General features: G+C 50.6%; 46 protein-coding genes (1 of these 46 running past the window's edge). 28 read left to right on the top strand and 18 right to left on the bottom strand.

Annotated elements, in window-relative coordinates; genetic code table 11:
* Window positions 1-484, top strand: partial view of a M1 family metallopeptidase gene (locus L1285_RS22320; protein ID WP_235414386.1) — the end only. It extends 1,364 nt beyond the left edge of the window; 484 of the gene's 1,848 nt are visible here — the last part of the coding sequence; its start codon lies beyond the left edge, outside the window; its stop codon occupies window positions 482-484.
* A gap of 23 nt (window positions 485-507) precedes the next feature.
* Here the strand turns inward: L1285_RS22320 and L1285_RS22315 are convergent, their stop codons facing one another.
* Window positions 508-1,161, bottom strand: coding sequence for a DUF2057 domain-containing protein (locus L1285_RS22315; protein WP_235414385.1), 654 nt, complete (start codon window positions 1,159-1,161; stop codon window positions 508-510).
* Window positions 1,162-1,367: 206 nt separating this feature from the next.
* Between L1285_RS22315 and L1285_RS22310 the strand changes: the two genes are divergently transcribed.
* From L1285_RS22310 to L1285_RS22290, 5 genes are all read left to right on the top strand, one after another.
* Window positions 1,368-1,739 carry a histidine triad nucleotide-binding protein gene (locus L1285_RS22310; RefSeq protein WP_046005842.1) on the top strand — a complete coding sequence of 124 codons (372 nt, stop codon included), beginning with the start codon at window positions 1,368-1,370 and terminating at the stop codon, window positions 1,737-1,739.
* 227 nt (window positions 1,740-1,966) lie between these two features.
* The gene (locus L1285_RS22305; protein ID WP_046005841.1) at window positions 1,967-2,623 is read left to right on the top strand and encodes a helix-turn-helix transcriptional regulator; all 657 of its coding nucleotides are present in this window, start codon (window positions 1,967-1,969) and stop codon (window positions 2,621-2,623) included.
* 131 nt (window positions 2,624-2,754) lie between these two features.
* On the top strand, window positions 2,755-4,911 hold the full coding sequence (locus L1285_RS22300) for an ATP-binding protein (protein WP_235414384.1): 2,157 nt from the start codon (window positions 2,755-2,757) through the stop codon (window positions 4,909-4,911).
* A gap of 138 nt (window positions 4,912-5,049) precedes the next feature.
* On the top strand, window positions 5,050-8,379 hold the full coding sequence (locus L1285_RS22295; protein ID WP_235414383.1) for an amidohydrolase family protein: 3,330 nt from the start codon (window positions 5,050-5,052) through the stop codon (window positions 8,377-8,379).
* A gap of 275 nt (window positions 8,380-8,654) precedes the next feature.
* Window positions 8,655-11,963 carry a methyl-accepting chemotaxis protein gene (locus L1285_RS22290; RefSeq protein WP_235414382.1) on the top strand — a complete coding sequence of 1,103 codons (3,309 nt, stop codon included), beginning with the start codon at window positions 8,655-8,657 and terminating at the stop codon, window positions 11,961-11,963.
* A 61-nt stretch (window positions 11,964-12,024) separates the two neighbouring features.
* Here the strand turns inward: L1285_RS22290 and L1285_RS22285 are convergent, their stop codons facing one another.
* Together L1285_RS22285 and L1285_RS22280 are read right to left on the bottom strand one after the other, a co-directional pair.
* On the bottom strand, window positions 12,025-12,810 hold the full coding sequence (locus L1285_RS22285; protein ID WP_235414381.1) for an amidohydrolase: 786 nt from the start codon (window positions 12,808-12,810) through the stop codon (window positions 12,025-12,027).
* Window positions 12,798-13,892 (bottom strand): methionine aminotransferase, encoded by a 1,095-nt coding sequence (locus tag L1285_RS22280; RefSeq protein ID WP_235414392.1) that lies wholly within the window; start codon window positions 13,890-13,892, stop codon window positions 12,798-12,800. The genes L1285_RS22285 and L1285_RS22280 overlap by 13 nt, the downstream gene beginning before the upstream one ends.
* Window positions 13,893-14,463: 571 nt before the next feature.
* Here L1285_RS22280 and mtnK point away from each other — a divergent pair.
* Window positions 14,464-15,666, top strand: coding sequence for an S-methyl-5-thioribose kinase (gene mtnK / locus L1285_RS22275; RefSeq protein ID WP_235414380.1), 1,203 nt, complete (start codon window positions 14,464-14,466; stop codon window positions 15,664-15,666).
* 7 nt (window positions 15,667-15,673) lie between these two features.
* On the opposite strand, the gene L1285_RS22270 is transcribed toward mtnK, so the two are convergent.
* A complete protein-coding gene (locus L1285_RS22270; RefSeq protein WP_235414379.1) occupies window positions 15,674-17,437 on the bottom strand; it encodes a DUF885 domain-containing protein in 1,764 nt (587 codons plus the stop codon).
* Between the two features lie 308 nt (window positions 17,438-17,745).
* On the opposite strand from L1285_RS22270, the gene L1285_RS22265 reads away from it, so the two are divergent.
* From L1285_RS22265 to L1285_RS22210, 12 genes are all read left to right on the top strand, one after another.
* Complete coding sequence (locus tag L1285_RS22265; protein ID WP_235414391.1) at window positions 17,746-18,753, top strand: GGDEF domain-containing protein; 1,008 nt, start codon at window positions 17,746-17,748, stop codon at window positions 18,751-18,753.
* Between the two features lie 141 nt (window positions 18,754-18,894).
* Window positions 18,895-19,650, top strand: a complete 756-nt coding sequence (gene ubiE, locus L1285_RS22260) for a bifunctional demethylmenaquinone methyltransferase/2-methoxy-6-polyprenyl-1,4-benzoquinol methylase UbiE (RefSeq protein WP_046005834.1) — start codon at window positions 18,895-18,897, stop codon at window positions 19,648-19,650.
* A gap of 22 nt (window positions 19,651-19,672) precedes the next feature.
* Window positions 19,673-20,290 carry a ubiquinone biosynthesis accessory factor UbiJ gene (locus tag L1285_RS22255; RefSeq protein ID WP_235414378.1) on the top strand — a complete coding sequence of 206 codons (618 nt, stop codon included), beginning with the start codon at window positions 19,673-19,675 and terminating at the stop codon, window positions 20,288-20,290.
* A 10-nt stretch (window positions 20,291-20,300) separates the two neighbouring features.
* Window positions 20,301-21,911, top strand: coding sequence for a ubiquinone biosynthesis regulatory protein kinase UbiB (ubiB, locus tag L1285_RS22250; protein ID WP_235414377.1), 1,611 nt, complete (start codon window positions 20,301-20,303; stop codon window positions 21,909-21,911).
* A 60-nt stretch (window positions 21,912-21,971) separates the two neighbouring features.
* Complete coding sequence (tatA, locus tag L1285_RS22245; RefSeq protein WP_046005831.1) at window positions 21,972-22,217, top strand: Sec-independent protein translocase subunit TatA; 246 nt, start codon at window positions 21,972-21,974, stop codon at window positions 22,215-22,217.
* A 12-nt stretch (window positions 22,218-22,229) separates the two neighbouring features.
* The gene (gene tatB / locus L1285_RS22240) at window positions 22,230-22,556 is read left to right on the top strand and encodes a Sec-independent protein translocase protein TatB (protein ID WP_235414376.1); all 327 of its coding nucleotides are present in this window, start codon (window positions 22,230-22,232) and stop codon (window positions 22,554-22,556) included.
* An 18-nt stretch (window positions 22,557-22,574) separates the two neighbouring features.
* Window positions 22,575-23,321, top strand: a complete 747-nt coding sequence (gene tatC, locus L1285_RS22235) for a twin-arginine translocase subunit TatC (RefSeq protein ID WP_046005829.1) — start codon at window positions 22,575-22,577, stop codon at window positions 23,319-23,321.
* Window positions 23,314-23,805, top strand: a complete 492-nt coding sequence (locus L1285_RS22230; protein WP_235414375.1) for a hypothetical protein — start codon at window positions 23,314-23,316, stop codon at window positions 23,803-23,805. The genes tatC and L1285_RS22230 overlap by 8 nt, the downstream gene beginning before the upstream one ends.
* Entirely contained in the window at window positions 23,806-24,594 is a 789-nt protein-coding gene (locus tag L1285_RS22225) for a TatD family hydrolase (protein WP_235414374.1), read from the top strand.
* Window positions 24,594-26,435, top strand: a complete 1,842-nt coding sequence (locus tag L1285_RS22220) for a sensor domain-containing diguanylate cyclase (protein ID WP_235414373.1) — start codon at window positions 24,594-24,596, stop codon at window positions 26,433-26,435. Before L1285_RS22225 ends, L1285_RS22220 begins: the two co-directional genes overlap by 1 nt.
* A gap of 1 nt (window position 26,436) precedes the next feature.
* Window positions 26,437-27,447: a porphobilinogen synthase gene (gene hemB / locus L1285_RS22215; RefSeq protein WP_235414372.1), complete on the top strand. Its 1,011-nt coding sequence runs from the start codon at window positions 26,437-26,439 to the stop codon at window positions 27,445-27,447.
* A 142-nt stretch (window positions 27,448-27,589) separates the two neighbouring features.
* On the top strand, window positions 27,590-30,334 hold the full coding sequence (locus L1285_RS22210) for an ExeM/NucH family extracellular endonuclease (RefSeq protein ID WP_235414371.1): 2,745 nt from the start codon (window positions 27,590-27,592) through the stop codon (window positions 30,332-30,334).
* 105 nt (window positions 30,335-30,439) lie between these two features.
* Here the strand turns inward: L1285_RS22210 and L1285_RS22205 are convergent, their stop codons facing one another.
* The 3 genes from L1285_RS22205 to L1285_RS22195 form a co-directional block, all read right to left on the bottom strand.
* Window positions 30,440-30,862: a hypothetical protein gene (locus tag L1285_RS22205; protein ID WP_235414370.1), complete on the bottom strand. Its 423-nt coding sequence runs from the start codon at window positions 30,860-30,862 to the stop codon at window positions 30,440-30,442.
* A 257-nt stretch (window positions 30,863-31,119) separates the two neighbouring features.
* Window positions 31,120-33,207 carry an elongation factor G gene (fusA, locus tag L1285_RS22200; protein ID WP_138552300.1) on the bottom strand — a complete coding sequence of 696 codons (2,088 nt, stop codon included), beginning with the start codon at window positions 33,205-33,207 and terminating at the stop codon, window positions 31,120-31,122.
* A 309-nt stretch (window positions 33,208-33,516) separates the two neighbouring features.
* A complete protein-coding gene (locus L1285_RS22195; RefSeq protein ID WP_235414369.1) occupies window positions 33,517-34,818 on the bottom strand; it encodes a GntP family permease in 1,302 nt (433 codons plus the stop codon).
* Window positions 34,819-34,946: 128 nt separating this feature from the next.
* Here L1285_RS22195 and L1285_RS22190 point away from each other — a divergent pair, with 128 nt between their 5' ends.
* Window positions 34,947-35,828: a hypothetical protein gene (locus L1285_RS22190; RefSeq protein WP_235414368.1), complete on the top strand. Its 882-nt coding sequence runs from the start codon at window positions 34,947-34,949 to the stop codon at window positions 35,826-35,828.
* A gap of 9 nt (window positions 35,829-35,837) precedes the next feature.
* Here L1285_RS22190 and L1285_RS22185 read toward each other — a convergent pair whose 3' ends face one another.
* Both L1285_RS22185 and ylqF read right to left on the bottom strand, forming a co-directional pair.
* Complete coding sequence (locus L1285_RS22185) at window positions 35,838-36,218, bottom strand: hypothetical protein (RefSeq protein ID WP_235414367.1); 381 nt, start codon at window positions 36,216-36,218, stop codon at window positions 35,838-35,840.
* Between the two features lie 1,091 nt (window positions 36,219-37,309).
* Entirely contained in the window at window positions 37,310-38,263 is a 954-nt protein-coding gene (ylqF, locus tag L1285_RS22180) for a ribosome biogenesis GTPase YlqF (RefSeq protein ID WP_235414366.1), read from the bottom strand.
* A gap of 201 nt (window positions 38,264-38,464) precedes the next feature.
* On the opposite strand from ylqF, the gene L1285_RS22175 reads away from it, so the two are divergent.
* Window positions 38,465-39,004 carry a YaeQ family protein gene (locus L1285_RS22175; protein ID WP_125718461.1) on the top strand — a complete coding sequence of 180 codons (540 nt, stop codon included), beginning with the start codon at window positions 38,465-38,467 and terminating at the stop codon, window positions 39,002-39,004.
* Window positions 39,005-39,034: 30 nt separating this feature from the next.
* The gene (locus tag L1285_RS22170; protein ID WP_235414365.1) at window positions 39,035-39,640 is read left to right on the top strand and encodes a PGAP1-like alpha/beta domain-containing protein; all 606 of its coding nucleotides are present in this window, start codon (window positions 39,035-39,037) and stop codon (window positions 39,638-39,640) included.
* On the opposite strand, the gene L1285_RS22165 is transcribed toward L1285_RS22170, so the two are convergent.
* Window positions 39,634-39,843 carry a hypothetical protein gene (locus tag L1285_RS22165; protein WP_010384994.1) on the bottom strand — a complete coding sequence of 70 codons (210 nt, stop codon included), beginning with the start codon at window positions 39,841-39,843 and terminating at the stop codon, window positions 39,634-39,636. The genes L1285_RS22170 and L1285_RS22165 overlap by 7 nt on opposite strands.
* Before the next feature lie 280 nt (window positions 39,844-40,123).
* Window positions 40,124-40,246: a hypothetical protein gene (locus tag L1285_RS23725; RefSeq protein ID WP_268836287.1), complete on the bottom strand. Its 123-nt coding sequence runs from the start codon at window positions 40,244-40,246 to the stop codon at window positions 40,124-40,126.
* A 64-nt stretch (window positions 40,247-40,310) separates the two neighbouring features.
* Here L1285_RS23725 and L1285_RS22160 point away from each other — a divergent pair, with 64 nt between their 5' ends.
* Window positions 40,311-40,778 (top strand): Dps family protein, encoded by a 468-nt coding sequence (locus tag L1285_RS22160; protein WP_046005814.1) that lies wholly within the window; start codon window positions 40,311-40,313, stop codon window positions 40,776-40,778.
* A gap of 64 nt (window positions 40,779-40,842) precedes the next feature.
* Here the strand turns inward: L1285_RS22160 and L1285_RS22155 are convergent, their stop codons facing one another.
* The 7 genes from L1285_RS22155 to L1285_RS22125 form a co-directional block, all read right to left on the bottom strand.
* Window positions 40,843-42,900, bottom strand: coding sequence for a S9 family peptidase (locus tag L1285_RS22155; RefSeq protein ID WP_328285080.1), 2,058 nt, complete (start codon window positions 42,898-42,900; stop codon window positions 40,843-40,845).
* A gap of 158 nt (window positions 42,901-43,058) precedes the next feature.
* A complete protein-coding gene (locus tag L1285_RS22150; protein WP_235414364.1) occupies window positions 43,059-46,214 on the bottom strand; it encodes an efflux RND transporter permease subunit in 3,156 nt (1,051 codons plus the stop codon).
* A 15-nt stretch (window positions 46,215-46,229) separates the two neighbouring features.
* The gene (locus L1285_RS22145) at window positions 46,230-47,396 is read right to left on the bottom strand and encodes an efflux RND transporter periplasmic adaptor subunit (RefSeq protein ID WP_235414363.1); all 1,167 of its coding nucleotides are present in this window, start codon (window positions 47,394-47,396) and stop codon (window positions 46,230-46,232) included.
* A gap of 88 nt (window positions 47,397-47,484) precedes the next feature.
* The gene (locus tag L1285_RS22140) at window positions 47,485-49,878 is read right to left on the bottom strand and encodes an ABC transporter permease (protein ID WP_235414362.1); all 2,394 of its coding nucleotides are present in this window, start codon (window positions 49,876-49,878) and stop codon (window positions 47,485-47,487) included.
* A gap of 14 nt (window positions 49,879-49,892) precedes the next feature.
* Window positions 49,893-50,609, bottom strand: coding sequence for an ABC transporter ATP-binding protein (locus L1285_RS22135; protein ID WP_235414361.1), 717 nt, complete (start codon window positions 50,607-50,609; stop codon window positions 49,893-49,895).
* A 55-nt stretch (window positions 50,610-50,664) separates the two neighbouring features.
* Window positions 50,665-51,909, bottom strand: a complete 1,245-nt coding sequence (locus L1285_RS22130) for an efflux RND transporter periplasmic adaptor subunit (RefSeq protein ID WP_235414360.1) — start codon at window positions 51,907-51,909, stop codon at window positions 50,665-50,667.
* Window positions 51,910-52,199: 290 nt separating this feature from the next.
* On the bottom strand, window positions 52,200-54,329 hold the full coding sequence (locus L1285_RS22125; RefSeq protein WP_235414359.1) for a calcium-binding protein: 2,130 nt from the start codon (window positions 54,327-54,329) through the stop codon (window positions 52,200-52,202).
* Window positions 54,330-54,374: 45 nt separating this feature from the next.
* Here L1285_RS22125 and L1285_RS22120 point away from each other — a divergent pair, with 45 nt between their 5' ends.
* The 5 genes from L1285_RS22120 to L1285_RS22105 all read left to right on the top strand — a co-directional run bounded on the left by L1285_RS22120 (window position 54,375) and on the right by L1285_RS22105 (window position 57,549).
* Window positions 54,375-54,650, top strand: coding sequence for a hypothetical protein (locus L1285_RS22120; RefSeq protein ID WP_235414358.1), 276 nt, complete (start codon window positions 54,375-54,377; stop codon window positions 54,648-54,650).
* A gap of 274 nt (window positions 54,651-54,924) precedes the next feature.
* Window positions 54,925-55,257 (top strand): helix-turn-helix transcriptional regulator, encoded by a 333-nt coding sequence (locus L1285_RS22115; protein ID WP_235414357.1) that lies wholly within the window; start codon window positions 54,925-54,927, stop codon window positions 55,255-55,257.
* Between the two features lie 507 nt (window positions 55,258-55,764).
* Window positions 55,765-55,902, top strand: a complete 138-nt coding sequence (locus L1285_RS22110; RefSeq protein WP_235414356.1) for a hypothetical protein — start codon at window positions 55,765-55,767, stop codon at window positions 55,900-55,902.
* 75 nt (window positions 55,903-55,977) lie between these two features.
* Window positions 55,978-56,112, top strand: a complete 135-nt coding sequence (locus tag L1285_RS23720; protein WP_268836286.1) for a hypothetical protein — start codon at window positions 55,978-55,980, stop codon at window positions 56,110-56,112.
* A 660-nt stretch (window positions 56,113-56,772) separates the two neighbouring features.
* Window positions 56,773-57,549 carry a hypothetical protein gene (locus L1285_RS22105; protein WP_235414355.1) on the top strand — a complete coding sequence of 259 codons (777 nt, stop codon included), beginning with the start codon at window positions 56,773-56,775 and terminating at the stop codon, window positions 57,547-57,549.
* The last annotated feature ends 122 nt before the right edge of the window (window positions 57,550-57,671 follow it).

The raw sequence follows: 57,671 nt of genomic DNA, 5'->3' as shown, positions 1-57,671 counted from the left end.
TAAGGTCAATGAGTGGATCCACCAGCCGGGATTACCTGCCGATGCACCAAATCCGACCTCAGATGCATTTGATAAAGTAGATGCCGCAACAAAGGCCTGGTTAGCTGGTAACAGCACGCTTGATGCCATTCCCACCACCAGCTGGACGGTACATGAGTGGCTGCACTTTATTAATAACCTGCCGCGCGACCTGGCACAGGATAAAATGGCAGCGCTGGATCAGGCATTTGGACTGACCAACTCAACCAATGCCGAACTGGCCTTTGCCTGGTTTATGCTGGCCGTCGGCAATGGCTATGATGCCATTTACCCGGCCCTCGACAAGCACCTCAGTGGCATTGGTCGTCGCAAGCTCATTGTGCGCTTGTACAAATCACTGGTTGCCAATGGTAAACGCGACTGGGCTTATGAAGTCTATCAAAAAGCCCGCCCGGGTTATCACCCGTTAGCACAAGGCACTATTGATGCTATCTTTGCTAACTAATTGATACCGACAACAGTACAGCCTCATTGAGGCTGTACTGTTTCTAAAAACGCCGCGCGCTGAGCCGGACTCGCCTGTTGCCACCAGAACTCCAGCATTGCCGCTGCGTCGGGCTTGCCAGCATGAGGGGCTGCGGGTACAGCGTCAGACAAAGCAGGTTTATCAGCTTGAGTCGCCACAGGCGGTTCGACAGGTAAAGAGTCGGCATAATCTGGCTTAGTCACCGGAGTTTTAAGCCTTTCTGCTGCCTGCGGTACTGAGCGGATCCGCAGTTGTTCAGTCAGCGTTTTGACTGGCGTACGCGTCCCATCAGGCGCTTTAAGCCACAGCTGTGGCTGCTTTGCAAATTGCTTAGCGGCTTTAAGTGTATCGGCCCGTTCAAACTCCACGTGATAATCTCCCTGCTCAGCCACCTCAACGGTCACCCAGAACGGCTTTGACTCAATCACTTCGTGATCGTCATACCCGATCTCGTACAGGTCCGTATATTTAACGCGCAGCTGATGTCTGCCCGCTGCCAGCGACAGCTCCCGTACTTTATTAAAAAACGAGTGCTCTATTTCCTTTTGTCCAACCTGTAACGGCAGCAACTCTTCGGGAAAATATAACTGTGCCGCCAACGCTTGCCCACTGAGCAAACTGACCAGCAGAAAGTAAAAAATGCGTGTTTTCTTCATAATTCCTCTTTATTTTGTTGTTAATGTGGCTGACACTTAGCTTTGAACCTAAAACTGCAACAGAGCATTCAAGCGTTCCGTTCAGGCCATACACCTGCACTCAATGCGATTGTCAGATGATTAAACTCTGAACAACCATTTTCGCTTGTATCTTACTCTTTGCACGCTATGCTGATCAGCTAAACTATCGTCTACAAGGAAAAATAATGAGCCAAGAAACAATTTTTACCAAGATAATTAATCGGGAAATTCCCGCCGATATCCTGTATGAAGATGATCTGGCCCTGGCATTTAAGGACATCAATCCGCAAGCCCCCTTTCATGTTCTGGTGATCCCAAAAACCCCGATTGCCACCATGAATGACATTAATGAAGAAAATGCACACCTGGTTGGGCATTTGTATCTGGTAGCAGCTAAACTGGCTAAAGAGCATGGGTTTGCAGACAACGGCTATCGCGCAGTCATGAACTGTAATAACGATGGCGGTCAGACCGTCTACCACATTCATTTACATGTACTTGCCGGTAAAGAAATGGGCTGGCCACCATACCAGGATAAGAAAAAAGTGCTAAGCTAAATTATTCTTTGTTAAAGAATGTAATTTACTAACATATTAGCAAAAACATAATTAAAATTATAAAAGTCAAAGCCTTAGGTATTTAGCTAAGGCTTTAATTCGACAACAAGATCAGAAATGCCACAATATATAGCAGAACAATCTATTTATTGATGAGATTTCTAATACAAAAGGCCTGAGTCACGTGATAGCATTGCGTAATCAGACAGAATGAGAGTGTTTTCCACATGAGCAGTACTGCATTTTTATTGCTAGACAAAGAACCTATTAACACCATAGGCGTCAATGTATTACAACCTTTACTGAAAACTCAGGGGTTGGACGTAATCACTGGGACAGATATTTCAGAAGTACCAGAGAACACTCGTTTGCTCTTCATTGAAACAGCCGCTAACGACGCCTGGGGTCAGTTAAAAGAGCAGCTCGTCAACCTCAAAGTCAGCTGTGACATTGTTCTGTTCAATCTGGATGAAAACCCGGAGCTGGCCAATCGCGCCTTGCTCAGCGGTATCCGAGGTGTCTTTTACACCACGGATAATGCGGATGTGCTGATGAAAGGGATCCGTCTGCTGATGGAAGACCAGCTCTGGTATCGTCGCGAGATTATGTGTAATGCATTGAACCGCATGTTGCAGTTTAACAAAGATGCACTACACAAACTGACCGAAGGTGATATTGAGCCGGTGAAACTCACCAAGCGTGAAAAGGCCATTATTACTCTGATGAGTAAAGGCTCCAAGAACAAAGAAATTGCTGAAGACTTGAACATCAGCCCGCATACGGTGAAAACGCACCTTTACAGTGCATTCAGAAAAACGAAATGCCGTAACCGGATTGAATTATTGTCCTGGGCGCAACAAAACATCCCGGACGAGATCCGCTAGCGGAGTCGTCACTGCAAGCGCGATTGCAGCAGTGCCAAATTAACAACGGCACTGTTGCGCGCTTTACACCGCTTTACTGATTTCCCACTTCCTTTTATGCTAGCAAAGTCGATTTATTGCTAGGGCACACCATGCTGGATCCCAAAACTCTGTATGTCACCAGCGTCGTTATGACGGCCATGATGACACTTCTTAATTATCTGACATGGCGGGCCAACAAAGACACCCCCGGCACGGTGTTATACATTTTTTATCCTATGGTGTTGTTTGCCGGTATTATTGGGTTTGCACTACACAGCCATTTCCAGCAGTGGCAGACCATAGGGGTCGCCAATGGTCTGTTGTTTGCGGCATCCATGCTCCATTGCTGGGCGATCAGCCAGTTTCTTGGTGTCCGGGACAAAGCCTTTCAGTTTTATCTGATTATCACCGGGATATTGTTTTGCGCCCTGGTCTATTTCAGCGCCGTTGCACCGGGGCTCAGACAGCGCATCCTGATCTCCGATCTCCAGCATATCGCCGAAGCATTGCTGCTGCTGTACTATTTTATCCGCTATGCCCATCCCCTGTATCCCAATGGCAGCATCGTCTATCTCATTGTGCTGAGCTTTATTCTGTGTGTGTTTACCGGCCGTACCTTATTAATGGGTGAGATCAACCATGCTAACCTACTCGACAGCCCCTGGTTCACCATCACGCTGTTTTTCAATGGCGTCCTGGCCCCCATTTTTTACGCCACCGGGATGGCCATACTATGTAACGAGCGGCGCGAACATAACCTCAATCGCCTGACTGAAAAAGCCCAGCAAGACCTGGAGATCCGCGGTTTGTTTCTGTCCACCGTCAGTCATGAGATCCGCACCCCCCTCAACGGGATACTGGGCAGTGCGCAACTGGTGCTTAACCGTATTGGAGATCAGGCCAGCAAAGCCTACTGCGAAGCCATTATTAACTCTGCCGAGTCCCTCAATTTACTCATCGACAAGGTACTCGACTACGCCAGTCTGGAGCAAAGCGACGAGGTGCTGGCTGCCGAAGACATTGAATTTAAAAGCTGGCTGAACAACCTTTGCCTGCTGATGACCCCAATGGCCGAGCAGCGCGGGCTCACCTTTACGCTGGTATACGACATGCCCGAGCAGGTTTGCTATTACTGTGACCAACAAAAACTGCGCCAGATCCTGCTCAACCTGGTCGGTAACGCCATCAAGTTTACCGATCAAGGTGAGGTCAAGATCTGTGTCGAGCTGGTCAAAGAAGGCAATATGGAGCACCGGGTGCGTTTTAGCGTGATAGACACCGGCCCCGGCATTGAAGAAGAAGACATAGAAAAACTCACCGAGCCTTATGTGCAAAGCAGCGCCGGAAAAACCAAAGGCGGCACTGGTCTGGGACTGGCTATCACGGCACGTTTGCTGGATAAAATGGGCAGCCAGCTGGAGATCATTAGCGAGCTGGATAAAGGCAGCTCCTTCAGCTTTGACTTAACCTTAACCGTCGGAGAACTCAGCCTGGTTGAAAAGCGCCATCACAATGTCGACTACGCCACCGGTCTGGACGTTCTGTTGGTTGAAGACTTAGACCTCAATCGCAAGATTGCCATCGAGTTTATGGCCATTGATGAACACAGGATCAAGCTGGCCAACGATGGTCAAAGTGCCATAGAGCAGCTCACTAAGCATGCCTTTGATGTGGTGCTGCTGGATATGAACCTGCCAGACTTAACCGGCCAGGAGGTGCTCAAGCGCCTCAAAAACATAGAACATAAAAATCGCCGCACGCCGTTCTTAGCCTTTACCGCCAGCCTCAGCCCGGAAGAAATTAAGGAGTATCTGGCACTCGGGATCCGCGACGTTGTGGGTAAACCAATCAAACAAGATAAACTGCGTCAGGCCATCAGCAACTCACAAAAAGCGCAAACGCCGGACATCAGTGTCGAGCTCAGTGACACTTTATATGATGAAAGCGCGGTCGCGTCGCTCAGTGGCTTTAGCGAAGATGAAGTGTCGTCAATTTATAATGAATTTGTGTTATCCGCACGCACTAAACTGCGTCACATTCAGCAGCTACTGGATGAGGACGATCAACAGTGCATCAAACTCTTGCACCGCCAGGCCAGCACGGCCTTGCAGCTTGGCTTTAATCGCTATGGCCTGACGCTTAAGAAAATTGAACGCCGACTGCTGGATAAGAAACGCTGTGACGAGGAGCTGGCAGATGCCATGGTCTTATGGCAACAGAGCCTGGAAGCATATTTGCAGTATGTGCGCCACCAGACCGTCGGCTGACACAGGAGGCTTATAAGCAAACGCACAAAGCGGTACTTTTATCGCCACAAAGTCGACTTTATAGAAAAATTTGTTCATCCTAGCTGACACAGGGTGCCTGACTACCCAGATAACAAGAAATCTGAAGGAAATTTCACTATGACACTACTTAAATCGCCGCTGGCCATTGCCATCGGTGCCGCCATGATTGGCCTGAGCACGCCTAGCGTAGCAGCCACCACGGATAAAGCAGACGCTGCCAGCACTAAAGAGTGGAGCGTGCTGAACCCGCCGGGTGATAAGCAAACCATTACCATAGACACCAATGAAACTACCTGGAGTAACCTGGATGTCAGCCCGGATGGACAATCCATTATCTTCGATATGCTGGGCGACATTTACGTGATGCCCATTAGCGGTGGTAAAGCAACGGCTATCACCAGCGACAGAGCCTGGAACTTCCAGCCTAAGTTCTCTCCGGACGGCACTAAAATTGCGTTCATTTCAGACCGTGAAGGCGCTGAAAACCTGTGGGTGATGGACATTGACGGCAGCAACATGCGCCAGGTGTCTGATGAGTCTCACAACCTGCTGCATAACCCGGCCTGGTCGCCGGATGGTCAGTACATCGCGGTAAAACAAGGTCAGGTAACCGGTCGTACTATTCCAGGTGGTTCAATCCGTATGTACCACATTTCAGGTGGTAAAGGTGTGGTTGTACGCGATCGTTTGCACGGTGCAAAATCACAGAAAAATATTGCCGAGCCTGCTTTTTCTGCCGATGGTAAGAAGCTTTACTACTCAGTGGATGCCACTCCTGGCGTCACCTGGGAATACAACAAAAATGCACTGGACTCGGTATTTGAGATCCGCTCCTGGGATCTGGCCACGGGTGAAGAAGAAACCGTGATCCGTGGTTCAGGCGGTGCAATTCGCCCAACGCCAAGCCCGGACGGTAAATCACTGGCATTCGTAAAGCGTATTGAAAATGGCAAGGTCATGCAAAGTGCCTTGTACATCAAAGATCTGAAGTCAGGTATCGAAACCGAGATCTTTGCCGGTCTGGACCGGGATCTGCAAGAAGCCAATGGTGCACAGGGTAACACCCCGGCATTCGCTTACACGCCGGATGGCAAAGCATTGGTTTTCTGGGCCGGTGGCGTCTTCCACAAAGTGGATATCGCCAGCAAACAGGCGCAGGTGATCCCAACCCGCATAGTAGCTGAAAAAGAAATTACCCCGGCACTGAAGTTTGCTGTTGATGTGGCACCAGATACCTTCAAGGTCAAACTGGCGCGTTGGTCACAGATCTCTCCAGACGGTAAAACCGCCCTGTTCCAGGCGCTGGGCCATTTGTACACCAAAGACATTGCCTCAGGTAAAGTACGCCGTGTAACAACACAAAACGACCACTTTGAGTTTTACCCAAGTTTCTCGCGCGATGGTAAGTACATCGTATACACCAGCTGGGACGATCAAGACTTAGGCGCCGTGCGCGTTGTCTCGGCCAGTGGCGGTAAGGGTCGAGTGATCACTCAGGATCCGGGTCACTACATCAACCCGAGCTTCTCACCAGATGGTAAGCACGTGCTGTATCGCAAAGTGACCGGTGGCTACCTGCTCAGCGGTGACTGGTCAATGGAACCAGGCATCTACCTGACCAGTGCCAAAGGTGGCGAAGCAAAGCGCATCATCAAACGAGGCGACAACCCGCACTTTGGTGCGGAAAAAGACCGCATCTATTTCAGCGCGATGAGCGATGAGACACACCGCGAACTTAAATCCGTTGACCTCAATGGTGAAAAAGAGCGTTCACACTTTAAAGGCGACTACATTTTTGATTACCGCGTCTCGCCAGATGGTAACTACGTGGCCTTCATCGAGAACTTCAATACCTTTGTTGCCCCGTTCGCCAGCACAGGTAAAACCCTGTCTATCAATAAAGGGTCTAAATCTTTCCCGGTGCAGCAAGTCTCTAAATATTCAGGTGACTTCCTGAACTGGAAAGCAGACAGCAGTGCGTTAACCTGGGCCTTTGGTCCAACTTTATATCAGCGTAAGCTGACCGACACCTTTGCATTTTTACAAGGTGCCGCAGCCGAAGCCGCACCATTAACTGCCGAAGGGATCGACCTGAGCTTTGAGAAAAAAGCCGACAAACCAGAGGGCATTCTGGCCCTGGTTGGCGGTAAAGTCGTGACCATGCGCAATGCGGATGAGCAGCAAGAGATCATCGAAGATGGTGTCGTGTTGATTGAAGAAAACCGCATTATCGCAGTGGGCACCCGCAGCGAAGTCGAGATCCCGAGCAAAGCCAAGGTGATGGACATCACAGGTAAAACCGTGATCCCAGGTCTGGTCGATGCCCACGCGCACGGCAGCTATGGCAGCTACAACCTGCAACCTGAGCAAAACTGGAATCAGCTGTCGAATGTGAGCTTTGGTGTGACCACCATTCACGATCCGTCGAATGACTCTAACGAAGTATTCTCTATGGCGGAATTACAACGTGCCGGCCTGACCGTCGCACCGCGTATTTACTCCGTAGGCCGGATCCTCTATGCCGGTAATGCACCTGGCTACAAAACGCCAATCAGCAACCTGGAAGATGCGCAGTTCCACGTTAAGCGTCTGAAAGACGCCGGTGCGATCACAGTTAAGAGCTACAACCACCCCCGTCGTGATACCCGCCAGCAAGTGCTGGAAGCGGCAAAACAGATGGAAATCATGGTGGTGCCGGAAGGCGGCTCTAAGTTCCAGCAGAACATGAACATGATCATCGACGGTCACACGGGCCTGGAGCATGCCCTGCCGATCCCGAACATTTATTCGGACGTTACGCAAATGTGGAGCCAGACCAAAGCCGGCTTTACGCCGACCTTTAACGTGGCCTACGGTGGTATTAAAGGGGAAGACTACTTCTACGACACCACCGACGTGTGGAAGAATGAGCGCCTGGCAAGCTTTGTTCCGGACTACATTCTGAACCCACGCTCTGTACGTCGTGAAAAAGCACCTGAGCACCACTACAACCATATCAATGCAGCGAAATCTGCCAAGCAGCTGCGCGACAAAGGCGTTACCGTGCACATTGGTGCACACGGCCAGCGTGAAGGCCTGGGCGCCCACTGGGAGCTGTGGTCAATGGCTCAAGGTGGCTTTACGCCTTGGGAAGCACTGCGCAGCGGCACCATCGACGGTGCGAAATACCTGGCCATGGACCATGACATTGGCACCATTGAAAAAGGTAAGCTGGCTGACTTAGTGATCATCGACGGTGATGTACTCAGCGACATCCGCGAATCAGAAAAAGTTGCCTACACCGTTCTGAATGGCCGCATCTATGATGCCGCAACGATGAACGAAACCGGCAACTATAATGTGAAGCGCCAGCCGCTGTTCTTCGAAAATGGTAGCAAAACGCCGATGCATCCGGCGACCGAAGCTTATATGGAAGAAAAAGCACATAAATATCACTGGAAACACTAATATCCGGTCATTTCATTCATAAAGCAGCCGAAAGGCTGCTTTTTTTTCGTCAAATGCCCCTTTTGTGCATTTATTCACTGGCAACAATGCCTTACACACCTGACCCTGTCTCGATCCACGTTCTGGATAATATCGCGAACTGTTCTAAACTGTGTCACTGAATAGGATACTCTGTCGTCAGGCACATGCTATGATGGCGGCGCAGCGAGGCCACTTTTGCAGATGCGACCAGTCCAGCCTCACGGGTATATCAGCTAATACAAGGAGCAGGGAGCATGTCTGATCTCAGCCACTTCTTTAAGTCACTTAACCTGACACAAAAATTGATCTCGGCCTTTTTACTGGTTGCCCTGATCCCGACCGCCATCATTATCACCATGGCCCTGATGCAATCATCCGACGCCATGACCCGTCAGGTGTATGCCCAGCTGGGTGCGGTTGGCGAAATTAAAGAGAGTGCCATAGAGCGCCATTTCAGCGGCGTGCAGGATGAACTGGTTTCACTGGCGGTGAACCCTTACGTAAAGCAGGCCGCTACAGAGTTTATTCAGGCCTATGGCGAAGTCGATGATGCCGCTACCGTTTCCGCCAGCCTGCAAGGCTTTTATCGCGACCAGTTTGCACCCCGCTTTAAATCACTGAATGAGCAGGCCGCACCACCAGCGATATTGTTATCAGAATTGTCCCCTCAGGGGATCACACTACAAACCCGCTACCTGGCCGACAACCCCTACCCGCTGGGCGAAAAACTCAACCTGATTAGCAGTGGTGCAGGCGACGCCTATGATCGGGTCCACCAGCAGCACCATGCCTTCTTCAGTAAAATTGCTGAAGTCTATGAGTTTTACGATATTTTTATCGTGGATAATCTGAGTGGCAATATCATCTACTCAGTGTACAAAGAGAGCGACTTTGCCACCTCTTTGCTCTATGGCCCCTACGCACAAAGCAACATTTCCGAGGCCTTCAAGGCCGGGCGTGAGTTAACCCGCGAAGGGGAAATCGCCTTTGTGGATTACCAACAATACTTGCCTTCTTATAACGCTCCGGCCAGTTTTTTAGCTGCGCCACTGCTCGTCGATGGTCAGGCACCAGCCACCCTCATTGTTCAACTTTCGATAGACGCCCTGAATGCCATTATGACAGAGCGTCAGGGATTAGGAGAAAGCGGTGAGACTTACCTGGTTGGCCCGGAAGGCCTGATGCGTTCAGACTCTTATCTGGACCCGGTTCACCACTCAGTGACAGCCTCGTTTCGCCACCCGGACAAAGGCACAGTGAACACGGAAGCTTTCCAGCTGGCCATGCAGGGGCAGCAAGGGCAAAAAGTAGTACTCGACTACAACGGCAACCCGGTGCTGTCGGCTTATACTTCGGTGGACATTTTCAACGTACGCTGGGCATTACTGGCAGAAATAGACGAAGCCGAGGCCTTTGCCCCAATCAATACCTTACGCACTCAGTTGCTGATCGTGCTGGGTGCCTGTGTGCTGATGATAGTACTAGCCGCTTTCTGGTTTGCTCGTACCCTGACCCGTCCGGTGCACGCGCTGGTGAACACCATTCGTAAAGTAGAGCAAGAGGGCGACTTCGCATTGCGCACTGAGATCAATACTCTGGACGAAATTGGTCGCTGCGGCCAGGCGTTTAATTCCCTGCTGGACGCCCTTCAGCTGTCTATTTCAGAGACCAACCGGGTGATGGACCGCATGGCCGCCGGGCGCTTTGATGACAGGATCAGCGTGCCTTGTAAAGGCGAGCTGGATAGCCTCAAACGCGCCACCAATGATTGCGCCCAGAGCCTGCAAAGTGCACTGAGTGACGTAGGTCAGGTGATCCACGCCATGTCACAGGGCCAGTTTGATAAGCAACTGGAATCCGAGATGTGTGGCGATCTGGCCACCCTGAAATCCCATATCAACAGCTCAATGCACTCTATCAATACCACCATGACAGAAATTGTCAGCGTGATGTCGGATATGGAGCAAGGCCATTTCCAGGGACAAGTGCAGGTTGAGGCGCAGGGCAGCCTGCAACAGCTCAAAGTGAGCGTCAACAATTCAGTAAGCAGCGTTGCCGGGGCCATTGATGGACTGGCCGCCATGATGAGTGCATTACGCCAGGGCGACTTTAGCCAGCGCCTGGAATTACCGCTGCGCGGCCAGCTGGAGGAACTCAAAGAAGACACCAACTCCAGCGTACAAAACCTGGCAGCCATTATTGAAGACATCGGCCATACTATGGCGGCGGTCAGTGAAGGCGACTTTAAACAAGTCGTCTCGACGCCCGCGCAGGGCCAGCTGGGGGAATTAAAAGAACACATTAATATGTCGGTACGCAGTGTCGACGAAGCCATCAGTGAAATTTCCTCAGTGATGATGGCCATCAGCCATGGCCGCTTCGATAGAACCATTAATTCGCCCATGCTGGGCCAGCTGGACACCCTCAAAGCCGATATCAATCATTCGGTGAATAACCTCAGCCGCGTGATTGAAGAGCTGGCCAGCGTAATGTCAGCCATGAGTCAGGGGGATTTTACCATTCAAATAGAATCCGACCTGCAGGGTCAGCTGTTACAGCTCAAACAAGACGTGAATACGTCGACCACCACAGTTTCCGACGCCATCAATGAAGTTACCCGGGTGCTGGCGGCACTGTCCAAAGGACAGCTCAATGAGCAGATCAATGGCCATTATGAAGGCGTTTTTGAAACCCTACAGCGCGATGTGAATGCCACCATCGCCAAACTGACCGAAGTGATTGAAGGGATCCAGTATGCGGCAGGCCAGGTTACGCAAAGTGCCGGTGAAATTGCCGCCAGCAACACCGAGATCAGCCAGCGTACCGAAGAGCAGGCTGCTAACCTGGAAGAAGCCAGTGCCAGCACCGGTCACATGCTGGAGGAGCTGACGCAGGTGGCCAAACAATCCGGCACCGCCGTAGAGCTGGCCAGCAATGCCGAGACCATCGCCAAAGAAGGTGGCTCGCTGTCGCAGGACACGGTCGCCGCCATAGGTGAAGTCAACCGGGCCAGCAAAGACATCAACGAAATTGTGTCAGTGATCGATGCGCTGGCGTTTCAGACCAACCTGCTGGCCCTGAACGCCGCCGTCGAGGCCGCCCGGGCCGGCGAAAATGGTCGTGGCTTTGCGGTGGTTGCCAACGAAGTGCGCGAGCTCGCCGGTCGCAGTGCCGCCTCTGCCAAGCAAATTAAAGAGATCATTGCCAACAGCAACGAGAAGGTAGAACAAGGCACCCAGCTGGCAAATGATTCGGGAGATAAGCTCAATCAGATAGTCGAAGCCGTTGCCGATGTCAGTCAGAACATAGTGAAAATCAATATGTCGACGACCACACAGCAACAGTCGATCAAAGAAGTGGATATCGTGGTACAGCGTCTCACCGACTTAATTCAGGAAAACTCGGCCATCACAGAAGAAACCATGGCTGCGGCGAGGCAAATGGCGGAGCAAGCCAATGCCATGCGTGAACTGCTGGGTTATTTTGAAATTGCGCCACATCCGCAAAGCGCCACAGCACAGCCTGAGCAGGAGCTGCTGATCCACAGCTATAACGCTTCTTAGGCCTGCATCAGAGTGAGCGTTACGGTAGCGCGCCGAGGTACTAGGCGCACTGTACACAGGCTTATTGCAGGGTAAATGGATCAGCATCCAGATGGGCAGGAAAGCCCTGCTTAAAGCTCTCCAGCGGCGCTTTTTCCAGGCTCACCACCAGCACATCAGCTTGATTATCCGGGGCACTTGCCAGTAAGGCGCCGGTAAAATCATAGGCCGCCGTGCCACCATTGTGCGCCGTGCCATAACCGTCATCCCCAACCCGGTTACAGCCCAGTACATAACACTGATTTTCAATCGCCCTGGCCTGCAATAGCGTATCCCAAATGCGACGGCGTGCAGCAGGCCAGTTAGCGACATTGATCATGAGGTCATAGTCATTGCGGTTACGCTGGAACACTGGAAAGCGCAGGTCGTAACAGACCTGAGGTAAGACTCGAAAGCCATTCACCTCAAACACCGCCCGCTCCTGCCCGGCAATCACATGCTCCCCCTCTTTGCCCAGACAAAACAAATGGCGTTTATCGTAATGGCGCACTGTGCCATCCGGCCAGCACCAGTAGAAACGATTGGCTTTTTTCTCACCCTGTGCGACTAAGACACTGCCTGCCACAACCGCCTGCCAGCGCTGTGCCTGATGCTGTAAAAAAGCCAGCGCCTCACCGCGGCGTGGCGATTCTGCACAAGGCTCCGCCAGCGCAAAACCGGTTGAAAAAGTTTCCGGTAAAACAATCAAATCACAGCCGCTGAGCTGTGCCTGCTGGGTACTCAGTTGCGCATCCAGCTGAGCAAAATTGTGCTCAGGTGCCAGCCACTCAATGGCCTGCTGCACCAAAGCGACGGTTAAAGTTGACATAATCGCTTCGCGGCCTCCAGTAAGGTGTTATCTTCTTTAGCAAAACACAAACGGATCACTTTATCTGAGCTGCCGTGTGCATAAAACACACTGAGCGGAATAGCGGCAACGCCGATGGCCTCGACCAGGTATTCACAAAAGCCGACATCATCCAGTGACGAAATAGCGCTGTAATCCAGCAACAGGAAGTAACTGCCCTCGCTGGGGAGAATAGTGAATCGGCTGCTTTGCAGTGCCTCAATCAGCAGATCGCGCTTGTGCTGATAGAAATCAGCCAGTGCATCCACGTGCTCCGGCTCTTCATTAAGCATATCAGCTAGCGCCAGCTGCGCCGGTGTAAAGCAAGAGAAAGTCACATACTGATGAATTTTACGAAACTCACTGGTGAGTGCCTCTGGCGCAATGCAATATCCCAGCTTCCAGCCAGTACAATGGAAGGTTTTACCAAAACTGGCCACCACCATGGCGCGCGCTGCCAGCACAGGGTCACGCAGTGCGCTTAAGTGTGGCTGCGCATCAAAGGTGATATGTTCATACACTTCGTCACTGATCACATACAGGTCGTGCTCGGCCACCAGTGCTTTTAGCGCCGCCATATCGGCAGCCTTTAATGTCTTGGCACTGGGGTTATGGGGTGTATTGATAATAATGGCCCGGGTTTTCACCGTGATGGCCGCGCCAACCTGTTGCCAGTCAATCCGGTAATCGGGGGAGCGCAGCGTGATATGTACACTGCGACCACCGGCCAGTTCAATGGCGGGCGCATATGAGTCATACGCCGGGTCGAACACGATGACTTCATCCCCCGGGCGCACCAGCGTCTGAATGGCTACAAACAGAGCCTCCGTGGCCCCGGCGGTCACAGTCACCTGAGTCGTAGCATCAACCAGAGCACCATATTTGCGCTCAGCCAGCAACGCTATCTGCTGCTGTAAAGCCGGTACGCCTGGCGAAGGCGCATACTGGTTCATGCCTGCCTGGACATGCTGGGTCAGGCGCAGTTTTAGACGATCCGGGGCGTCAAACTCAGGAAAACCCTGAGACAGATTCAGCGCGCCATGCTGATTGGCCAGCGCGGTCATCTTAGAAAAAATACTGGTGCCTACATGAGGTAATTTGCTTTCCACGACCTTTTCCTCGTTTATATGTGGTGTCACGGCTCAGGCGATACTATCAGTACCTAAAATAAAAATAGAACCGGTTAAAGTTATCCACGATGTTATTCGTGAGAGGTAAGCGTATGCAATCAGCACAAGCGAAACATGCCCTGATAAACGCCGAACACTGACTCAGTGCACAAAGCTAAGTACCGGCAATCGAAGGCAACTTTGCCATTAGAGCAGAGCAAAGCTTTGTTGTCACGGCCAGCGTTCAAGGCTGCTGAGCCTGGTCCGCATTTGCCATGACCCGCATTCGAATAACAGCACACAAACCCGGTAGCCGCTGCGCCTGCACAAGTCGATATCGGCTTTGAATAATGGCAGGCTGCTTAGCGGATTAGCCAGCAAGCCTTTCACGAAGGAGTTCATGGCACTGCCAGCCGCGCACACTCAATGACCAGACTAGGCCAAACCAAGACCAAAGGATGTATAGACTTCCAAACGTTTAAGGGTTTAGAATTCCACTTTAATTTATTCTGAGTGGATGATCCGGATGAGTGCTAATCAGGCGTTTGATAACGACAGAGCCATTGAATACATCAATAATCAGGGGGACCTGTTCCCACCGGATGCAAACCTGAGCTGCAATAAATTTAGCAATGACAAACTGTATCTGGTTTTTCGCATCACGGATCAGCATCAGCGCAGTGTGATCCTCAAGCAGGCCCGGCCAGATGCCCATGACACAGGAGCAGGCTGGCCTCAGGCGCTGGAACGAGCGCGTATTGAAGCAAGCACCTTACGTCGCCATGGCAAGGTGTGCCCGGCCCAAACAGTGAGAATGCTGCACCATGATAGTGAGCAGGCCATTATCATACTGGAAGACCTCGGTCATCTGCACGTCTTGCGCACAGAACTCAATGCCGGACGCACTTTTGCCAACCTGGGCCGGGATGCCGCTCGCTATCTGGCCACCACCAGTTTTTATCACAGCGACTTTTACCTCGCACCTGAAGACAAAAAAGCACTGATCCAGTCTTTTACCAACCCACAGTTGTGTTCCATCACCGAAACGGTATTTTTTGATGACCCGTATCGGGGCTCTGCGCGTGATCCCTACACGGATGCACTACACAATGAAGTTAACAAGCTGCGCCAAAACACGGCACTAAAACTGGCTGTCGCCCGACTCAGGCACAGTTTTCAGTCGTCATCGCAGACGCTGGTGCATGGTAATATCCACAGTGGCAGTCTGTTTGTTGATGACACAACGACCAAGTTTACCGACCCGAAATTTGCCTTTTTTGGCCCCATCGGCTTAGATCTGGGCTGTTTCATTGGCAATCTGCTGCTTAACTTCTGTGCCCAACATGGCCGCATCAAGGCAGCATCGAAACGCCGTGATATGCATACCTACTTACTGCGCACCATAGATATCTGTTTGAGTGAGTTTGAACAGCAATGGGTCGAGTTATGCGCACAGCATGGCACAGGCAACACACCACAGGCCGCAGATCATGTTGAACACTTTGTCCGTGCAGCTTTGCAAGATGCCGTTGGCTACTGTGGCAGTGAAATGATCCGCCGTATCACAGGGCAGGCCCAGGTAAGCGATCTGGATGAGATTGAAGATGCGCAGGCACGACTGCGCGCTCAGCGACTGGCGCTGGAAGTCGGGCAGCAGTTGATCCTGCACGCCCGTAGCTGTCAAAGCAAAAACGCCTGCTATCAGCTGATCATCAGCGTATTACTGTGATCGGCTGTTAACCGGCCTGAGTGGCGCGTTGCGCCGACGCTATATACTTATCGATCTGCGTTTCCAGCACACTTAATGGCACAGAACCATGGCGCAAGATCTGGTGATGGAACTCACGAATATCAAAGTCAGTCCCCAGCGCCGCTTCGGCCTTGGCGCGCAAGCGTTTAATCGTCAGCTCACCCACTTTGTAAGACAGTGCCTGACCCGGCCAGGAAATATAACGGTCTGTTTCTGTCTTCACATTGTGCAGTGATAAAGCCGTATTATCGCGCATAAAGTTCATCGCCCGCTCGCGGCTCCAGCCATACATGTGCATACCGGTATCCACAACCAGTCGCGCAGCACGCCACATTTCATAGGTCAGACGACCAAAATTGCTGTAAGGGTCCTGATAAAAACCCGCTTCCAGACCCAGATACTCAGCGTATAGCCCCCAGCCCTCACCAAATGCCGAGATATAAGACTCACGACGATAATCTGGCAGATAGTCTAATTCCTGATTCAGTGAGATTTGCAAATGGTGACCAGGGACTGCTTCGTGCAGAGTCAGGGCCTCAAGCACATACAGGGGACGCTTATCTAAGGCATAGGTATTAACCCAGTAATAACCCGCATCTGTGTCTTTGCTTGCGCCCACATACCGCCCTGTGGTGTATTTAGGTGCAATCGCATCGGGTACTGGCGCAACACCATAAGGGCGGCGCGGCAGAGTATGAAACAGCTTAGGCAGCTGCGCATCCATTTTCTTCGCGATATAAGCGGCTTCTTTCAGTAACTCTTGTGCACTGCTGGCATAAAATTGCGGATCGGTTCTCAAAAATTGTACAAACTCAGCAAAGCTGCCGTCAAATTCAGTCTGCTTAATGATCTCCATCATCTCGCCCTTGATCCTGGCAACCTCTTTCAGTCCCAGCTCATGGATCTCTTTCGGAGTCATTTCGGTGGTGGTGAAGTGCGCCGTACGGTTGCGGTAAAACTCAACGCCATTAGGAGTGCTGGAAATACCAATGTCATCACGGGCACCGGGGCGATACTGCTCGACGAAAAACGTCAGATAGTCGCGATACGCCGGGATCACCTGCTCTGCCAGCACCGCTTTTGCCCGTGCCTGGATCGCTGCAAACTCAGACGCAGGCAAATTATGCTGATTCTTTGCAAAAGGCCTGAAAAACTGCGACTGCGTCACATCATCAACAATAAATGCCGTTATCGACTCTTCATAGCCGGCCAGCACTGCCTTTGGCTGGGTTAGCCCAATGGCCAGGCCTTCACGCATCCAGGCCATATTTTGCGCAAAATAACGCGGTACCTGAGCGAGTTTTTGCAGATACAGGTCATATCCCGCAGGCGTGCTCAGGTCCACATCACCGAACAGCCAGGGCAGGCTGCTGTGAAAACCGCTTTCCGACTTAAGCGGCATATAATGGGCTTTGAAACGGTAGCGGTCGACCTGATCCTGGACTTGGGCGCGCAAAATAGTCAGGTTAATTCGATTTTCTTCACTCAATTTTGCTTTATCCAGCGCGTCTAAACGTTGTAAAAACGCCACGCGTTCTGCGTTTTTCGCGGCCAGATTTTCTGCACTCAGGTCCGGTAAATGGGCTTGCATGCGCGTCTCATTGTCGCCGCGAAAGGTCATCACCTGCTGAACCACAGTGGTGAATTGCTGATCGGCACTGACTTGAGTCAGTTCACATCCTGCCAGACCCAGTGCCAGCGTCACTGCGCACAAAGAGCGGGATAGAGTCGTTTTAAGTGAGGTGCTCACGAGTGTGTTCCTTTAACAATCTTGTGAAATTTACGCAACACCTAATCATGCCGATGAAGGGCTTGCAACTTAATACGACCAGTGGTCGATTGATACCAGTGGTGCAGCTGTATCACATCAGCCAGGGCACAGCGAAAAAGTGCCTACTTATTCAGCAGTGGCGTAGAAAAAGCCATAAATTTGTCTCATTGCGCTGATTTTTGCTTTGCAAAACCCAGGAGAGCGATTAATGTAGCGGCAGCGTGGTAAGTGCCATATCGGGCGCGCTAAGAGATGTACAACAGCAACTGATTATTGTGGTAAATAAAATGATGTTCCATGATCCCATGGCAATAGCACAAGAAAAAATGACTAAAGTTTGTCAGTTTCTGGAACAGAATCAGCTGCCGCCTACCCCACTGAATTATCACATTGGCTATGTCTATATCAGTCAGACCCACCGCGAGCTGAATGAGCGCCTGGACCGTGACCTGCGCAATCGCGTCAGTATCGACAGCATCTATATCGAGCAGCTGTATTACGAGTTTCTGCAAAAAGAACATCAGACCGAAGCGGCACTGGTTCAGCAAGTCGGCGGCATGATAGATCATCTCAATGACTCGGCGCAGCAATCCCAGCAGAGCCTGATCGGCTTTGCCAGGCAGGTAAGTCACTGTATTCATAATCTGGATGAGCACAATGTGGTCAAAACCCGGGCGGCTCTGAGCGACCTGAGTGTCCATACTGATCAATTGCTTAAGCAGCACCAGCAGTTTAAAAACGCCCTGCGCAAGGCCCGTGAGCTACATGAAAAGCAGCAAAAGCAACTACTTTTGCTTCGCAAGCAACGCATTTTAGACCCGCAAACCGGACTTTATAAGCGCCATTATCTGGGCCACAAAACCCAGCTATGGCTGACTCAGGACAAGTCCATCTGCGCCATTTCGGTGTTGGTCGAAAATCTCGATGCCTTTAGCCAGGACTTTGGCGAGGTGGTCGGTGAAACCGTACTGCAACGGGTGGCAAAAAGAATTAAAAAATACGTACTACACAGCGGCTTGCCAGGGCGCACGGGCAGACAGGAGTTCACCATTATACTGGCCGACTGTGAAGCCGACACGGCCCAGGTCGTGGCAGACAAGATCCGCACCGGCGTAAGCCGCCTGAAATTTGTCAGTGCCAAGGGCGATGTCTCTTTTCCTGACATCGACCTGGCCATTGGCATTGCCCAGCATCAACCTGAGCATGACTTTAATACCCTGGCTCAGCGCGCCGCGTTCGCCGCTAAAAAAGCCCAGTCACTGGGTCAGAATTTTTATATTTCTGCACCGAATTAAGGTTGCCACTGAGCACCGCTATACTGTGGTTCGCTCTATCATGGCCTGTTGATTAATCTGCTTAAATTGCTGACACCGATTGCGCTCACTGAGTGCTATCAAGTACACTATTGACACCCAGATCCGGCACAAACAACACACATGAAAGAAGCAAATCGCGACACCACTCATTTTGGCTATAAAACAGTAGCAACTCAGGAAAAGGCCTCCATGGTGGCCGACGTTTTCCACTCCGTGGCTGCAAAATATGATGTGATGAATGACCTGATGTCATTCGGGATCCATCGCCTTTGGAAGCGTCAGACCATTGCCTGCTCAGGTGTCCGACAGGGCCATAAAGTCCTGGATCTGGCCGGTGGCACGGGTGACCTGACCGCGAAGTTCAGTGAACTCGTGGGTGAATCAGGCCAGGTTATTCTGGGCGATATCAACGACTCTATGCTCCGGGTTGGCCGCGACAAACTGCGCGATCTGGGCCGAGTTGGCAATATCGAATATGTGCAAATGAATGCCGAAGCCCTGCCCTTCCCGGACAACAGCCTGGATGTGATCACCATTGCTTTTGGCCTGCGTAACGTCACCGACAAAGACAAAGCGCTGCGCTCTATGTACCGGGTACTGAAGCCCGGTGGCCGTTTGTTGGTACTGGAATTTTCAAAAACCGACAACGAAGCACTGTCTAAACTCTACGACTTTTACTCGTTCAACATTTTGCCAACCATGGGCAAGCTGGTTGCCAACGACAGTGAATCTTATCGTTACCTGGCGGAGTCAATCCGTATGCACCCGGATCAGGAAACGCTGAAGTCAATGATGGAAGAAGCCGGATTTGAACAGGCAAGCTACCAGAATCTGACCGGCGGCATCGTGGCACTGCACCGGGGCTTTAAATTCTAATTGCAAAGACAAGGGAAACCGTATGTGGATCACGCTGCTCACAGCCGTTGCTGAAAGTGCACTGGAACAGCTGCTGAACAAAGAACCGGCTCTGGCTGTTCAGCTGGCTGCCACACAGCATAAAACGCTGGCGGTCACCCTGACCGATCTTGAGCTGTGCTGCGCGCTGCATTATGTCGGCGAACAGCAGGGCAAAGCACGCTGTTTCGTTTACGGAAACTACCAGGATCAGGCCGACTGCCACATTACCACGACCTTATCGACGCTCCAGGAACTCTCCGACCCCAGTCAGCTTACGCGCCTGATCCGGGAAGAAAAACTGGACCTGGAAGGGGATTTACAGCTGGCCCAAAGTTACAGTAAAGCCTTTGCAGGCCTGAATATCGACTGGGCCGAGCACCTGTCCAATCATCTTGGCGATGCCCCTGCTCAGCTGCTGGTCGCGCAATGCAAACAGACCAAACAACGTGGTGCCAGCCACCTAAATATACTCAAGCGCACGGTCACACAACTGTGTCAGGACGAACTGAACGTCGCCGTTCATCCACTGGAAGTGCGCCAGTTCAAAACTCATACGCGACAGCTGGCACAACAACTTGCCGCCCTGGAACAACGCATCAACGCACTCAGCGAATTATAAGGAGCTGGATTTGTCCATCGCTCGTCTGTATCAAATCGGTAAAACGTTTCTTAATTATGGTCTGGATGATCTGCTCCCCAGGCAAAAACAACCCTGGTATGCCCGGGCGATAAGGCGCAGCCTGTTCTGGCTGCCCAACCAGCATCGCGACAAACCCCTTGGTGCACGGCTCAGACTGGCATTGCAAACCTTGGGACCGGTGTGGATCAAGTTTGGTCAGATGTTGTCCACACGCCGCGACCTGCTGCCGCCGGATATTGCTGAAGAACTCGCCCTGCTGCAGGATAAAGTGGCACCGTTTCCCGGCGAGCAGGCGCAGGCGCTGATAGAAAAAGCACTGGGACTGGACAGCATCGACGACTGCTTTGTCGAATTTGAGCAAACCCCGCTGGCTTCAGCCTCCATTGCTCAGGTGCACTGCGCCAAGCTGCTGGTCGACGATCAGCTTAGAGAAGTGGTCGTTAAAGTCATTCGGCCCAATATCGAGAAACAGATCCTGGCAGACTTGTCTTTGATGGAACGCTTTGCCCGTCTGCTGGCAGGCCTCATCAGTGCCGGACGTCGCCTGCGCCCGGTCGAAGTGGTGTGGGAGTACCGTAAAACGCTGCTCGATGAGCTCGATTTAATGCGTGAAGCGGCCAATGCCATCCAGCTAAGACGCAATTTTGAAGGCTCGGCCTCTTTGTATATTCCAGAAGTATACAGCGATTATTCAAGGCGCAATGTGCTGGTTATGGAGCGCATTTACGGCATTCCGGTGTCGGATACCGAAGCGCTGCTGGCGCAGGGCACCAACATGAAAGTGCTGGCTGAGCGCGGTGTTGAAGTGTTCTTTACCCAGGTATTTCGTGACAGCTTTTTTCATGCCGACATGCATCCGGGCAATATTTTTGTGTCGCGCGAAAACCCTCACAATCCCCAGTACATTGGTATTGACTGCGGCATTGTGGGCACGTTGAACCGCGAAGACAAACGCTATCTGGCAGAAAACTTCATCGCCTTTTTCAACCGGGATTATCGCCAGGTTGCTCAGCTACACGTTGACTCTGGTTGGGTGCCGGCGGACACTTGTGTCGAGGAGTTCGAATTTGCCATTCGCACGGTGTGCGAGCCTATCTTTAATAAGCCGCTGGCCGAGATTTCGTTCGGTCACGTACTGGTCAATCTGTTCAATACCGCACGGCGCTTTAACATGGAAGTACAACCCCAGCTGGTGCTGTTACAGAAAACCCTGTTGTATGTTGAAGGCCTGGGCAGACAACTTTATCCGCAACTGGATCTGTGGAAAACCGCAAAACCCTTTTTAGAAAAATGGGTGCAGGATCAAGTCGGGCCGCTGGCAGTAGCAAAAAAGCTCTATACCAATTTGCCGTTTTGGGCCGAAAAAATGCCCGAGCTGCCCGATCTGATTTATCAGAATTTAAAACGCAGCCAGCGCCAGGGGCCCCCCGTTACGCAGCAACGCCCCACAGATACACGTGCATTACTGCTTGGTATCGCCGCCGCAGCGCTTACTATCGTGGCCGGTTTATGCTTTATTGACGAACGCCAACTGGCCAGCAGCGTCTGCGCAACACTGGCAATTGCAATATTTATTAAAGCATGGCGCAAAACAGGGTGATATTTTACACACTCGGCGTATAATCTTTCTTAATTCAATAACACATTAAATGGAGTAGACATGGGTTTTGGTGGTATCAGTATTTGGCAGTTGCTTATCATTCTGGCCATTATCGTGCTTTTATTCGGGACGAAAAAACTGCGTGGTATTGGCAGTGACTTGGGCAATGCGGTAAAGGGCTTTAAGAACGCAGTTTCTGAAGACGAAGAAGAAAAAAAGTCGGATAAAACGGATAGCAAAGAACAGCTGACTGATCAGGCTGCACAAGCTAAAACAACCAGCGAAAAAGAAAAAGACAAGGTGTGATCTGACATGGGGATGTGGGAACTCGTCGTAGTGTTGATCGTTGGCCTGGTGGTACTTGGGCCAGAGCGCCTGCCGGTTGCAATCAGAACGGTCAGCCGTTGGATCAACACGGTCAAATCGGTTGCGAACTCCGTCAAAGCGGAAGTGAGCGAAGAACTGAGAGTCCACGAGTTGCATAGCAACCTGAAAAAAGCCGAAGAGCAGGGCCTGGATAATATTTCTCCGGGCCTCAAGCAGTCGGTTGAAGAGTTGCAACGCGCGGCAGAGTCTGTGCGCCACAGCTATAGCAAGTCTCCAGATGCGTCGAAAAACGATAAAGATCCATCCTCTCAAAACTAACCGTTTACGAGTTTTTGCATGTCAGATATGACAAACAGTGGCTTTATTGGCCACCTTATTGAGCTGAGAAACCGCCTGATCAAGGCATTGCTGAGTATCTTAGTCATCTTCGTTTCTTTGGTCTATTTTGCCAATGATATCTACGCGTTTGTAGCTGCACCTCTGGTTGAGAGCCTGCCTGCAAACAGCACTATGATAGCCACAGATGTCACGGCCCCGTTTTTTGCCCCCTTTAAACTGACGCTTTTTGTGTCGCTGTTTCTGGCAGTGCCCATGATCCTGCATCAGATCTGGGGATTCCTGGCGCCCGGCTTGTATCAGCACGAAAAACGTATGCTGATGCCCATCCTGCTGTCCAGTATCCTGCTGTTTTACGGCGGGATCGCCTTTTGCTATTTTGTCGTGATGCCCATCATACTCGGCTTTTTTACCGCCGTAGGCCCCGATATGATGACCCTTTCACCGGACATCAGTAGTTATTTGGGATTCATTTTAAAGCTGTTTTTTGCCTTTGGCGTCGCGTTTGAAATTCCGGTCGCCATTATGTTGCTGTGCTGGAGTGGCGTCACAACCACCGAGAGCCTGGCACAAAAGCGCCCCTATATCGTCGTGGGGGTATTTGTAGTCGCTATGTTTTTAACCCCGCCAGATGTGTTATCGCAAACACTGCTGGCGGTCCCCATGGCACTGTTGTTTGAACTTGGCCTGTTACTGGCCAAACTGTATTCACGTACACCGACCCCTCAGGATAACAATAATGAATAACTTACTTAAGACCCTAGTGGTCGCCCTGGGCACATTTACTGCTGTGCAAAGTCACGCAGCCCCGTTGAATGAGCAAGCGCTCAAAGCATGCACTATGGTTGAGAATGACTTAAAACGACTGGGGTGCTTTGATCAAGTAATGGCGGGTCAGGCGCCCCAAGCAAGCAGCCTTAAAAGTAAACCTGCTGATGCACCGGCTCCGGCTGTTGCAGCCAACACTCAAAACGACTTCGGCCTGGAGCATATTCCCAAGATTGCAGAAAACAATAACGAACTGGAAGGACGTATTACCAAAGTGAGTAAATCACCACTTGGGAAAGTCACCGTGACGTTAGACAACGGCCAAGTCTGGAAACAAACCGGTGCAGAGTCGCTTCGATTGCGTTCTGGGGATGAAGTCGTCATCAGCCGCGCTGCTTTGAGCTCCTTCCTGATGAGGAAAGTGGGCAGCAATCGCGCGACTCGCGTTAAGCGACAAAAATAAATGGCAGGCCTCATTGATGCTGGCGTTAACCTGACCAGCACCCAGTTCGATACCGACCGCGAAGTCATCCTGAGCCGCGCCGCCGACCAGGGCGTTGAGTCTATGTTGTTGATTGGCTGCGATTTGCTGACCAGCGAGCAAAGTCTGGCACTGGCAAGGCAGCATCAACAATACGCCACCGCAGGCGTGCATCCTCATGATGCCAAAGATGTACCAGAGGATTTTATTGCGCAAATGCGCAATCTGGCCGAGCAGGATGAAGTGGTTGCTATTGGCGAGTGCGGGCTCGACTTTAATCGCGACTACTCACCCCGCCCAATACAGCAACTGATCTGTGGCGTTCAGCTGGAACTGGCGCAGGAACTGGATATGCCAGTCTATCTGCATGAACGTGAAGCCTTTGATACGCTCAGCGCCATGCTGGATGAGTTTTCGCTGCGAGGCGTTTTACATTGCTTTACCGGAGATAAGCGTGCATTACGCTATTATCTGGATTATGGCCTGATGATTGGCCTGACCGGCTGGCTCTGTGACGAGCGCCGGGGTGAAACCTTACGGGAGCTGGTACGCTATATTCCCGAAGATCGGATCCTGCTGGAAACCGATGCGCCTTTTTTACTGCCCAGAACACTTAAGCCCAAACCTAAGTCTCGTCGCAATGAACCTGCTTATCTGCCAGAGATCGCGCGTCATGTTGCCGAACTTAAAAATATCCCCCTGGCACAGCTGGCCCGGCAAACCACCGAGAACTTTAATGCCCTATTCTTAGGCTCGGAGAAAACCGGCTAATGCTGTGGCGCACGGTGCTGCTTCTGCTGTGCTTATCTGGTGTCGCTCAGGCACTGGAGGTATCCGCTGAGTTTAAGCAGCACCAGTCGCTGACTTATCAGTATACCTTCAGCGAGGCCGACACTATCCAGGCGCTACTGGCCAGCGACCCGCAGTGGCAACCAGGTCAGCGCCAGGCGTTAAAACCACCCGCGAATACCCAGGCCTGGCTCCGCGTATCCTTGCATAATCCGGGTCCCATTGAAGTGCCGCTGCTACTCAGTATTGATAACAACTTACTGGACAAGATCACCGCCTACATTCGCCATGATGACGCGTCTTTTTTAACTCTGGCACTTGGTGATGCCCTGCCGCTGCTGCAACGCCCCATCAAGCATGAGGCGCAACTGATTCCGCTGGAATTACCCGCTCACAGTGACAGCCAGGTCTATTTGCAAGTCAGCCACCATGGTACGCTGAACGCACCGCTGAGCCTCTGGCACCCAATTGAATATCTCAAATACAAAAGTAAATTTAATCTAGTCTACGGTATTCTGGCCGGGTTTATTCTGGCCATGATCGCCATTAACTTTACCCTCTACAGCTTTACCCGCCGGCGTTACTTTTTGCATGGCACGCTCATAATTGGCCTCTTCTGGCTGCTTATTGTGCATTTATATGGCTTTGGTTATCGTTATCTGTATGGCTCCAGTGTGTGGTTACAGCAATATGGACAAAGCCTGCTGGTGATGTGCTCAACGCTGGCCCTGATCCCCATTCAGCGCAGTAAAGCATTGCCCAATCTGGTTGCGGCAAAACATAACCGCAAGCTCAGCCAATTGTTGATAGTGGGCCTGACTCTGACCTTGCTCAGTGTGCTACTGCCAGTCACGCTGGCAACCTTTGCCGCCTACAGCATGGCATTAACCCTGGTACTGGGTTACATCATCTGCACCTTGCGCAGCCGCTATCGCCGCACAACCAAAGCTACCGCCTTGCTGATCTATGTCATCATGCTGGTGACGCTGAGCTACCAACTTGGTTTTGAACTGGGTGTGTTTGGCGGCGCACAACTGGACCGCCCGGTGACTTATATCTGCTATCTGATCCTGAGCCTCTACATCAGCTTTGTGCTAACCCGCCAGTTTATCCTTGAGCGCGAAAAGCACATTAAAACACAACAGCATAAACTCGCTCGTACGCAGGCAGAAGATGCCTTGCTGAAAGAAAAACTCAAGCTCCAGGAGCAGGCCCAGCAGGAGCTGGAAAACAGCATTGACGAGCGCACTTTTGAGCTACAGGTCACCCTCAGGGAGCTGGAAGAGAAAAACCATGAGCTGGAGAAGCTCAACATGGAAGACCCGATGACCAAAGTGAAGAACCGTCGTTACTTTGACAAGCGCCTGATGATGGAAGTACGTCGCTCACGCAGAGAGCAAACCACACTGAGCCTGATCATGCTGGACATCGACTTTTTCAAAAAGGTCAACGACAACTACGGGCACCTGGCTGGCGACCACACCATTTGTGCCTTTGCGCGACTGATAGAGCAGCACCTGAAGCGACCGCTCGACGAGGTATTTCGTTATGGTGGTGAAGAGTTTGTGATCCTGCTGCCCAATACCTCAGAAGATGGCGCGCTGGAGCTGGCCGAGCAGATCCGCCAGGACACGGAAGCACACGAACTGAAAGTAGCCGGTCATCAGATAAAATTTACCACCAGTGCGGGGGTGTATAGCGCCATCGCACAAGATACGAGTAACCCCACATTATTCACCGATATGGCTGACAAGGGCTTGTACATGGCCAAACAACAAGGCCGTAATCGGATCTGTATTTACCAACCTAAGCAGGAGACTTAACGTGGCTCAGTCAGGACTGGATCTTTTTCCCTATACGCGTATGCGCCGTATGCGCAAAGACGACTTTTCCCGCCGCATGATGTGTGAAAACACACTGACGGTAAACGATCTGATCTATCCGGTGTTCGTACTGGAAGGCAAGAACCGCAAAGAGGCCATCCCTTCTATGCCAGGCATCGAGCGCCTGTCGATCGACCTGTTGGTGGAAGAAGCCAAAGAACTGGTGGCACTGGGCGTACCTGCCATTGCAATTTTTCCGGTGACCCCTGGCGACAAAAAATCCTTGCATGCAGAAGAAGCCTACAACCCGGAAGGACTGGCACAACGCACTGTCCGTGCGCTTAAGAGTGAATGTCCGGAACTGGGTGTGATCACCGATGTGGCACTGGATCCGTTCACGACTCATGGTCAGGATGGCATCATTGATGATGAAGGCTATGTCATCAATGACATCACAACTGAGATACTGGTTAAGCAGGCCTTGTCTCATGCCGACGCAGGCGCTGATATTGTCGCACCATCTGATATGATGGATGGACGCATTGGTGCTATTCGTGATGCACTGGAAGAAGCCGGACACATTCATACCCGCATCATGGCCTACTCTGCCAAGTATGCCTCCACCTATTATGGCCCATTCCGTGACGCGGTCGGCTCAGCAGGCAACCTTAAAGGGGCTGACAAGAAGACCTATCAGATGGATCCGGCTAACTCAGATGAAGCATTGCGCGAAGTCGCACTAGACCTTCAGGAAGGCGCCGATATGGTGATGGTCAAGCCGGGCATGCCCTATCTGGATGTGGTGCGTCGCGTTAAAGATGAGTTCGGTGTGCCGACCTTTGCTTACCAGGTCAGTGGTGAATATGCCATGCACAAAGCCGCCATTGACAACGGCTGGCTGGCAGAACAACCGACCATTATGGAGTCATTACTCGCTTTTAAACGTGCCGGCGCCGATGGTATTTTAACCTATTTCGCAAAGCAAGCCGCTATCTGGTTGAATGATAAATAATTAATAGGTAATTATTAAAAAAGGAGCAATAAATTGCTCCTTTTTTGCATTTTTCTGATTAACATCGTGTCATTTTTGTGTAACATACCCCCCGTAAGCTTATGTACCCATTTGGGTTTAAACTACACACGGGAAAAAACCAATGATAAAAACAAAATTCACTCCACTGGCGCTCCTTGTGGCCGCAGCAACTGCCCCTGTGCAGGCGCAGGTCATCATGTCAGAGTACGTTGAAGGCGGCTCTAACAACAAGGCAGTGGAGTTATTCAATACTTCAGAAAGCACCATCTCATTGAGCGGTTACACACTCACCTTCTATAACAATGGTGATACCAAAGCAACGAATACTATTGAGTTGAATGGAGAACTCGCTGCTGGTCAGACTTATGTAGTCGCAGACGATAACGCCGATGGCGTTTTACAAGACGCGGCTCAATTACTCAATAGCGGTAGCTGGTTCAATGGCGATGATGTAATCGTATTACGCAATGGCGAGACAGTACTGGACAGTTTTGGCCAGTTTGGTTTCCACCCTGATGGCGGTGCCTATACCAGCAATGGCGTAACAACCAAAGACAAAACACTGCGTCGTAACCTCGACATCACAACCGGTCGCACAACGATTGATGCTGTCTTTGATCCGAGCGCAGAATGGACCCAATTCGATAAAGACGATTTCAGTGGCCTGGGCAGCCACAGTGGCGACACCGGTGGTGGTGACGATGGCGGTGATGATGGCGACAAGCCAGAACCGCTCGTGTGTGGTGAAGCTGCCACAGCCATCAACGCAATTCAGGGCAGCACTGATGAAAGCCCGCTGAAAGACCAAATCGTCACGATAGAAGCCGTTGTCACGGCCGACCTGCAAGAAGATAACCAGCTTAAAGGTTTCTTTGTTCAGTCACTAGCAGCCGATATGGACGAAGACAACATGACCTCAGAAGGTCTGTTTGTTTATTATAAAGATGTCGACGTAAAGGTGGGCGATCAGGTCCGTGTTCAGGGCACAGTCCAGGAGTTCTATAACGCAACTCAGCTTGGCAATGTCACCCAGCTTGAGGTCTGCGGCAGCGCCGATGTTCAGGCACAAATGCTGACTCTGCCAGTCAATGAAGTTAGCGATCTGGAAGCGGTTGAAGGCATGCTGGTTAGCCTGTCTAACAACATGGTCGTCGCTGACACCTACAACTTGGGTCGCTATGGCGAGATTGGCCTGGCAACAGAGCGCTTGTATCAAGGCACACAAGTCGCACTGCCCGGTGAAGCTGCTAATAAATACGAAGCTGAGAACGCGAAAAAATTCCTGCAAATGGATGATGGTTCAACCGTCCAATATCCGACAACAGTACCATACCCAAGCACGACACTTGATGCCTACAATACCCTCCGGTTAGGTGACACAGTAAGCAACCTGGAAGGTGTGATTACCTATAGCTTTAGTAAGTATCGACTACACCCAACTCAGGCACCGGCATTCATCAGCAGTAATGAACGTGCAGAAAAGCCTGAGTTAAAAGGCGAAGGTGACCTGCGTATTGCCAGCTTTAACGTACTGAACTACTTCAATGGTGATGGTCAGGGTGCTGGTTTCCCAACAGAGCGCGGCGCAAAAACAGCTGAAGAGTTCGCACGCCAGGAAGACAAACTGGTATCTGCAATTACAGCTCTGGATGCAGACGTGATCGGCCTGATGGAAATTGAAAATGACGGCTACGGTGAGCACAGTGCCATTGCATCACTCGTCGCAGCTGTAAACGCCGAGTCGGCTTATACTTATGCATACGTGGACTTCAAAGCACCGAAAGTGGGTGGCGATGTTATCGTAACAGGTATCATGTATCGCACTGATACGGTTGAAGAAGCGGGTGAGGCAGCCTTTACTACTGAAGCGCCGTTTGATTACTATAACCGTCCTCCTATTGCGCAAAGCTTCCGCAAGCTAGACAATCACGAAGAGTTCACTGTTGCCGTCGCTCACCTTAAGTCAAAAGGCTGCCGCAGCTCTAAAGACGACAATGCAGATCAAGGCGATGGCCAGGCCTGTTGGAATGCCGTTCGTACTCAAGGTGCCAACGCGTTCGCCGACTGGCTGGCAACCAACCCAACAGGTAACGACGATAAAGACGTTATTCTGGTAGGTGATATGAATGCCTATGCAATGGAAGACCCAATGCGCGCGCTTGAAGCCAAAGGCCTTAGCAATGTCATGACGCACTTGGATGGCAATACAGTTAGCTATTCTTATAATTTCTCAGGTCGTATGGGTAGCCTGGATCATGCAGTGGCTTCTGCGTCACTGTTGACTAAAGTCACCGATGCGACAGACTGGCACATCAACGCTGATGAACCACGATTACTGGACTATAATCTCTATCAGGATTACGACAGGAAGCACGCCAAGCCAGAAGGACTGTATGCCGGCCACACCTATCGTGCTTCTGACCACGATCCTGTGATTGTAGAAATCAAAACGGTTGCAGCTGAGCCGCCGGTTGACCCACGTCCCGTGATTGAAGCCGGTCAACACTTTACGGTAGCAGAGAATACGCAGCTCAATACTATTATTGGCATGCTTGATTTCTCCGATGCTGATGCGGATGTCACACCGGTTGAGCGCTTTATCGTGACGGGCACAAATATGATTGCAGTCAACGAAGCAGGCCAGGTTGTTGTTGCAGGTGAACTGGATTATGAATTCGACAACCGTATCGAGTTTATGGTTCAGGCACAGGACAGTGCTGGCAATCTGTCAGAGCAAGTGCAGGTTGTCGTCAATGTGACGGACGTCAAACGAGGCGATGACAACGATGGTGATGATGACTCGGGCAGCTTTGGCTGGCTGGCATTATTCGCCGCACCTCTGGCACTACTACGCCGTCGTAAATAACGCACCGGATAAGTGGCGTTAAGCCAGGTAAAAAAATGCGCCGTTCGGCGCATTTTTTGTTTGCTCTCAGTTTAATACCTATTCACTCGGTGAATAGATATACCATCAGGCGCTTGCATGACGGCTTTTTTCTGATATCGGCACTGATAATATCTGAGCAGCTCGACTTAGCTCAGCATCATCAATAGACCAATACGGAAAGGATAACCTGCGGCTGTTCTTAAGCGTGACCTTTAAACACCGCAACGGGCCTAACTTCTGTAGCTCCAGTGACGATATTTCGTCTGCGTGCACATAGCGTATTTTTACCCATGTGCGATAACAAATTCCTGCTTTATCAATATGTACAAATCGCTTGTTGGTGAGTGTCAGTAACACTATCAAGCCAACACTCGCCAGCGACAGAACCATCAGTGATGAGGCAACATCATTCAGGGCCACGAAATTCATCATCACATAACACAGCGAAATACCACACACGGTGGCTAAGACGGCAAACCAGCTGATATCCAAATCTATGGTTCTCATGAGTACCTCCCAATTTTACTCAATGTTTAGCAGAGCCGACTGACTCTGAGCGCTAATGATAAAGTTGCAAAGTCCCTAAATCAAGTCCGTTTATGTAATTTTTAGCAATAGTCGAGGGCGCAGGCTGGTGAGTTAGTGGCCACATGAATTTATTTATATTTTTTACCCAAAAACAACCCAATAAAGATTACGAAAGAAATTAAAGGCATTAAAAAAGGCCGCGAATGCGGCCTTTTTTCAAAAAATCAGTCAACTAATTACTTAGCTGCTTTTTTCTCTTTCTCAGCTGCGATTACTGCGTCAGCAACGTTTGCCGGGCAAGGTGCATAGTGAGAGAATTCCATTGAGAACTGACCACGACCAGACGTGATAGTACGCAGGTGACCAATGTATCCGAACATTTCAGATAGTGGTACTTCACCCTTGATACGTACGCCAGTTGCGCCAGCTTCCTGGTCTTTGATCATACCACGACGACGGTTAAGGTCACCGATTACGTCACCTACGTTGTCTTCTGGTGTGAACACGTCAACCTTCATCACAGGCTCAAGAAGCTGAGGACCCGCTTTAGGGATTGACTGACGGAATGCGCCTTTCGCTGCGATTTCGAACGCGATTGCTGATGAGTCAACTGCGTGGAAACCACCGTCGAACAGCTCAACTTCAACGTCTAGTACTGGGAAGCCAGCCAGAACACCTTCGTCCATCATCATCTTGAAGCCTTTCTCAACTGCTGGCCAGAATTCCTTAGGAACGTTACCACCAACAACTGAAGATGAGAAAGTGTAGCCAGAGTTAGGCTCACCAGGCTTGATGCGGTAGTCGATCTTACCGAACTGACCAGAACCACCAGACTGTTTCTTGTGCGTGTAGCTATCTTCAACTTCTTGCGTGATAGTTTCACGGTAAGCAACCTGAGGCTGACCAACGATTAGTTCAACACCGTAAGTACGCTTAAGGATGTCAACTTTGATGTCAAGGTGAAGCTCACCCATACCTTTCAGGATGGTTTCGCCTGAATCTTCGTCAGTCTCAACCTGGAATGACGGATCTTCTGCAACCATCTTACCAATCGCGATACCCATCTTCTCGTTACCACCTTTATCTTTAGGTGCTACCGCGATAGAGATTACCGGATCAGGGAAGATCATCGCTTCAAGTGTACATTCGTGCTTAGGATCACACAGAGTGTGACCAGTTTGAACGTTCTTCATGCCCACAACCGCGATGATGTCACCCGCTTGTGCTTCAGTCAGTTCGTTACGCTCGTCTGCCTGCATCTCAACCATACGGCCGATACGCTCTGTTTTACCAGTTGCAGAGTTAAGTACTGTGTCACCTTTTTTCATGCGACCAGAGTAGATACGGATAAAGGTCAGGGCGCCGAAACGGTCATCCATGATCTTAAACGCAAGCGCTTTAAGCGGCTCATCAGCAGAAACAGTTGCTACTTCACCAGTAGGCTCACCTGTTTCTTTGTCAGTCAGAGGCTGAGGGTCAACTTCTGTAGGCGCAGGTAGGTAATCTACAACCGCGTCTAGTACCAGCTGCATACCTTTGTTTTTGAACGCAGAACCACAGTAAGTTGGGAAGAACGCCAGCTCACGAGTACCTTTACGGATACATGCTTTGATCTGTTCAAGAGAAGGCATTTCACCTTCCATGTACGCTTCCATCAGGTCGTCGTCTTGCTCAACCGCAGTTTCGATCAGCATTTCATGGTATTCTTCAACTTTGTCAACCATGTCTGCTGGAACGTCTTTGATTTCGTAGTTTTCTGGAAGACCCGTTTCGTCCCAAACGTACGCTTTCTTTTCAAGTACGTCTACAACACCACAGAACTCGTCTTCGATACCGATAGGCAGAGTCATAACCAGCGGGTTAGCAGCAAGTACTTTCTCAACCTGACCAACTACGCGGTAGAAGTCTGCACCCATACGGTCCAGCTTGTTTACGAAGATTACACGAGCAACTTCTGACTCGTTCGCATAACGCCAGTTAGTCTCTGACTGAGGCTCAACACCGCCAGATCCACAGAATACACCGATACCACCGTCTAGTACTTTCAGTGAACGATATACTTCAACTGTGAAGTCAACGTGTCCAGGAGTATCGATAACGTTTAAACGGTGGCCTTTCCACTCACAAGTTACCGCTGCTGATTGGATTGTAATACCACGCTCAGCTTCCTGCTCCATGAAGTCAGTAGTAGACTCACCGTCATGTACTTCACCCGTTTTGTGGATTTTACCAGTAAGCTTTAGAATACGCTCAGTGGTGGTAGTTTTACCCGCATCAACGTGCGCGAAAATACCAATGTTTCTGTATTTCGATAAATCTGCCATTGTTTTACTCTATTTAAAGTAGAAAAATTATTCGGCGGGAGTATATCACCTCTTTAGGCGAACATCATCCTTCACGTCGTCTAAAATGCAATCAATTTGAGAAAAAAGTGGTTTATAGTGGAATGTATTTTGCTAAGGCCGTCTTTAGGGGGCGCAAAACGCCGCCAGGTAAAGGGTGTCCCCCTTTTTACAGGCAGCAAAAGCCCATTCCTCGCCCGGCAAGTTTGCCAATTCAGCTAGCCTGAACAGCTAAAAAGGTGCCAGCTGACAGCGCCACTTCCTTACACCGTCACTGGCACTTGGGGCCGGTTAAAACCAGATAAATAGCCCGAGGATCAGCGCAACGCCCAACAAGGGCACACACACGGTCAGTACCGCCAAAGGCCAGTAGGCATCCTGATGTTTCTCTCCACAGATTGCCCGCACCGTGGTCACGACATAACCATTGTGCGGCAAAGTATCCAGCGCGCCGGAGCTGATCGCCACAACCCGGTGAAGCTGGCTGGCATCCACACCCAAATCCAGATAATGCGGTGCGACCAGGGGTAACGCGATGGCCTGTCCGCCCGACGCCGACCCCGTCAGTGCCGCAATCACACTCACCGCAATCGCAGCACCGAGCAGTTCGTTGCCGGGAATGCTGGTCATCAAAGCAACGGCCTCATTAAACGCCGGCGTGCCTTTGGCCACCGCACCGAATCCGACTACCGCAGCTGTGTTCCCGATTGCCACCAAAGCCCCGGTAGTACCTAAATTGACCGCCTGAGAGAGATTATGAAAGTGCTTAAAATTAATTGCCAAAATCGTCAGCACCCCGCCCAATAAGGCAACTATCAAGGCGTTTTGTTGAAGTGTGCTGTGCAAGGTAAATGACAAAATCAGCACCACCAGCAAGGGCAACAAGCCGGTGATCGGGTGCGGCAAAGCGCGCTGGACTTGTTCCGGGTCGTTATCTCGCGCCACAAAGCACTCGCCGTTGGCCACTGCCCGGCGGATCATCCAGCTCAGTAAGAAGTAGCCCAGTCCCGCCATAAATAGGGCCACCACCAGGCTCTCCTGCCAGGCGGCATACGGCGAGGTGCCCAGATATTTGATGGGGATCCAGTTTTGTATTTCGGGCGAGCCTGCCGAGGTCATGGTAAAGGTCACAGAGCCAAATGCCAGCACCGCCGGAATAAAGCGTCGGGGCAGATTGGCATCCTTAAACAAACTCAAAGCCATGGGATAAACAGAAAAGGCGACAATAAACACACTGACGCCCCCGTAGGTCAGCAATGCACAAGCCAGCACCACGGCCAGCACCGCGTATTTCATGCCAATTTTGCCAATCACATAATGCGCAATGGCATCAGCCGCCCCGCTGTCTTCCATAAACTTGCCAAACAGAGAGCCCAACAGAAACATTAAAAACCAGGCTTGCAAAAATCCGGCAAATCCGGCCATATAAAGAGACACAAAGGGTTGGCCTGTGGCGGCGTTAAAAATAGCAATATCACTCGTCAGCGCGACAATCAGTGCGCACACAGGCGCTGCGATAAACAAGTTGACCCCGCGCAGGGTCAGGCCAATCAGCAGTGCCAGTGCACCGATTAAGCCAAGCAAACTCAGCATAAATATCCTGTTTATTTTTTGTTATTTAATGTTAGTTATACGGCAATTTGGCACTGGGATCGAGTATCCACCATGGAATATGTCTGGCACACCTGTCAGCGATAAAACACTCAATAAGGAGTCTAACAATGTCTAAAGGCCACATTTTTCTCGCCACAATACTGATGCTTACAACAAGCGTTTGTGCTCAGGCAGTTGAACGCGCAACCTGGCTATGGAAAAAAGGCGGCGATCCGCTGGGCGCAACGGCCATGGTCACTACTCAGTCAACCCAGCAAACGCTGATTGATTTGTTGCAGCAACAGGCGATATCTGATGTTTATGGCTCTTACGGACAATATACGCAGACACAACCCCAGGCGGTCGCACAGTGGAACCAGACACTGGCAGCGCAAGGCATTCAGTCGCACTACCTGATGGCGCAAAATACCTGGGTTTTCCCGTCCAATCACGACAAGATGTTGGGCAAGTTACAAACCCGTTTTATCGACTATCAGCACAGTGCGGCGCCAGATGCTGAATTTGCTGCACTGCACCTGGATATTGAGCCCCATGCGCTTAATGAGTGGAAGCAAGGCACAGCCCAGTCGCGCCAGGCTCTGTTGTGGCAACTCATTGCTACATTTCAGGCAATCCGAACTTTGCTGGACGAGCAGGACATGACCCGGGTAAAACTATACGCGGACATTCCCACCTGGTATGACAGCTCAAATAAAATCGACTGGCCAGATCAGGGCGCGGCCTTTTTTGCGGCGCTGAGTGAGGTATTGGATGGCATCTCAATAATGGCTTACGAGCGGGATAACAGCGCTTCTATATTGAATGCGACCGCGATGGAGCGTGCACTGGCCTCGCCCACATTTTCGGTAAGACTGGCCGTGGATGTCAGCACGACCTGGCAGAACCCGGCGCATTTTCACCGCGTCATTACCGAGCTTGAAGCCGCGCAGCAGCGCGTCGATATTCACGATGCTACTGATTACTACTACTGGCTGCAAGCACATCAATAAACCAGCTTGTTATAAACCCTGATGTTCGCACGTTAGTGTCACTCGTACGTGCGACGCCATAGTGTCTGCCAGCTCTTTACAATGATACCCATTCCTGTGGGTAAACCGGTGCAGTGCCTGTTCATCCTCGCGCTGATCCGCATCATTCCAGTTAGCTTCATAGGTTACCGAAAAGGACGTTGGGCTGAGCGTAGTAAATTCAAAGTTCTCGTTCATCAAACACGTACCCGCCGTTGCTTCATAGTTGCAGGCCTGTAGCGGGAGCGCCGAACCAGAACCAGAGGTCGCAGACACAACCAGCAAATCAAAGATATTCAGATCAAAGGACACCCACTCCTCGAGTGACACATCGGTCTCAAGCAACAGCCGGGCGGCTTTAAAATTCGACACGCACCCTTCATAAGATCATACAGCGCAACTCCACACAACACCGTAATGAGAATTATTTTCAAAAAGTATTTGACAGACCCGCCAATCTAATTGATAATCAATCTCAACAAAGTGACTCGACGGTGCATTTTGTTACTCTAATTGTTTCTCGACCCTGAAACGCGTGTTGCGCACGATAACAGCACTGGTTGTTACTGAGTTACATTGACGCCCCTTGGTGTAACTCAACAACCGCCTTATAGTTTACTTGCTACATTGCTCATATCGGTGACGGTAGATATGAAATAAAAAAGCCCTCCTCAGGGCTTTTTTCATTTCTGAATACTGATCCATTCCCAAGCCAAACTCACCCAGGTGACTGAAATAGTGTTATGACACCTCCAATACACGCGTCTAAGCTACAAGCCTGCTCACTGTGTTGCATCAGCAGATCCTGGCTTGATCAGTGGGATTTAAACTAAATGAGAATTATTTTCAAAAATGGATTGACAGGCACAAAGATCTAACTGATAATCAATCTCAACAAAGCGAGATTGACGGCTCACTTTGTGACGGTACTAAGTTTGTTTCTCGACCCTGAAACACGTGATGCGCACGATAACAGCACAGGTTGCGGGTGTCTGGTATTAACGCCCCTTAATGCATGATACTGGCAACCAACTTACTATTTTACTTGCTACATTGCTCATATCGGTGACGGTAGATATGAACACAAAAAGCCCTGCACGGGGCTTTTTTTATGCCTGAAATTCACCGTCCAGGCGTGTAAACACACCCCAATATGTAAATGAGAATTAATTTCAAATAGGTGTTGACACCTGAATGGATCTAACTGATAATCATTATCAACAAAACGAGATTGACGGCTCATTTTGTTTTAGTACTTAATTTGTTTCTCGACTCAGAAGTACGTGTTGCTTACGCAAAAAGCTCTGGTTGCAGGTGAAAAGCATTAACGCCCCTTGATGTGGCTTACCGGCAACCAACTCACATTTTACTTGCTACATTGCTCATATCGGTGACGGTAGATATGAAATCAAAAAGCCCTGCCCCGGGCTTTTTTTATGCCTGATTTTTACGCATAGCAAAACTTAACGGCGGTTTTTACGCGCACGGGCGCGACGCTGGCGTTTTTCTTCCTCTTTGGCTGCTTTCTTTGCTTCAGCCGCCTGGCGCAGTTGTGCCACCATTTCTTCTTCCTCATCGCGCATTTGCGGGGTTTCCATGGTGATACGGCCAATCACGGCATCGCGCAGTTCGTTGATCAGGATCTCCGACATCTTGTGCGTATCGACCTGATTGCCGCCGCGAATACAGCCACGCTTGCGTCCGGCCATCTCAATAAAGGTCCAGTCGCACTCAGGCAGCTCGTCAATTTTATAGCGCGCCTGTAACAGCTGAGGATACGCCTGCAACAGGTATTCGGCGGTATAACTGGCCACTTCTTCATAGTTAATGGCAGTATCACGAATGGCACCGGTGGCAGCCAGGCGATAGCCCGAATTTTCGTTTTCAACCTTAGGCCATAACATACCCGGCGTATCGTACAGCATAATGCCGTCTTCAAGCTTAATGCGTTGCTGGGCCTTAGTCACAGCCGGTTCATTGCCCGTTTTCGCGACAATTCTTCCTGCCAGAATATTGATCAGCGTCGATTTGCCAACATTGGGAATGCCCATGATCATGGCTTTAAGCTGCTTATCCTGACCGACCTTTTGCGGTGCCAGCTTTTTACACAAGGCATTGATCCGCTGCACTTCATTGCCTTTGTCATGACCAAACGCCAGGGTTTTCACCCCGTCTTCACGCTCAAAATACTCCATCCAGGCCTGAGTCAGTTCCGGATCGGCCAAGTCGGCTTTGTTGAGAATTTTGATGACCGGCTTGTCGCCACGCAGCTGTGCTACCATGGGATTTTCACTGCTGTAAGGAATGCGGGCGTCCAGTACCTCAATAATCACATCCATCTGCGGCATGATCTCTTTGATCTCATTGCGCGCCTTGTTCATATGTCCGGGAAACCACTGGATACCTGTTCTGCTCATCGTTTTTTACCTTATTAAATCTGGCTGTGTCTGACTCAACGACCAGGGCACACACTATCGACTTTGCCCGGCCACACGACACATGAATAACGCATAGTGTACTATAAACGTGGATATTGGGGGATCAAAGATACCCTCACTTTCCCCGCACAAACTCACTGTTTACCGATATAATGGCGTTTTTGCTAACTTGGACAGGCAATGGCACTCAAAGCAACTATTTTAAAGGCCAACCTTTCGCTCAGCGATATGGACCGTCATGTATATCAGGACATCAGTGTCACACTGGCGCAACACCCCTCGGAAAACGCCCAACGCGTGATGGTGCGGCTACTGGCATTTGCGCTGGAATATCAGGACGGACTCAGCTTCAGTAAAGGTTTATGCGTCGAAGATGAGCCGGATATCTGGCTGAAAAATTACAGTGATGAAATCGAGCTGTGGCTCAGCGTTGGCCTACCGGAAGAAAAATGGCTAAAAAAAGCCAGCAACCGCGCCAAACAAGTGGTACTTTATACCTATGGTGAGAACAATCAGGGCCCCTGGTGGCAAAAGAACCAAAACACGCTGCGCCAGTATACCAACCTCAAAGTCATCAGCCTGCCTTATAGCGCAACCAGCGTGATGGCAGAGATGTTAACCCGTACTATGGCATTGACAGTCACGGTACAGGACGGCGAGATTTGGTTCAGTGATGAGCAACACAGCGTGCATCTTATCCCCGAAACTTTGCAGGGATAAGCTCACCCGGGTGTATAAGAGGAGGCCACAATGGCAGTAACCAGAGTTGTTGTATTACATGGATTGTATATGTCAGGATTTGTCATGCGCCCGCTGTGCGAGCGGCTGGAAAAGCTTGGCTTTGAGATCCTCAACCTCAGCTACAACACGCTGACACCCGACAGACACACTATTTTTGAGCAAATCGATGCCTTTGTTGCAGATCATGAGGCCGCGCTGGTGTGTCACTCTATGGGTGGCCTGGTGGCCCGGGATTACCTCACCCACAGCTCAGAGGCCAGCACCACCATCAGCAAAGTGATCACTCTGGGCACCCCGCACAAAGGCAGTTATATTGCCAAACATATGCATGACCGCGGCTTTGATATGCTGCTCAAAAACAGCGTGGAATATCTGCTGAGCCAGCAACAAAACTGGCCGTTTAAAGCCAAGCTCTACAGCATTGCCGGCGATCTGCCGATTGGGCTGATGCCGCTGCTAAAAAAGGGCAGCCGCTCAGATGGCACTGTGCTGCTGGATGAAACCAAACTACAGGGCATGGCCGAGCACAAAATCTTTCGCCTCAGCCATACCACCTTGATTTATTCCCGCACCGTACTCGATTACATCGTTGAGGTGCTCAAGCGCGATCAGTGATCGCCGTTAGCCGCAATTTTGTAAGCCACCAGTGCAATGATCCCTACAATCAGTGGGATCGGTGCAGCAATATAGCCAAATGCATCTGAGTTTGCATAGCTGGCACCAGCCAGGTGACCGACCAGGCCAACCACAAAGGTCAATAATGCGATAACAACCACAGCGATTTCGGATTTATGTTGAGAAGGGGTTTTACCTTGCATGATACGCTCCTTGGGTGCGGCACCGTTTTTGTGCTGACACGCCTAAATAAACACCTAAATAAATGGCTCAGATGTGCGCTGTTATACCCTGGCATTGCGTTCACACCTTGTGCCTGCTGAGTTCATTATGCGCCTCTGATACGGGGAAATTTTGACCTAAATCAAAGTGCCACAGCGGCGAAAAAGCAACCCAATTGCCATTTGAGGTAGATCAACTTAGTGTGCGTTGTTATCGTTTCGAGTGGCAAAGTGGCAAACTTTAAGCATCATTAAGTCTGGATTAAGCCGCTGTTGTATAAGCTTTTCCCTCACAGTGTGGCGCGGTCAGTGCAGCACCGCCTTCAATAATGTCGATGTCTGCAATCGACTTTTCCCATTTGGCATCTGCCGCGTTTTTAGCCACACTAACAATCAATCAGACGCCCTAACACGCGTCTTCTTTTTTAACCACAGTACAGGAGTAAACGATGAGCAACAGCATTGGATTAGACAGTCAGAAAAGTCAGGCATTAGTAAGCAACCTCAATACCCTGTTAAGTAGTTACCAGATCCAATACATGAACGCCCGCAGTGTGCACTGGAACATCAAGGGCCGTAACTTTTTCGAGTTACACGTTAAGTTTGAAGAGATTTACAACCAGCTGTTACTTCAGGTTGATGAAATTGCAGAACGTATTCTGACCATTGAAGGCACCCCTTTACACGCCTTCAGCGATTACCTGGAGCACAGTAAGATCAATGAAGCCAAAGGGATCAGCGATGGTCAGGAAGCTGTAAGAAGTTTGCTGGATGGCTTTACAACGTTAATTAAAATGCAGCGCGACATTCTGGAACAGGCCGGCGATGCCAGCGACGAAGGTACTGCCGCGATGATGAGCGATTACATCAAAGAGCAGGAAAAGCTGGTGTGGATGCTAAAAGCTTATCTCGCTTAATATAAATCACAAGTAACTAACACAGTCACCGGTTGAAGCCCTTCAACCGGTGACTGCTTTCGTATTAGCCCTCAAGCAAGCCAATAAAGAAGGCCATTTCCAGCGCCTTTTCGTGCAGACTCTTAAAGCGACCTGACGCACCACCATGACCGGCATCCATATCGGTTTTAAACAACAGCAGGTTACTGTCTGTTTTTAACTCTCGCAATTTGGCCACCCATTTCATCGGCTCCCAGTACTGCACCTGAGAATCATGCAGCCCGGTTGTGACCAGAATATTGGGATAATCTGCTGCACGCAGATTGTCATAAGGCGAGTACGCCAGGATGGTGTGATAATCCGCCTCTTCATTAGGGTTGCCCCACTCGTCGTATTCGTTGGTGGTCAGCGGAATGCTTTCATCCAGCATAGTGGTCAGCACATCCAAAAAGGGCACATGACAACCAATACCACGATATAACTCAGGTGCCTGGTTTACCACCGCGCCCATCAGCAGGCCACCGGCACTGCCGCCCGAAGCAAAAATCTTATCCGCTGCGCCATAGCCCTGCTCCACCAGAGCACGGGTGACGTCTTCAAAGTCGTTAAAGCTGTTTTGCTTATGCGCTTTTTTGCCATGCTCATACCAGTGACGGCCAAGCATTTCGGAGCCACGAATATGGGCTATTGCATACACAAAACCGCGGTCCAGCAGGCTCAGCGTGTTGCTTGAGAAGTTCGGATCTATGGTGATCCCGTACGCGCCGTAGCCATACTGCAACAAGGGGTTGGTGCCGTCTTTATTAAACCTATCTTTGCGATAAACCAGAGACACTGGCACCTCAACGCCATCACGCACACGGATGTGTAAACGCTCAGACGCATAATGCTCCGAATTAAATTCACCCAGCACGCGTTGCTGCTTCTTCAGGGTCTTCTTGCCCCCGACCAGGGTAAAGTCATAAATGCTGCTTGGCGTGGTCAGGCTTGAATAATAAATTCGAACGGTCTCGGCTTCGGGCTCGGGGTTATAGCCTAATCCGGCATAGAAGCAGGCATCGTCGAATTTAAGCTGATAACTGCTCCCGCTGTAGTCGTGCACCACAAAGCGGATCTGGCCAAGCTCTCGCTCTGTGACCACATAATGACTGTGGAACAACTCCATGCCTTCAAGCAGCACGTGCTCACGGTGTGCAATTAGCTCTTCCCACTGCTCAGGTTCACTCAGTGTCTCTTTGGTGGCGCGTAACAGGCGGAAATTTTTCGCTTCGCGGTTCGATACCAGATAGTAGTACTTGCCCAGCTTATCCAGTCCATACTCATGGCCCGGTGTACGCGCCAGTAAAGGCGTAAATTCACCCAGTGGCTCATCAGCCGATAGCGCCAGAATGTCGGTGGTTTCGGTCGCAGCCAGATGAATATAAATCTCGCTTTCATCGCGACTCTTACCCAGGCCCATGTAAAACTGGCGATCCTGCTCTTCATAGACCAGCTGATCATCACTTTGTGGTGTGCCCAGAACATGACGATACACCTGATAACCCAGCAGGGTTTGCAGGTCTTTACGGACATAAAACACGGTTTTGCTGTCGTTAGCCCAGACCACTTCCCCTTCGGTTTCAGTCAGTACATCTGGCAGCATCTCGCCGCTTTGCAAGTCTTTAAAGCGCACCGTATAAATGCGGCGGCCGTCGATATCTTCACTATAGGCAAGCAAATTATCGTTGGGGCTGACTGCCATATCACCGAGTTCAAAGAACTCGTATGCCTCGGCCAATTGGTTGACATCCAGCAGTAACTGCTTGTCACTCATGGCCTCATCACAGCCCCGATAGTGACGTGCATATTCGTCGTCGCCACTGACCTCGCTCATATACCAAAAACGCCCGTCTTTCACCGGCACCGTGCTGTCATCTTTAACAATGCGCCCTTTCATTTCTTCAAATAACTGGTCCTGCAAGGTTTTGTGATCGTTCATCACCGCCTCGCAATACGCATTCTCAGCGTGTAAATGATCCAGGATTTGGGCGTCCTGACGGTTATCGTCACGCATCCAGTAATAGTTGTCTGTCCTTTGATGTTGGTGGTGTGTCATGGTGTGTGGCACTTTCTTAGCCACTGGCGGGGTCAGCGTTTTGGTCACTCACGTGTTCCTAATTTGTTAAAAACCATTGTGACCCTAACATAGCAAATAAACGCCTGAGATGTCATGTAATTCACCGCAAGCAGCGCAGACGTTCTGGGTAAAACGCAAAAGGCCAGCAAATGCTGGCCTTTCAAGCGTGTTGCTATGGCAAACCGTTAACCTTGCTGCTGGCTCACCTTGTTACGGTTGAACACCTGCCCGGCTTTACCCAATACACCGAACATTTTGCCGAATAGCTTGCCCATATCCACCAAAATGATGTACAAGCAAGGCACCAGCACTAAGGTGATCAGGGTTGCAAACAGCACCGCAAAACCCAGCGACACCGCCATGGGGATAACAAACTTGGCCTGCAGGCTGGTTTCAAAGATGATTGGCATAACCCCAGCAAAGGTGGTGATAGACGTCAGGGTTATCGCCCTGAAACGCGCACATCCAGCTTCGACCACCGCATCTTTGAGTTTCACACCTTCTTTTCTGACCTGGTTCACATAGTCTGTCATGACTAGCGAGTCATTAATTACCACACCCGCTGCGGCAATCAGCCCGTAAGTCGACATCATGCTCATATCCAGACCAAAGAACCAGTGGCCCCAGATGGCACCGACCAGGCTGAATGGGATCACCGACATAATGATTAAAGGCTGACCATAGCTCTTCAGCGGCACCGCCAGCAGAATGTACACAATGAACATACCGGCAATAAAGAACATCATTTGCTCGTTGGCCTGCGCCTGATCTTCTTCAATATCACCACCCAGCTCAGTCTTCACTTCAGGGAATTGCTCCAACAGCTTGGGCAGCAGGTTGTCTTTAATGTTGTCGACCACCTCATTTGGTTCGATCACTTGCTCATCAATATTGCCGTAGATATAGACAGTGCGATAGCCGTTTTCACGACGAATGTAGCTCACACCCGGGCGCTCCACGAACTCAACCACATCGCCCAGCATCACATCTTTGCCCTCAGGCGTAGTAATGACTGTGTGCTTCAGTGACGAGAATGCTTCCCGATCCAGGCGTGGATAACGCACCATGACCTTGATTTCTTCACCATCGCGGATCACGCGCTGCGCTTCCCCACCGTAAAAGCTCATGCCCACCTGATTGGCGATGTCCGACAGACTCAGGTTCAGGTCATACGCGACCTGCTTGAGCACCAGCTGTACTTCTTTGCTTGCCGGGTCGATACTTGAACTGACATCAAACAGACCCTTTTCCTGTTGCAGCATGGCAATAAACTGACGACCTGCGGCATTGAGCATGTCGATATCCGGGCCATACAGCAGATAACCAAACTCCCCCTGCCCCTGACCTTCATCGTTCACATCATCAATCACCAGCAAAGACTTCACACCGGCAATATCCGGCATATTTTCACGCCAGCGACGCGACAGCTCAAAGGCATCAAAAGGACGGGCCTCTTCTTCTACCAGTACTGCCAACACGTTCCCTTCGGTACGACCTTCATTCCAGACCATGATGTCTTTGATTATGCCCCGACCGTACTCCTGCTTTATTTCCTCTTCCACTTTCAACATCATGTTTTCAATGGTAGCCAGAGCTTCAAGCGTTTGAGAATCCGAGGCATTGTCGTTCAGGGTCAGTATGACTGCCGGATAATCATGAGGCACTTTGGGCATTGCCACGAAGCGCACCTGATTAGAGGTGATCAGCGATACGCTCAATATCAGCATACCAATAAAGCCACACAGTACGGTCCAGCGCCACTGCACACAGGTTTCGATCAGGTTGCGATAGGGCCCATTTACAAAGGCAAAGAAACGTTTATTGAACTTAGCACGCCAGCTACCCTCACGCAGTGGTGCAAACTTGGTGTGGCCAATGTGTGCAGGTAAGATCCACTTAGATTCAATCAGGCTGAATGCCAGGCACAGTATCACCACAACCGCAATCGACTTAAAGAAAGCCGCTTCCGGACCGCTGGACATCACCATAGGGGCAAACACCGCCATGGTGGTCAACACCCCGAATGTGGCCGGGGTCGCCACCCGTTTGGCACCGATGACCACGTTATTGACGCCGGGCCCTTTGCGCTCAATTTCGGTGTAGGCGGCCTCGCCGATGACAATGGCATCATCGACTACGATCCCCAGTACCATAATAAAGGCAAACAAAGAAACAATGTTTATGCTGATACCAAACACTGGCATCATCATAATGCTCCCCAGGAAACACACCGGCAGACCGACCATCACCCAAAACGCCAGCTTAAAGCGCAAGAAAATGCTCAGCATAATGGCAACCAGAATAGCGCCCTGGAACATGTTCTTTTTCATCATGTCCAGGCGTGCCTCAAGGTAGTAAGTCATATCGACAAAGGCCGTTAATTCAACCCCTTCCGGCAGCGACTCATTCTTCGCTTCGATGTAAGAGTGAATAGTGCTCGCAATCGGCACCATGTTTTGATCATTGGTGGCTTTCACCGACAGATAAGCGGCATTTACCCCATTCAGTTTGAAGTAGAATTCGCCTTCGACAAACGCATCTTTAATCTCTGCCACATCCTGCAACAGCACCTTAGCACCGTTCGCTCCCACTTTAACCGGGATACGGCGGAATTCATCACCACGATATTTCTGGTTTTCGACCCGCACTGAGATCAGGCCCGCATTGGTACGGATCTGACCGGCAGAGACATTGGTTGAATAACGGCTAATGGCAGCAGATACGTCAGCCATCGACATGTTGTAACGACGCAGTGCATCCGGATTGACCTCAATGGCGATTTCGTACTCAGGCATATTGCGATCCACCAAAGAAATATTAGACAACTGTAACAACTCGTCTTCGATTTCTTTGGCCAGCGGCTTAAGCTGTGTCAGCGGCAAGTCTGCAACCAGCGCCATTTGTACAACGTCCTGGGTAAACTCAATTTGCTGTATACGAATGGGCTCCATTGATGCGGGGAAAGTGGCGATGCCATCCACCCGTGAGCGCACTTTATCTGCCACATCGGCCAGCTCAGCACTGGTGTCTATTTCCAGTTGTACGCTGCCACCGTTGCGAAATGCGCGATACACGGCCTTATCAATTTCGGTCACATCCTTGAGCGCTTCTTCTACCTTTATCAGGATACTCTCTTCGATTTCCTGTGGAGAGGCGCCCGGATAGGTTGCATTGACTGAGATCAGGTTCAGCTCAATGGCGGGAAACATCTGCCGCTGGATAGTAAAGTAGCTGATGATACCCATGATCAGGATAAAGCCCATCATCAGGTTCGCAGCCACGGAGTTATGGGCAAAGTAGGCTATCAGCCCCGTTTGCCTGGGTGTGTGTTGATCACTCATTATCCGTCCCTGCCGTTATAGCTTTTCCGGGCTCGCGCCCTGCGTGTTTGACTCATCGGCACCTGCCACTTTCACCGCCATGCCACGCTGTGGATACTCAGGTAAAGTAACAACCACCTTGTCGCTGTTATTCAGGCCAGCGCCAACCAGGAAGTATTCACCTTCTTCACGGACCACTTGTACCTCTCTCGGTTCAAGCTCGGCATTGTCATTCAGCAGCCACACGGTCTGGTTATTCACCAGTTCTTGTGGCAAGCGATAGATTTGCTTGAGGGTTTTGCCTAAAAAGCTCACCTGAACATAAGTGCCAAACTTCACTTTCGGCTGGTCGCTGTTCAGCGCATAAGGGTCATCAATCCGTACCACCAGATTGCTCATACGCGTCTGGGTATCAACGGTGCCCAGGTCGCGGTGGATCTGCGCTTCGCGGCTAAAGCCATTCACCCCTTTATTAAACAGGGTGGCTTTGGTGCCGCTGATGGTCTCAGGTAAAAAGACGGAATCAAAACCGGCAATGGGGATCACAATTTCGGCTTGCTCTATGTTGTTCAGCTTAGCAACCACACTACCTGTAGACACAAACTGACCCAAGCCCACATCACGAGAAACAATCAAGCCGTTAAATGGCGCAACCACATCGCAGTTTTCCAGGTCGCGCTGGGCACGCATTAATGCCGCTTTGGCCGACTTAACCGCCGCCTTAGCGCTCATCACTTGTGGTTTACGTAAAAACAGATCGGTGTGTTTTTTGTTTGGGAAGCGTTTGGCTTCATCCGCTGCCACATCTGCCTGCGCCTGCTCTTCGATCAATGCCGCTTGGGCACTGGCCAGCTGAGCTTCGGCCTGCAATACCGCCGCCTCGTAGTTGTCCTTTTCAATGCTGAGCAAGATGTCACCTTTAGCAACCACACCGCCCGCAACAAAGCTGGGATGCCAGTAAACGACTTCTCCGGCAACCTGTACAGACAACTGAGTTGTTTCCAGTGGCATCACTTCACCATAGCTTTGGATTAAAACCTGATGATCCTGTGCCTGAACAGACTCGACCTGTACCACGGGGCGCGTATCTACGACCTGCTTTTCTTCCTCGCCCTTTGCGACCGCGTTGACAGCTGAAAAGCCTGCCACCCCGAGGCCCAAAGCCACAGCGGGAAAGATCCATTTTAGTGCTTGTGCTTTCATGACTTTACCTATTGATATTTTCCTACCGCCTATCTTACCAATATAGAGACGTTCAATAACGTGACATTTGTAAGAATCTGTTACTGATTTAGCAAAAATCTTTCAGTAGTCTGTTAGTGTGGTAGTAATCTAGCAATAAAACCATGAAAAACATAAAAGTAACTGCCAAACCGAAGCTGACTAACAAACCCATTAAGGTCAGTTTAAACACCCAACACACGCCAACAAGTAACAAAAATGCCACAAAAGAAACTGGTAAGACCTTACAAACCCGAATAATCAGGTGCTCTTTTAACAGCGTGCCTGCCTTTGCACCCAGCTGCCACTTTATTCGCCAGACTGGTGCAGATAACAGCGTCAGGTATCCCAGTACGCCATACAAGCCAGCTCCCACCAGCAACATCATCAGGCTACTGAGCGCAATACCTGTGTAGGCACTGAGCCTGGCCGATTTACTCATGGCTCCAGCATGCACCGTCATACTGGTTAACTGAAATACACTTTGCGTAGGATCTTGTACGCGCAGCAGCGCATTGAGATCAGGTTTTGTCAATGATTGTCCCGGTGCCAGCCTAATCATCAGATTAGTAATAAAGAAGTTATGCGGTAAATACACAATGTCCGGGTTGCCCAGCGCCGGAGAATACACATCTGCCACAATGGCTTGCAGCCTGACCGGGCGCTGATTGCGCGAATACAGGGTAACGCCAACGTCTTGTAATGTCAGACCAAGCTTGCTGGCAAGACCCTGGTTAATGATCACCGCCTCACCAGGGGCATCCAGCGTCATTTGCTCGGCGCTGAATTCACTGCCTGCGAGTACGCGTTGCCCAACGGTGGCAAAATAGTCCACCCCACTCCATTGGCCAAAGGCTGTCAGCTGCCGGGCACTGTCTGGCACCGTACTGATAGGCTCCACCCAGGACATCTCCAGCGGATGATTTGCCGCTAAGCTGACGGCTGCTATCTGGGGCTGAGCCAGCAATGCCTCGATATTGGCTTCAATTAGCTGGCGCCGGGCTTGCGCTTTTGCTTCACTGCGCTCAAAGTCCAGCTGCTGCATTTGCACTTGCACCAATCCGCTGTCATCAAACCCCTGCGCTTTGCTCATCTGCGCGCCGTAATGACTTAACAGCCAGAGACTAAAACACAATACCACCATGCCGATGACCAGTTGGGCGTTGATCAGTAGCTGGCTTAGCCAGCCCGGCAGTTGCTTTACCTGCCCTTTACCGGAACCACTGAGTTGTTGCCTGAGACCGTGCAGCTCAACAAAGGCAAACACACCGCGGGCAAACCCCCAGGCCAGCACTAGCGCCACCAGACACATGCCCAGATAGGCCTGCCAGGATAAATGCAACCAGGTGATACTGCCCAAAATATCTTCACCCCAGTATTGCACCAGCGCCAGCAGGCCTGGCGCCAGTCCCGTTGCCACCAAAGCGGATAATCCGAACAAGGCCACAGCATGACATAATACCTGGCGAAACAGCCGGGACGGGCGGGCACCCAGCGCCAGATGCAGCGCCAGCTGTGCCTGACGACTTTTAAAGTCCAGCAGATATAACGCAAACAGGTTACATAAGGTCACCACAATCACGCCAAGTGCGGCACCAAGCAACCAGCTACCCGTTTCCTGCAAGGCACCTTTAAGCTTGCCCTCGAGCGGGCGAAGAGTCAGCCTGAAACTGGTATCGCCAAAACCATACTGCCTGGATAATTCATTTATATCCGCACTTAGTTGCAAGGCCTGGGTTTGCAACACGGTATTGGCCCCGGGTAAAGTTCGACCAACCAGCATCAGGTTGTTGCGGATCGCCATGTGCGCAAACGGGGTGATCTCGGTCGCAGTATGGCTAAAAAAAGGTAAAAACACGTCGCTGTACTGCGCCGCCCGAAACAGCTCCGGTTCGCGACTGTCCGGGGCCAGAATACCCACTACCTGAAAGCGCCGATCGTCCAGCTGCACAACCTGACCAAGGGCATCTTGCTCTGACAGGTAGCGCCGTGCAAAGCGTGCACTGACTACAACCTGGGTTGCACTTTGCGCCTGCTGCCCCTGCAGTGTCGAGGCCGTAAAATAATGGCCACTTTGCAGCGTCATATTAAACAGCGAAAAATAGCCCGGTTCGACCAGGGCCGCCGAAATACGCGGTTGCTGCGGATGGTTTACATATAGCATATCGGTGTAATACACGGGCGAGGCCTGCTCGAACAGCCCTTGGGTCTGATGCAAATCCCAGGCAGCGGGCGCTGAGAGCGACGCACTGAGGGCCACCTCCCCTTGTTCATTGCGCAACTCGCCATCAACCCAGGCCAGCCGCTCAGCTTGTTCATAGGGCAACGGACCATGCGCCTGCCAGGCAAGCACACCCGCCACCAAGAGTGCCGCCATGGCACTGGATTGCAATAGTACAAAGCAGGTTGTCATCCGCCAGCGACTAAATAACGCCCTCAGCGCATCCTGAATATCTGACCACATTTAACTCAGCTCCTTCAGGCAATCGCACTGCGCGTTGTATCACGTGTGTGGCTGCTGCCCACTATCTCACCGTCCAGCAGACGGACTTGCCTTGGTGCCATGTCGGCATATCTGGGGTCGTGTGTCACCATACAAATGGTGGTGCCCTGCTGGTGTAATTGTGCAATCAGCTGCATCACTGCATCACCGCTTTTTGAGTCCAGGTTACCCGTCGGCTCATCCACCAGCAAAATACTCGGGTTGGCAACCAGCGCCCGGGCAATGGCAACCCGCTGTTGCTGCCCGCCAGAGAGTTGATCGGGCTTATGCGCAGCACGGTGCGACAAGCCCACTTTATCAAGGCAGCTTTGCACCCGCGCTTGCACCTCATCGCGCGACAACCGGGTGGTGCTATAGCGCAGCGGCAGCGCCACATTATTAAACACCGATAATTCGTCGATCAGATTAAATGACTGAAAAATAAACCCGATGTGGCGGTTTCTTAACTCCGCACGCTGATCGGCGGTCAATGTGCCCACTTCTGTGCCCTGGATCAGATATTGCCCGCCGCTTGCTTCATCCAGTAATCCCATGATGGACAATAACGTCGACTTACCACACCCGGACGGACCAGAGACAGACACAAATTCCCCCTGCGCTATGCTCAGACTCACCTGTCTCAGTGCGTGTGTTTGTAGTTCTTCGGTTTCGAACACCTTACTGATGTGCTTCATTTCTATTATCTGTGTCATACTTTCCCCGCTGACAAACCGGCACCCCATTGTGCCATAGTTGACCCTTAAAGCCTTAATTGAGCGCGACCTGCGCGCCCTGTTGTGCCAGATTGCTCAAATCAGAAATAATCCAACGCTGATTGTGCTGCGCACCCTGTTCAATCACCACATAGCGCCCAGCCAGTGCCCCAAAGTGCACAGTGGCAAGTTCCGTAGCGCCGTCTTCTGCAAGTCGATATAACTGGGCGCTCTGCTGCTCGCGCACATTTGCCGGACGACGGATATACAAGGTCTGCTCCAGCTCAGCGACCGTGATACTGGCGTCAATGCTGAGCATAGGGCGGGCGGCTTTGGGCAATGCCTGAGGCAAAGTCACTTCCACTTTCACGCTGTTATCGACCACCACGGGATCAATCCGCCCAACGGTGCCTGTGACCTGCTGGTCGCGGATCCGCACCGTCACCGCCTGCCCTGGCTGTACTTTTTGTACCTGGGACTGCGCGACCCGTAGTTCGGCAAGCAAATGCGTCTGACTGCCGATCAATGCGGTTTCGTCACCCACAGTCAGCCGCTGACCCACAGCCAGCGGCATACGCTCCAAAATACCCGCAACGGGCGCCGTGATCGTCAGTGCAGCAAGCCTTGCACGGCTGCGCGCCAACTCCTGGCGCCGGATAACAATACGCTGTGATGCCAGCTGCTGCGCACTGGCATGTAGCTTTTTTAGCTGCTCCAGACGCTGCTGGGCGCTTTGCATTTGACGAGCCAGATTGGCGACGCGCGACTGAGTCTGGGCAAACGCCAGTTGTGAGATGATCCCTTTTTCAGCCAGTCCCTGCTCGGCCTGCTGCCTGAGTCGGGCAGTTGCCAGATCCCCGGTTAGTTTATCCAGTACCGTTTGCTCGCTGAGAAACTCCCGCTGCTGATTAAGTGTCAGCTGTTGCAACGCCATATCGCTGTCTTGCAATGCCTGCTGTGCCTGGGCAACCGCCAGTGACAGGTCCGGGTTGTCGAGCGTGGCAATCACATCACCCACCTTCACGGCCGCCCCGGCTTTAAGATGAATGTGCTTCACTACCGCATCGCTCTCTGCGCTCAGCAGGTGTTGCTCGGCGCTGCGCAGCACGCCAAAACTGTCGACCCCAATGGCCAGCGGTCCATACTCTACGGTTGCTATCAACACATCCTGGCGGGCCAACCGGGTGACAGACTCACCCGCGCCAAATTGCCAAAGCCCTGCCAGCAAAAAGACGGGCAACAATACCCAATACCAGCGACGCCAGTATTTGGTGGGTTCAGGTGGTTTGATTAGATCCATTCTCAGCTCCATTTAAATTCACGCTGTAACGCCTGGAGCGAGTTTCATGCCAGATATTTATATCAATAAAATCATCAGCTTAAACATTTTTAATCATACGGTTGGGCGGGAGCGGACAAGTTGTCCGGAATTGGAACTGGTATTTTAGTTACTTTCTGAGCCTTTCACTGAGCAATATAGTGCGGGTTTGCAATTCATCACCAAGACAAAAAAGGGGAAGTCACAGACTTCCCCTTCGCTCGGGACGGATCCTTTACAGACCCTAAGTTTTTTCTAAAGATGCAGTAAAATTACTGTAAGTCGTACACACTCTTACTACGATTTTTCAGCCAGGCTTCAAAGGTGGTTTTATCTACCAGGTCGGCAATCTGACCTTTAAAGGTGCTATAACCTCGTCGTTCATTGAAGTACCTCAATCTGAGCACTTCTTCATGACGCGATGACATACCACTGGCCGCTTTGCGTACTGCGGTATCAAAATAGCCAGATTTGTGCTTCACACTCGACAGGTAACCACTGGGGTCGCGGTCACTCCATTCGTTATACGCATAATCTTTGCCGCTACCGCCGCCACCCGACGGAATTTCATCACCGCGAACAAACAGAATATCACCACCGCCACCACCATTGACGCTGATATCCGAAAAAGTAGAAATGGCCGCTAAAAAGTCTTTGCTACCGCCGCCATTGAGCTCACAGTGGCCGCGCTCACAGACAATGATATCCTGTCCGCTGCCACCCCAGGATTTGGCTCGGTTGCCCCACGAGCCGCCGCCGGAATCAACCAACAGATCGGCCCCTGAATTACCGTACAAACGGTCTTTGTTACCGTCATTGCCGAAAATAATGTCGTCGCCGTTACCCCCGCTTAGATTATCACCATCTTTGTTGCCAAACAGTACATCGTTGCCATTACCGCCTTCAATCCTGTCCGCACCATCGCCATTGGTTCCACTTAGGTTTACTCTGTGTACCACGCCGTCATGATCGGTCGCAATCTCTGAACCACCGGCAATCCAGTCGTTTCCATCAGCCGCTTTAATGGTATCTTTGCCGTTTCCACCAAAGATCAAATCGTTGCCACGACCCGTATAGATTTTGTCATTACCATTTAAGCCATAGACCGTCATATCTCGGCTGACACTGGTGGCAAATAAGGTATCGTTGCCATCTGACAACTCCACTTCAACTTCTTCCACTGCATTACTGAAGGCACAGTGCTGATAGCCCGCAGTATAAGCAAATACATACTCATCATGCTCTTCAACAAACAGGGCCAGGTTGCTGTCCATTGCGCGCACTTTCCACACGCCATTGTTCAGCTCACTGTCGAAACTGCCGGTTTGCATATGGCAGTGCTGGTAGGCCGCAGTCAGGCTGGCTGGCATATCGCCTGTCGGCGTACACGAATATTGCTCAATGCCGCTGATGTTACTTTGGATACTGCCGCTGGAGCCTTCTGTCAGACAGTCCATGCCTGTACCACCGTCTACTTTTTCGAAGTCGCCGTAGGTGTAAATGGTATCATCGCCCTTACCGGCATAAACATAATCCACTTTATTACCAGTTAAAATGGTGTCATTGCCATCACCACCATATACCAGCTGGTGCCAGTTCAGTGCCGTACCATCATAGTCTTCACCACTGTCTAACAGGTTCACCTGAAAACCATTGTGGTTGCTCACATCAAAGGTTTCACACTGATTATCGTAATAAACGGTGACTAACGCGTCATCGCCTTCTGCGGTCAGCTTCTCACCACTGACTTTGGGAGACGCCGACAGATACGTCATATAGGGGTTAGAGGAATTATCATCCGCAATGGTAATTTTGCTGCGATCCAGGCCGGTACAACTGGCAGGCGCATAGTTCGCACAGCTGGTTGCTTCTACATTGGCAATATTACTCTGGATCGCGCCTTCGCTGCCCTGCTCTGCACAGTCTGCCCCGGCACCACCGTCTATACGCTCAAAGTCGCCAAACGAGAAGATCTGATCGTTACCGCCATTGCCGTAAATGTAGTCAACCTTGTTACCGGTGCGGATCTCGTCGTTCCCTTCACCACCAAACACCTGCTGATGAAAGTCCAGGTTCATGCCATTGTAGGACTCGCCGCTGTCTGGCAGGTTAACGTGTAGCCCGTTATAGTTGCTGCCGTTCAGTACTTCACAGCGGCCATTGTACGACACCACAATCGACGACTGGCTGCCCGACACACTCAGCGCGGTGTCGGCCAGCTTGGGGTTCAGTGCCAGGTATGTCATGAATTCATTTTCGACATGCTCGTCGACGCCTATTTCATTCCTGTCCAGGCCACCACAAAAAGCGCCCGGCGCAGCCAGCCGCAGGGCCTGTGCATTGTTTGGCAGCAAGGTCAGCGAGAGCGCCGCTGCCAGTAGTGCCTTTTGATAAACCACCATGTTAGTCTCCATGAGTTGAGTAAGAATTTGCGCAAAGAAATCTGTATGGTGGAAGTTATAAGCCACAATTGTGCAATGACTATGGACTCAGACTGGGTAATAAGGATGAGTTTTGCCGCCAGCAAAACTGGTAAGAGCACAGACCAAAAACAACTTTTAGGCCTGCCCTGTGTGATTGCCGCATCCGTAAAACTCAACCAATGGCGAAAAAACATCACCAAAACTGTGGCGTTTTATTTACATTTTGCCAGCACACACAGGCTGTTGAAAAAGCGTCATGGATTAAAAAGCCACCACACCGGGTTACGTTTGTTTACATAATAACGTAAGCGCACTATGAATCGATTCATAAAGTTCCCAGGTTTCTTCAAACACTCAGCCAGCCTTGTTGCAGCATAAACCCCTTTAAAACCCATAACTTTTACTTAAACACCTGTAAATCAAACAAACTTTTAGAGCAACAGCCAAAAAATTTCGGGTACAAATCACCACATTGAGACTTTACATTTTTTAAACAGCTGTTAAATTACACCCAGTAAAATAATAAGAAACAAACTGTAACTTCACTGTTTTAATATTCATATACGGATGTACAATGAATACACGTCAAAGATTGAACTGGCTAAACAGCGCCCGACGGGACATTCAGGCGTCAATGCGCACTCTGCGAATACAGCAAAAAATGTCGCAAGCCGAGCTGGCCAAAAAAATGTCCGTCCCGGTTGACCAATCCACTATCTCAAACTGGGAAAGTGGCAAAACCATTATGGATCTGGAACAGCTGCTGGATATCCTGATGATCTTCGGTAAAGACTGGAAAAGCTTTTTTGGTCTGCTGGCCGACAACGCAGAAAGAAGAACCACAAAAAAACCAAAACAGAAAGAACCACACATGGAACCAAACGCAGAAGACAAGGGAGAAGACTGATGCATTTTATTGAGATATTGCTCTCTTCCGTAACACTATTTGGACTAGCCCTTACTTGGCAAAATCACAATGTAAGGTGGATGTTTATTCTGTTGATTTCGATTCAAGCCATCGAAGCAATTGCAAAACCAATCACAATACAATGGACTCAGCATTATTATCTATGGTTAGCTTTTTTAGGGGTATGTTGGATACTCGCTATTTTGACTAGGGGCGTACTAGCAGAAAAAATTTACTCTATTACTAAATTAAAATTTTTTAAAATAGCAAGAACTCAGTATTCTTTGACTATCCCTGAATGCGCGATGTGCGTCACTGTTTTTTTGTCTCTACTTTTAACATTGTCTATCTGGATTGAGATTCAGTTGTACGCTCACGATATATTGACATACCCTTTTATTTATCACCACTTATGGGCGCCTGTTCAATACGTTCTGCACATTCTAGAATCTCTCGCATTGGCTACGTTTATAAGTAGAGTAATACGTTCTAATGGAGCTTTAATTAATGAAAGCAATTAACAAGAATTTGCTAGCAAAAGTTGTAGGTCGTGGTCCAGGTGACCCTGATCTCCCTGTTCTGCCTCAATTCGCCCCTATAGACCCAACTTTGGGAAAAAAGCAAAAAAAGCCTGATGAAGGTTGAACAACCCGTTTTATTAATTTATTCATAGACATCATTAAGGCTTTGCTAGCTGAAGGTAAAAAAAGGAAGCAAACGATGAAAGTTATTGAACGTGTTTCATTGGTCAAAATTATGGGTGGAGTCAGTGGAGATCCTGATAGATCAACCTTACCTAGAGTAGCGCCACCACCTCTTTTCGGAAAAAAAGCAAAAACCTCTGATGGAGGCTGAACAGGCAAATTTATTAATTTATTCATTATCCTGCCTGTGGTTTAGCGAACCAAAGGTAAAAAACATAGCTATATTTGAAACCCTGAGGCTCTAGCGTCAGTTTAAAGACAGATGGAGTACCTGTGTATAATGAAAATAGAATGTAGTTTGTTAAATAAAGTAATGGGCGGTGCAGTCGTCGGTGGAGGTGGTCCACCGAGCTTACCAAAAAGTGCTCCCGCTGACTCTTTGATGGTAAAAATCAAAACAACGAACGGCGGATAGGATGCTAATGTCAGATTTATTGGCAACTCTAACAACATCAACTCAAGCGTTAAAATAAGCCAATGCGCTTTTTGTAGCCCTGAATTATGAATTGATTCATAGCAAGGGAATGCATCAAAGGCAGCCCGGCATGACCGTCAAGCCACGCCAGTATAAATGCTCTGTAGCAATTACAGAGCAGCATTTTAAGGCTTGTCGCCATGCTGCGCCCGTATTCATTACGGGCGACTCTTTGCAGTGCCCGCAAAGCGGCTAATGCCTAAACCAGCCTGCGCACATTATCCACCACCCCATAAACCCGTTGGCAGGTCGCCGGGATAGGTGTAGAGTCGGGTAAAATAATAACAAAAACCATGACCATACAGGCACGCTGAATGCGTGTTTTAAGGAGTCTTTATGCCTGTCCGCCTGTGGCTTATTTGCCTGTTTGCTGTGCTGCTCAGTGCCTGTGCCAATACTAAAAAGCGCCCGGCTACACCGCCGCCCCGTCCTGATATGCCCTTTAATCATGCCCTGTTTAACCCCGTTGCGGTGATTGACGAGCAAGCAATTTTTGCCTTGCCAGCGCAACAGCAGCAGGCCTTTTTGCGCTTTTCCCAGCAACAGGTTGCAGCCGGAACGCGTGGCGATAGAGTGATTTACGACTACCTGCATAGTCAGCTCAACGAATTTCACTATCGCGGCGACACCTACAGTGCCAGTGAGTCTTTACAACACGGTGGCGGCAATTGTATTTCACTGGCGGTGCTCACCCAGGCTTATGCCTTTGTGGCCGGGATAGACACCCGCTATCGCAAAGTGGCCTCGGCACCTGTGTATCAGCAGGTGGCCGATACCATACTGATCTCCTCACACTTTAAAACCAAGCTGCTGGCCCCAGAAGAGCCGGAAGACGAGAACTGGATCACCCTGGTGCGACCCGGGACTGTGATTGATTACTTCCCCGCTCAGGATGCCATTTTTGTTGCCTCTGCCCAGTATCAGGATCTGGTGGCTAAGTTTTACGCCAACCTGGCGGTCAAGGCCATGCTGGCAGAAGAGTTTGACCTGGCCGCCGCGCGTATTCTGCGCGCCCGAAGCTATGCGCCGGACGACCCGGAGCTGATCAATATTGCTGCAGTTTTGCATCGCCGGGCGGGCGACCGGCACAGTGCCGAACGCATTTACCTGTAGTGGTTTAATAGATCCGGACACATGGATAAGAGACAATAACGTCAAATATCGAGGTATCCATGACAAAGCAAAAACGACAATACAAAACATATCCTAAAGAATTTAAGGAAGAGGCTGTCGCC

Source organism: Pseudoalteromonas sp. DL2-H2.2, from assembly GCF_021532535.1.
GTDB lineage: Bacteria > Pseudomonadota > Gammaproteobacteria > Enterobacterales > Alteromonadaceae > Pseudoalteromonas > Pseudoalteromonas rubra_A.
Note: the sequence above shows the minus strand (reverse complement) of the source record. Positions and strands in the feature narration are given on the sequence as shown.

What these genes read in the sequence shown, in the direction of transcription:
- L1285_RS22315 (WP_235414385.1), bottom strand. Translation starts at nt 1,161, where the DNA reads ATGAAGAAAACACGCATTTTTTACTTTCTGCTGGTCAGTTTGCTCAGT.
- L1285_RS22310 (WP_046005842.1), top strand. Translation starts at nt 1,368, where the DNA reads ATGAGCCAAGAAACAATTTTTACCAAGATAATTAATCGGGAAATTCCC.
- L1285_RS22305 (WP_046005841.1), top strand. Translation starts at nt 1,967, where the DNA reads ATGAGCAGTACTGCATTTTTATTGCTAGACAAAGAACCTATTAACACC.
- L1285_RS22300 (WP_235414384.1), top strand. Translation starts at nt 2,755, where the DNA reads ATGCTGGATCCCAAAACTCTGTATGTCACCAGCGTCGTTATGACGGCC.
- L1285_RS22295 (WP_235414383.1), top strand. Translation starts at nt 5,050, where the DNA reads ATGACACTACTTAAATCGCCGCTGGCCATTGCCATCGGTGCCGCCATG.
- L1285_RS22290 (WP_235414382.1), top strand. Translation starts at nt 8,655, where the DNA reads ATGTCTGATCTCAGCCACTTCTTTAAGTCACTTAACCTGACACAAAAA.
- L1285_RS22285 (WP_235414381.1), bottom strand. Translation starts at nt 12,810, where the DNA reads ATGTCAACTTTAACCGTCGCTTTGGTGCAGCAGGCCATTGAGTGGCTG.
- L1285_RS22280 (WP_235414392.1), bottom strand. Translation starts at nt 13,892, where the DNA reads ATGACCGCGCTGGCCAATCAGCATGGCGCGCTGAATCTGTCTCAGGGT.
- mtnK (WP_235414380.1), top strand. Translation starts at nt 14,464, where the DNA reads ATGAGTGCTAATCAGGCGTTTGATAACGACAGAGCCATTGAATACATC.
- L1285_RS22265 (WP_235414391.1), top strand. Translation starts at nt 17,746, where the DNA reads ATGATGTTCCATGATCCCATGGCAATAGCACAAGAAAAAATGACTAAA.
- ubiE (WP_046005834.1), top strand. Translation starts at nt 18,895, where the DNA reads ATGAAAGAAGCAAATCGCGACACCACTCATTTTGGCTATAAAACAGTA.
- L1285_RS22255 (WP_235414378.1), top strand. Translation starts at nt 19,673, where the DNA reads ATGTGGATCACGCTGCTCACAGCCGTTGCTGAAAGTGCACTGGAACAG.
- tatA (WP_046005831.1), top strand. Translation starts at nt 21,972, where the DNA reads ATGGGTTTTGGTGGTATCAGTATTTGGCAGTTGCTTATCATTCTGGCC.
- tatB (WP_235414376.1), top strand. Translation starts at nt 22,230, where the DNA reads ATGTGGGAACTCGTCGTAGTGTTGATCGTTGGCCTGGTGGTACTTGGG.
- tatC (WP_046005829.1), top strand. Translation starts at nt 22,575, where the DNA reads ATGTCAGATATGACAAACAGTGGCTTTATTGGCCACCTTATTGAGCTG.
- L1285_RS22230 (WP_235414375.1), top strand. Translation starts at nt 23,314, where the DNA reads ATGAATAACTTACTTAAGACCCTAGTGGTCGCCCTGGGCACATTTACT.
- L1285_RS22225 (WP_235414374.1), top strand. Translation starts at nt 23,806, where the DNA reads ATGGCAGGCCTCATTGATGCTGGCGTTAACCTGACCAGCACCCAGTTC.
- L1285_RS22220 (WP_235414373.1), top strand. Translation starts at nt 24,594, where the DNA reads ATGCTGTGGCGCACGGTGCTGCTTCTGCTGTGCTTATCTGGTGTCGCT.
- L1285_RS22210 (WP_235414371.1), top strand. Translation starts at nt 27,590, where the DNA reads ATGATAAAAACAAAATTCACTCCACTGGCGCTCCTTGTGGCCGCAGCA.
- L1285_RS22205 (WP_235414370.1), bottom strand. Translation starts at nt 30,862, where the DNA reads ATGAGAACCATAGATTTGGATATCAGCTGGTTTGCCGTCTTAGCCACC.
- fusA (WP_138552300.1), bottom strand. Translation starts at nt 33,207, where the DNA reads ATGGCAGATTTATCGAAATACAGAAACATTGGTATTTTCGCGCACGTT.
- L1285_RS22195 (WP_235414369.1), bottom strand. Translation starts at nt 34,818, where the DNA reads ATGCTGAGTTTGCTTGGCTTAATCGGTGCACTGGCACTGCTGATTGGC.
- L1285_RS22190 (WP_235414368.1), top strand. Translation starts at nt 34,947, where the DNA reads ATGTCTAAAGGCCACATTTTTCTCGCCACAATACTGATGCTTACAACA.
- ylqF (WP_235414366.1), bottom strand. Translation starts at nt 38,263, where the DNA reads ATGAGCAGAACAGGTATCCAGTGGTTTCCCGGACATATGAACAAGGCG.
- L1285_RS22175 (WP_125718461.1), top strand. Translation starts at nt 38,465, where the DNA reads ATGGCACTCAAAGCAACTATTTTAAAGGCCAACCTTTCGCTCAGCGAT.
- L1285_RS22170 (WP_235414365.1), top strand. Translation starts at nt 39,035, where the DNA reads ATGGCAGTAACCAGAGTTGTTGTATTACATGGATTGTATATGTCAGGA.
- L1285_RS22165 (WP_010384994.1), bottom strand. Translation starts at nt 39,843, where the DNA reads ATGCAAGGTAAAACCCCTTCTCAACATAAATCCGAAATCGCTGTGGTT.
- L1285_RS22160 (WP_046005814.1), top strand. Translation starts at nt 40,311, where the DNA reads ATGAGCAACAGCATTGGATTAGACAGTCAGAAAAGTCAGGCATTAGTA.
- L1285_RS22150 (WP_235414364.1), bottom strand. Translation starts at nt 46,214, where the DNA reads ATGAGTGATCAACACACACCCAGGCAAACGGGGCTGATAGCCTACTTT.
- L1285_RS22145 (WP_235414363.1), bottom strand. Translation starts at nt 47,396, where the DNA reads ATGAAAGCACAAGCACTAAAATGGATCTTTCCCGCTGTGGCTTTGGGC.
- L1285_RS22140 (WP_235414362.1), bottom strand. Translation starts at nt 49,878, where the DNA reads ATGTGGTCAGATATTCAGGATGCGCTGAGGGCGTTATTTAGTCGCTGG.
- L1285_RS22135 (WP_235414361.1), bottom strand. Translation starts at nt 50,609, where the DNA reads ATGACACAGATAATAGAAATGAAGCACATCAGTAAGGTGTTCGAAACC.
- L1285_RS22130 (WP_235414360.1), bottom strand. Translation starts at nt 51,909, where the DNA reads ATGGATCTAATCAAACCACCTGAACCCACCAAATACTGGCGTCGCTGG.
- L1285_RS22125 (WP_235414359.1), bottom strand. Translation starts at nt 54,329, where the DNA reads ATGGTGGTTTATCAAAAGGCACTACTGGCAGCGGCGCTCTCGCTGACC.
- L1285_RS22120 (WP_235414358.1), top strand. Translation starts at nt 54,375, where the DNA reads ATGGTGGAAGTTATAAGCCACAATTGTGCAATGACTATGGACTCAGAC.
- L1285_RS22115 (WP_235414357.1), top strand. Translation starts at nt 54,925, where the DNA reads ATGAATACACGTCAAAGATTGAACTGGCTAAACAGCGCCCGACGGGAC.
- L1285_RS22110 (WP_235414356.1), top strand. Translation starts at nt 55,765, where the DNA reads ATGAAAGCAATTAACAAGAATTTGCTAGCAAAAGTTGTAGGTCGTGGT.
- L1285_RS23720 (WP_268836286.1), top strand. Translation starts at nt 55,978, where the DNA reads ATGAAAGTTATTGAACGTGTTTCATTGGTCAAAATTATGGGTGGAGTC.
- L1285_RS22105 (WP_235414355.1), top strand. Translation starts at nt 56,773, where the DNA reads ATGCCTGTCCGCCTGTGGCTTATTTGCCTGTTTGCTGTGCTGCTCAGT.